The 56,825-nt window shown below is 70.0% G+C and carries 54 protein-coding genes (1 of these 54 running past the window's edge); 25 read left to right on the forward strand and 29 right to left on the reverse strand.

The window, feature by feature from the left end; all coding sequences use genetic code 11:
• Positions 1 to 357 precede the first annotated feature (357 nt).
• Both ACFOSH_RS03395 and ACFOSH_RS03400 read left to right on the forward strand, forming a co-directional pair.
• On the forward strand, positions 358 to 1,722 hold the full coding sequence (locus ACFOSH_RS03395; RefSeq protein ID WP_378237141.1) for an aspartate aminotransferase family protein: 1,365 nt from the start codon (positions 358 to 360) through the stop codon (positions 1,720 to 1,722).
• A 71-nt stretch (positions 1,723 to 1,793) separates the two neighbouring features.
• Positions 1,794 to 2,780 (forward strand): phosphotransacetylase, encoded by a 987-nt coding sequence (locus ACFOSH_RS03400; RefSeq protein WP_378237142.1) that lies wholly within the window; start codon positions 1,794 to 1,796, stop codon positions 2,778 to 2,780.
• Between the two features lie 2 nt (positions 2,781 to 2,782).
• Here the strand turns inward: ACFOSH_RS03400 and ACFOSH_RS03405 are convergent, their stop codons facing one another.
• Positions 2,783 to 3,778 (reverse strand): YeiH family protein, encoded by a 996-nt coding sequence (locus tag ACFOSH_RS03405; RefSeq protein WP_378237143.1) that lies wholly within the window; start codon positions 3,776 to 3,778, stop codon positions 2,783 to 2,785.
• 72 nt (positions 3,779 to 3,850) lie between these two features.
• On the opposite strand from ACFOSH_RS03405, the gene ACFOSH_RS03410 reads away from it, so the two are divergent.
• From ACFOSH_RS03410 to ACFOSH_RS03430, 5 genes are all read left to right on the forward strand, one after another.
• Entirely contained in the window at positions 3,851 to 4,756 is a 906-nt protein-coding gene (locus ACFOSH_RS03410) for a LysR family transcriptional regulator (protein ID WP_378237144.1), read from the forward strand.
• Between the two features lie 164 nt (positions 4,757 to 4,920).
• Positions 4,921 to 6,294, forward strand: coding sequence for an amino acid permease (locus ACFOSH_RS03415; protein WP_378237270.1), 1,374 nt, complete (start codon positions 4,921 to 4,923; stop codon positions 6,292 to 6,294).
• A 277-nt stretch (positions 6,295 to 6,571) separates the two neighbouring features.
• A complete protein-coding gene (locus tag ACFOSH_RS03420) occupies positions 6,572 to 6,745 on the forward strand; it encodes an iron-containing alcohol dehydrogenase (protein WP_378237145.1) in 174 nt (57 codons plus the stop codon).
• Entirely contained in the window at positions 6,699 to 7,022 is a 324-nt protein-coding gene (locus tag ACFOSH_RS03425; protein WP_378237146.1) for an iron-containing alcohol dehydrogenase, read from the forward strand. Before ACFOSH_RS03420 ends, ACFOSH_RS03425 begins: the two co-directional genes overlap by 47 nt.
• A 27-nt stretch (positions 7,023 to 7,049) precedes the next feature.
• The gene (locus ACFOSH_RS03430) at positions 7,050 to 7,895 is read left to right on the forward strand and encodes a pYEATS domain-containing protein (RefSeq protein WP_378237147.1); all 846 of its coding nucleotides are present in this window, start codon (positions 7,050 to 7,052) and stop codon (positions 7,893 to 7,895) included.
• Positions 7,896 to 8,034: 139 nt separating this feature from the next.
• Here the strand turns inward: ACFOSH_RS03430 and ACFOSH_RS03435 are convergent, their stop codons facing one another.
• From ACFOSH_RS03435 to ACFOSH_RS03505, 15 genes are all read right to left on the reverse strand, one after another.
• Entirely contained in the window at positions 8,035 to 9,687 is a 1,653-nt protein-coding gene (locus ACFOSH_RS03435) for an amidohydrolase (RefSeq protein WP_378237148.1), read from the reverse strand.
• A complete protein-coding gene (locus tag ACFOSH_RS03440; protein WP_378237149.1) occupies positions 9,684 to 10,709 on the reverse strand; it encodes an ABC transporter ATP-binding protein in 1,026 nt (341 codons plus the stop codon). Before ACFOSH_RS03440 ends, ACFOSH_RS03435 begins: the two co-directional genes overlap by 4 nt.
• Positions 10,702 to 11,523 carry an ABC transporter permease gene (locus ACFOSH_RS03445; protein WP_378237150.1) on the reverse strand — a complete coding sequence of 274 codons (822 nt, stop codon included), beginning with the start codon at positions 11,521 to 11,523 and terminating at the stop codon, positions 10,702 to 10,704. The genes ACFOSH_RS03440 and ACFOSH_RS03445 overlap by 8 nt, the downstream gene beginning before the upstream one ends.
• Positions 11,516 to 12,373 (reverse strand): ABC transporter permease, encoded by an 858-nt coding sequence (locus ACFOSH_RS03450; RefSeq protein WP_378237151.1) that lies wholly within the window; start codon positions 12,371 to 12,373, stop codon positions 11,516 to 11,518. The genes ACFOSH_RS03445 and ACFOSH_RS03450 overlap by 8 nt, the downstream gene beginning before the upstream one ends.
• The gene (locus ACFOSH_RS03455; protein WP_378237152.1) at positions 12,370 to 13,416 is read right to left on the reverse strand and encodes an extracellular solute-binding protein; all 1,047 of its coding nucleotides are present in this window, start codon (positions 13,414 to 13,416) and stop codon (positions 12,370 to 12,372) included. Before ACFOSH_RS03455 ends, ACFOSH_RS03450 begins: the two co-directional genes overlap by 4 nt.
• Positions 13,417 to 13,429: 13 nt before the next feature.
• Positions 13,430 to 14,710, reverse strand: a complete 1,281-nt coding sequence (locus tag ACFOSH_RS03460; protein WP_378237153.1) for an aminotransferase family protein — start codon at positions 14,708 to 14,710, stop codon at positions 13,430 to 13,432.
• 29 nt (positions 14,711 to 14,739) lie between these two features.
• Complete coding sequence (locus ACFOSH_RS03465; protein ID WP_378237154.1) at positions 14,740 to 16,185, reverse strand: aldehyde dehydrogenase family protein; 1,446 nt, start codon at positions 16,183 to 16,185, stop codon at positions 14,740 to 14,742.
• Between the two features lie 189 nt (positions 16,186 to 16,374).
• Positions 16,375 to 16,917, reverse strand: a complete 543-nt coding sequence (locus ACFOSH_RS03470; protein ID WP_378237155.1) for a TetR/AcrR family transcriptional regulator — start codon at positions 16,915 to 16,917, stop codon at positions 16,375 to 16,377.
• A 388-nt stretch (positions 16,918 to 17,305) separates the two neighbouring features.
• Entirely contained in the window at positions 17,306 to 18,259 is a 954-nt protein-coding gene (locus ACFOSH_RS03475; protein WP_378237156.1) for an NAD(P)H-dependent flavin oxidoreductase, read from the reverse strand.
• Positions 18,256 to 19,857, reverse strand: coding sequence for an AMP-binding protein (locus ACFOSH_RS03480; protein ID WP_378237157.1), 1,602 nt, complete (start codon positions 19,855 to 19,857; stop codon positions 18,256 to 18,258). Before ACFOSH_RS03480 ends, ACFOSH_RS03475 begins: the two co-directional genes overlap by 4 nt.
• Positions 19,857 to 20,621: an enoyl-CoA hydratase/isomerase family protein gene (locus ACFOSH_RS03485; RefSeq protein WP_378237158.1), complete on the reverse strand. Its 765-nt coding sequence runs from the start codon at positions 20,619 to 20,621 to the stop codon at positions 19,857 to 19,859. The genes ACFOSH_RS03480 and ACFOSH_RS03485 overlap by 1 nt, the downstream gene beginning before the upstream one ends.
• The gene (locus ACFOSH_RS03490) at positions 20,622 to 21,809 is read right to left on the reverse strand and encodes a CaiB/BaiF CoA transferase family protein (protein ID WP_378237159.1); all 1,188 of its coding nucleotides are present in this window, start codon (positions 21,807 to 21,809) and stop codon (positions 20,622 to 20,624) included. It lies immediately after the preceding gene.
• Positions 21,806 to 22,531, reverse strand: a complete 726-nt coding sequence (locus ACFOSH_RS03495; RefSeq protein ID WP_378237160.1) for an enoyl-CoA hydratase/isomerase family protein — start codon at positions 22,529 to 22,531, stop codon at positions 21,806 to 21,808. The genes ACFOSH_RS03490 and ACFOSH_RS03495 overlap by 4 nt, the downstream gene beginning before the upstream one ends.
• A complete protein-coding gene (locus ACFOSH_RS03500; RefSeq protein ID WP_378237161.1) occupies positions 22,528 to 23,466 on the reverse strand; it encodes a hydroxymethylglutaryl-CoA lyase in 939 nt (312 codons plus the stop codon). Before ACFOSH_RS03500 ends, ACFOSH_RS03495 begins: the two co-directional genes overlap by 4 nt.
• Positions 23,467 to 23,523: 57 nt before the next feature.
• A complete protein-coding gene (locus tag ACFOSH_RS03505; protein WP_378237162.1) occupies positions 23,524 to 24,009 on the reverse strand; it encodes a MarR family winged helix-turn-helix transcriptional regulator in 486 nt (161 codons plus the stop codon).
• A 49-nt stretch (positions 24,010 to 24,058) separates the two neighbouring features.
• On the opposite strand from ACFOSH_RS03505, the gene ACFOSH_RS03510 reads away from it, so the two are divergent.
• Complete coding sequence (locus ACFOSH_RS03510) at positions 24,059 to 25,444, forward strand: MFS transporter (RefSeq protein WP_449224174.1); 1,386 nt, start codon at positions 24,059 to 24,061, stop codon at positions 25,442 to 25,444.
• Positions 25,445 to 25,447: 3 nt separating this feature from the next.
• On the opposite strand, the gene ACFOSH_RS03515 is transcribed toward ACFOSH_RS03510, so the two are convergent.
• Both ACFOSH_RS03515 and ACFOSH_RS03520 read right to left on the reverse strand, forming a co-directional pair.
• A complete protein-coding gene (locus ACFOSH_RS03515; protein ID WP_378237163.1) occupies positions 25,448 to 26,056 on the reverse strand; it encodes an SMI1/KNR4 family protein in 609 nt (202 codons plus the stop codon).
• Between the two features lie 28 nt (positions 26,057 to 26,084).
• A complete protein-coding gene (locus tag ACFOSH_RS03520) occupies positions 26,085 to 26,900 on the reverse strand; it encodes a serine hydrolase (protein ID WP_378237164.1) in 816 nt (271 codons plus the stop codon).
• Positions 26,901 to 27,007: 107 nt separating this feature from the next.
• On the opposite strand from ACFOSH_RS03520, the gene ACFOSH_RS03525 reads away from it, so the two are divergent.
• Complete coding sequence (locus tag ACFOSH_RS03525; RefSeq protein ID WP_378237165.1) at positions 27,008 to 27,214, forward strand: hypothetical protein; 207 nt, start codon at positions 27,008 to 27,010, stop codon at positions 27,212 to 27,214.
• Here the strand turns inward: ACFOSH_RS03525 and ACFOSH_RS03530 are convergent.
• A complete protein-coding gene (locus tag ACFOSH_RS03530; RefSeq protein WP_378237166.1) occupies positions 27,211 to 27,846 on the reverse strand; it encodes a DUF1345 domain-containing protein in 636 nt (211 codons plus the stop codon). The two genes, ACFOSH_RS03525 and ACFOSH_RS03530, sit on opposite strands and share 4 nt — an antisense overlap.
• A 137-nt stretch (positions 27,847 to 27,983) precedes the next feature.
• Positions 27,984 to 28,385, reverse strand: coding sequence for a winged helix-turn-helix transcriptional regulator (locus ACFOSH_RS03535; protein ID WP_378237167.1), 402 nt, complete (start codon positions 28,383 to 28,385; stop codon positions 27,984 to 27,986).
• 98 nt (positions 28,386 to 28,483) lie between these two features.
• Here ACFOSH_RS03535 and ACFOSH_RS03540 point away from each other — a divergent pair, with 98 nt between their 5' ends.
• Positions 28,484 to 29,353, forward strand: a complete 870-nt coding sequence (locus ACFOSH_RS03540) for an alpha/beta fold hydrolase (RefSeq protein WP_378237168.1) — start codon at positions 28,484 to 28,486, stop codon at positions 29,351 to 29,353.
• Here ACFOSH_RS03540 and ACFOSH_RS03545 read toward each other — a convergent pair.
• Positions 29,340 to 30,518 (reverse strand): serine hydrolase domain-containing protein, encoded by a 1,179-nt coding sequence (locus ACFOSH_RS03545; protein ID WP_378237169.1) that lies wholly within the window; start codon positions 30,516 to 30,518, stop codon positions 29,340 to 29,342. The two genes, ACFOSH_RS03540 and ACFOSH_RS03545, sit on opposite strands and share 14 nt — an antisense overlap.
• A gap of 11 nt (positions 30,519 to 30,529) precedes the next feature.
• Positions 30,530 to 32,098, reverse strand: coding sequence for a D-alanyl-D-alanine carboxypeptidase/D-alanyl-D-alanine endopeptidase (gene dacB / locus ACFOSH_RS03550; protein WP_378237170.1), 1,569 nt, complete (start codon positions 32,096 to 32,098; stop codon positions 30,530 to 30,532).
• 122 nt (positions 32,099 to 32,220) lie between these two features.
• Between dacB and ACFOSH_RS03555 the strand changes: the two genes are divergently transcribed.
• Together ACFOSH_RS03555 and ACFOSH_RS03560 are read left to right on the forward strand one after the other, a co-directional pair.
• Entirely contained in the window at positions 32,221 to 32,874 is a 654-nt protein-coding gene (locus ACFOSH_RS03555; protein WP_378237272.1) for a response regulator transcription factor, read from the forward strand.
• Positions 32,874 to 34,040, forward strand: coding sequence for a sensor histidine kinase (locus ACFOSH_RS03560; RefSeq protein ID WP_378237171.1), 1,167 nt, complete (start codon positions 32,874 to 32,876; stop codon positions 34,038 to 34,040). Before ACFOSH_RS03555 ends, ACFOSH_RS03560 begins: the two co-directional genes overlap by 1 nt.
• Positions 34,041 to 34,171: 131 nt before the next feature.
• Here the strand turns inward: ACFOSH_RS03560 and ACFOSH_RS03565 are convergent, their stop codons facing one another.
• A complete protein-coding gene (locus ACFOSH_RS03565; protein WP_378237172.1) occupies positions 34,172 to 34,444 on the reverse strand; it encodes a PASTA domain-containing protein in 273 nt (90 codons plus the stop codon).
• Positions 34,445 to 34,465: 21 nt separating this feature from the next.
• Complete coding sequence (locus ACFOSH_RS03570; protein WP_378237173.1) at positions 34,466 to 35,353, reverse strand: ketopantoate reductase family protein; 888 nt, start codon at positions 35,351 to 35,353, stop codon at positions 34,466 to 34,468.
• 62 nt (positions 35,354 to 35,415) lie between these two features.
• On the opposite strand from ACFOSH_RS03570, the gene ACFOSH_RS03575 reads away from it, so the two are divergent.
• Complete coding sequence (locus ACFOSH_RS03575; protein WP_378237175.1) at positions 35,416 to 36,045, forward strand: TetR/AcrR family transcriptional regulator; 630 nt, start codon at positions 35,416 to 35,418, stop codon at positions 36,043 to 36,045.
• A gap of 21 nt (positions 36,046 to 36,066) precedes the next feature.
• On the opposite strand, the gene ACFOSH_RS03580 is transcribed toward ACFOSH_RS03575, so the two are convergent.
• The gene (locus ACFOSH_RS03580; protein ID WP_378237176.1) at positions 36,067 to 36,519 is read right to left on the reverse strand and encodes a MarR family winged helix-turn-helix transcriptional regulator; all 453 of its coding nucleotides are present in this window, start codon (positions 36,517 to 36,519) and stop codon (positions 36,067 to 36,069) included.
• A 102-nt stretch (positions 36,520 to 36,621) separates the two neighbouring features.
• Here ACFOSH_RS03580 and ACFOSH_RS03585 point away from each other — a divergent pair, with 102 nt between their 5' ends.
• The 7 genes from ACFOSH_RS03585 (at position 36,622) to ACFOSH_RS03615 (ending at position 44,025) form a co-directional block, all read left to right on the forward strand.
• Positions 36,622 to 37,920: an amidohydrolase family protein gene (locus ACFOSH_RS03585; RefSeq protein ID WP_378237177.1), complete on the forward strand. Its 1,299-nt coding sequence runs from the start codon at positions 36,622 to 36,624 to the stop codon at positions 37,918 to 37,920.
• A 279-nt stretch (positions 37,921 to 38,199) separates the two neighbouring features.
• Positions 38,200 to 39,039, forward strand: a complete 840-nt coding sequence (locus ACFOSH_RS03590; protein WP_378237178.1) for a hypothetical protein — start codon at positions 38,200 to 38,202, stop codon at positions 39,037 to 39,039.
• Positions 39,040 to 39,078: 39 nt separating this feature from the next.
• Positions 39,079 to 39,621: a YceI family protein gene (locus ACFOSH_RS03595; protein ID WP_378237179.1), complete on the forward strand. Its 543-nt coding sequence runs from the start codon at positions 39,079 to 39,081 to the stop codon at positions 39,619 to 39,621.
• A 424-nt stretch (positions 39,622 to 40,045) separates the two neighbouring features.
• A complete protein-coding gene (locus tag ACFOSH_RS03600) occupies positions 40,046 to 41,002 on the forward strand; it encodes an ABC transporter ATP-binding protein (RefSeq protein WP_378237180.1) in 957 nt (318 codons plus the stop codon).
• Between the two features lies 1 nt (position 41,003).
• On the forward strand, positions 41,004 to 41,816 hold the full coding sequence (locus ACFOSH_RS03605) for an ABC transporter permease (protein WP_378237181.1): 813 nt from the start codon (positions 41,004 to 41,006) through the stop codon (positions 41,814 to 41,816).
• A gap of 287 nt (positions 41,817 to 42,103) precedes the next feature.
• Positions 42,104 to 42,871, forward strand: coding sequence for a dioxygenase family protein (locus ACFOSH_RS03610; RefSeq protein ID WP_378237182.1), 768 nt, complete (start codon positions 42,104 to 42,106; stop codon positions 42,869 to 42,871).
• A 203-nt stretch (positions 42,872 to 43,074) separates the two neighbouring features.
• On the forward strand, positions 43,075 to 44,025 hold the full coding sequence (locus ACFOSH_RS03615) for a DMT family transporter (protein ID WP_378237183.1): 951 nt from the start codon (positions 43,075 to 43,077) through the stop codon (positions 44,023 to 44,025).
• A gap of 73 nt (positions 44,026 to 44,098) precedes the next feature.
• Here ACFOSH_RS03615 and ACFOSH_RS03620 read toward each other — a convergent pair whose 3' ends face one another.
• Positions 44,099 to 44,737: a CoA transferase subunit B gene (locus ACFOSH_RS03620; protein WP_378237184.1), complete on the reverse strand. Its 639-nt coding sequence runs from the start codon at positions 44,735 to 44,737 to the stop codon at positions 44,099 to 44,101.
• A 1-nt stretch (position 44,738) separates the two neighbouring features.
• Positions 44,739 to 45,521 carry a CoA transferase subunit A gene (locus ACFOSH_RS03625; protein ID WP_378237185.1) on the reverse strand — a complete coding sequence of 261 codons (783 nt, stop codon included), beginning with the start codon at positions 45,519 to 45,521 and terminating at the stop codon, positions 44,739 to 44,741.
• A 95-nt stretch (positions 45,522 to 45,616) separates the two neighbouring features.
• Between ACFOSH_RS03625 and ACFOSH_RS03630 the strand changes: the two genes are divergently transcribed.
• On the forward strand, positions 45,617 to 46,387 hold the full coding sequence (locus ACFOSH_RS03630) for an IclR family transcriptional regulator (RefSeq protein ID WP_378237186.1): 771 nt from the start codon (positions 45,617 to 45,619) through the stop codon (positions 46,385 to 46,387).
• Between the two features lie 13 nt (positions 46,388 to 46,400).
• Here ACFOSH_RS03630 and ACFOSH_RS03635 read toward each other — a convergent pair whose 3' ends face one another.
• Both ACFOSH_RS03635 and ACFOSH_RS03640 read right to left on the reverse strand, forming a co-directional pair.
• Positions 46,401 to 46,982: a dihydrofolate reductase family protein gene (locus ACFOSH_RS03635; RefSeq protein WP_378237187.1), complete on the reverse strand. Its 582-nt coding sequence runs from the start codon at positions 46,980 to 46,982 to the stop codon at positions 46,401 to 46,403.
• Positions 46,983 to 47,048: 66 nt separating this feature from the next.
• Complete coding sequence (locus ACFOSH_RS03640; RefSeq protein ID WP_378237273.1) at positions 47,049 to 47,870, reverse strand: AraC family transcriptional regulator; 822 nt, start codon at positions 47,868 to 47,870, stop codon at positions 47,049 to 47,051.
• Between the two features lie 180 nt (positions 47,871 to 48,050).
• Here ACFOSH_RS03640 and ACFOSH_RS03645 point away from each other — a divergent pair, with 180 nt between their 5' ends.
• From ACFOSH_RS03645 to ACFOSH_RS03660, 4 genes are all read left to right on the forward strand, one after another.
• Positions 48,051 to 48,821: a S1 family peptidase gene (locus ACFOSH_RS03645; RefSeq protein ID WP_378237274.1), complete on the forward strand. Its 771-nt coding sequence runs from the start codon at positions 48,051 to 48,053 to the stop codon at positions 48,819 to 48,821.
• A gap of 492 nt (positions 48,822 to 49,313) precedes the next feature.
• Complete coding sequence (locus ACFOSH_RS03650) at positions 49,314 to 52,703, forward strand: beta-ketoacyl synthase N-terminal-like domain-containing protein (RefSeq protein ID WP_378237188.1); 3,390 nt, start codon at positions 49,314 to 49,316, stop codon at positions 52,701 to 52,703.
• The gene (locus ACFOSH_RS03655) at positions 52,700 to 56,158 is read left to right on the forward strand and encodes an amino acid adenylation domain-containing protein (protein ID WP_378237189.1); all 3,459 of its coding nucleotides are present in this window, start codon (positions 52,700 to 52,702) and stop codon (positions 56,156 to 56,158) included. The genes ACFOSH_RS03650 and ACFOSH_RS03655 overlap by 4 nt, the downstream gene beginning before the upstream one ends.
• A gap of 10 nt (positions 56,159 to 56,168) precedes the next feature.
• On the forward strand, positions 56,169 to 56,825 hold the start of the coding sequence (locus tag ACFOSH_RS03660; protein ID WP_378237190.1) for a type I polyketide synthase. The gene runs 4,665 nt beyond the window's last position; the window shows 657 of its 5,322 coding nt (coding positions 1-657); it begins with the start codon at positions 56,169 to 56,171; its stop codon lies off the right edge, out of view.

Below are 56,825 nucleotides of genomic sequence, written 5' to 3' on the forward strand. Positions count from 1 at the left end.
ACGCAAAACGCTCGACTGGGACACCCCAGCCGAGCGCCTCACTACACTCCTCACCAACACCAAATGATCACCCGTGTTGCAACGACCCCTGAAATCCACCCCCTCGGCTCAGTAGAGGAAGGGGGCCTTCACGCGTGATCAGACGGCGAACTCGCGTGATTGAAGGGGGAACTCGCGTGATTGAACGGCGATCTCGGTGTGCGCCGTCTGATCACGCGAGATCGCCGTCTGATCACGCGAGTTCCGCCTTCGAGCACGGCGAACTGGACCCATCGAACGCCGCCGCTCTGGCGCTGGGCCCGGGCCGGGCGGATTGCGAAAGTCAAAGCACAGACTCGTGTCTCGAAGGAGGTCTCCGTGGACGTCACCCAGCTGCGAGCGCAGGCTCGACGGCATCTCGGCCCGCACTTCACCCGCAAGGACACCTGGGCCTCGGATTTCCCGGTGTTCGTACGCGGCGAGGGCAGCTACCTGATCGACACCGAGGGACGCCGCCATCTCGACGGTCTCGCCGGGCTCTTCTGCGTCAACATGGGCCACGGGCGCGCCGACATCGCCAAGGCCGCCGCCGACCAGGTCGGCACCCTGGCCTACGCGAGCAACTGGGGTTCGGCGCACACCCCCGCGATCGAAGCGGCCACGTTGCTGGCCGAACTCGCGCCGGGCGACCTCGGGACGACGTTCTTCGTCAACTCCGGTTCGGAGGCGGTCGAAACCGCGCTGAAGTTCGCCCGTCAGTATCACCGCAGCCAAGGGCGGCCCGAGCGGACGAAGATCATCAGCCGCGACATGGCCTACCACGGCACGACCATCGGCGCCCTCTCGGTGACCGGGCTGGCGAAGATCAAGGAACCCTTCGGCCCGCTCATGCCCGGCGTCCGGCACGTGCCGAACACCTTGGGGCTGCTGGGAGACTGCGGTCCGGCGGCCGAATTGGACTGTGTCGCGGCGATCGAGAGGGTCATCCTCGAAGAAGGACCGGAGACCATCGCGGCGCTGTTCGCCGAGCCGGTGCAGAACGGCCGCGGCGCGCTGGTCCCGCCGAAGGGATACTGGCCCGCTTTGCGCGCGCTGTGCGACAAGTACGGCATCCTGCTCGTGTCGGACGAGGTCATCTGCTCGTTCGGCAGGCTGGGGCACTGGTTCGGGCACGGCGTCACCGGGGTGGTGCCGGACCTGGTCACCTTCGCCAAGGGGTCGACGTCGGGGTACGCGCCGCTCGGCGGGGTGATCGTGCGCGAGAAGCTGGTCACCGAGCTGTACGACTCGCCGAAGGGCGGCGTCTTCACCCACGGTGCCACCTGGGGCGGGCATCCGGTCGCCACCGCGGTCGCCGTCGCGAACCTCACCGCGATGCGGGACGAGAAGGTGCTCGACAACGTGCTCGCCGAGGGCCCGGAACTGTTCACCGCGCTGAACTCGCTCAAGTCCGCGCACCGCTGTGTGAAGGACGTCCGCGGTACCGGGTTCTTCTACGCCATCGAGCTGATGGCCGACCGCGACAGTGGCCGGGAGCTGACCGACGCGGAGTCGGTGAAGGTGCTTCGCGAGGTGCTCCCGGAGGCGTTCCGCCGCACGGGCGTCATCCTCCGCGGCGACGACCGCGGCGCGACGATGCTGATGATCTCCCCGCCGCTGGTCGCCGATCGCGAGGTGCTCACCGAACTGCTCCACGGCGTCGACGCGATGCTCAACGACGTCGAGAAGGCCATCCAGCCCTGAACCAGCCCTTTTCACCCGGTGGGGGTCGCCGTCTTCCGGCGGCCCCCGCTTCGTCTGTGGAGGTACTTTCGATGAGCCTGACCACCGAGGCCACGCCGGACGTGACGCTCGACAGATGGCGGAAGGCGTTGCGCGGGCGGGATCTCCGCGTCGCCCTGCCGGACGGCGACGACGATCGTGCCGTCCGGGCCGCCCTCGCGCTCCGGGCCGAGGGGGTCGTGCGGCCGTTGCTATTCGGCGATAAGGCGCAGCTTCGCGCCGCCGGAGCTCCGGACGACGTGATCGTGGACCTCGCGGACGCCCTCGCCGACGACCGGACCGCGGCCGCCCTGATGGCGGGATTCGCCCGCCATCAGGGAAAGCTCGCCGATGCCCGGCGCGATCCGGTGTTCGTCGCGGCGGCAGCTTTGCGGGCGGGCAGGGTGGACGCGTGCGTCGCCGGGGCGACCCGGCCGACCGCGGACGTCCTGCGTGCGGGGTTGCGGGTCGTCGGCCTGGCACCGGGAGTGTCCACTTTGAGCAGTTGCTTCCTGCTGCTGCTCCCGGACGGGCGGCGGCTGACCTTTTCGGACTGCGCGGTGGTTCCCGAGCCGGGCGCCGCGCAGCTGGCGGACATCGCCCTCGCCGCCGCGGCGACGCATCGAGGCCTGACGGGGGAGAGCCCCGTGGTGGCGATGCTGTCCTTCAGCACGCAGGGCAGCGCCGACCATCAGCGCGTCGAGGTCGTCCGTGAGGCGACTTCGCTGGTGCGCGGGAGGAATCCCGGCCTGCCGGTGGACGGCGAGCTCCAGTTCGACGCCGCGCTGGTGGCGTCCATCGCGGCGGCGAAGGCTCCCGGTTCCGCTGTCGCCGGCCGCGCGAACGTCCTCGTGTTCCCGAATCTGGACGCCGGCAACATCGGCTACAAGATCGCCGAACGGCTAGGGGGCGCCGTCGCGCTCGGCCCGATCCTCCAGGGGCTCGCGGCCCCGCTGAACGACCTCTCCCGCGGCTGCTCGGCCTCCGACATCGAGACGCTCGCCCTCCTGACCGCCGCTCAAGCCCTGGACGGTCCGTGAAGCTAGCCGAGCAGGGCCAGCGCGGTGTAGGCGACGGTGCCGACCAGCACCGTGGACAGCAGGCCGAGCAGCAGCGCCCGGCCGCCGGTCCGGATCAGCGAGCCGATCCGGACCGCGCAGCCCAGCCCGAACAGCGCTCCCGCCAGCAGGAGCGTGCAGACCACCTTGGCGACGTCGAGCGCCACGCCCGGAAGGATCCCGGTGCTCCGCACCGCCACCATCGCCAGGAAACCGAGGACGAACAGCGGGACCAGCGGGGCGCGCTTCCCTCCTGCGGACGGGCGGCGACGGCGTTCGCGCACGCTGACCGCGGCGACCATCGGCGCCAGCAGGACGACACGGCTCAGCTTCACCACCACGGCGACCGCGACGGCGGCTGTCCCGGCCGGGGTGGCGGCCGCGACCACCTGGGCGACCTCGTGCACACCCAGCCCTGCCCAGCCACCGATCCGCAGCGCGTCCATCCCCAGCCAGCCGCCGAGGAGTGGGACCGCGGCGATCGCCAGGCCGCCGTAGAAGGTGACCAGGGCGACGGCGGTGGCGACGTCGGAGTCCTCCCGTTCGACGACTCCCTCCATCGCCGCGATCGCCGACGCGCCGCAGATGGAGAACCCGGTCGCGACCAGCATCGCGAGCCCACGCGGAACGCCGATCAGCCTGCCGAGCCCGATCGTGCCGAGGAACGTGAGACCGACGGTCAGCACCACCGCGAGCAGTGTGCCGGGGCCGAGGGAGAGCACGGACGGGAGCGCGAGTTGCAAGCCGAGAAGGACGACCCCGGCACGCAGGAGCTTCTTCGTCACCTTCGCGATCGCTTGCCGGGTGCTGTCCGAGAGCACCGGCAGCGAACCGGCGAGCACCCCGAGCACGACGGCGAGGGTGAGCGCGCTGAGCACCGGAAGCGCGGTGCTCAGCAGGTACGCGACGGCCACCCCGAGGGCGGTGACGGCCAGGCCGGTCAGGTGCGGCTTCGCCCGCCGCGCGGTGAGGGTGCCCATGACGACGAGCGTCGTCCGGTGCGGAACACGCCGGTAGCCGGGAGAGCGACGGGTAGGTCATGCACTTTGGCTATGGCCGCACCGGAGCTGGACGCCTTGCGCCTGCTCGTGCTCGTCGGCGAGCTGGGCAGCATCGGGCAGGCCGCCGCCATCCTCGGGATGGCGCAGCCGTCGGCGAGCAAACGACTGTCCACTCTGGAACGAAGGCTCGGCCTGGTGCTGTTCGACCGGACCCGCCGCGGTTCCGCGCTCACCCCGGACGGCCGCGTGATCGTGGGCCGGGCGCGGCGCGTGCTCGCCGAACTCGACGGACTGCTCGACGGCGCCCAGGCCCTGCGGACCCGGCACGAAGCCGGACTGCGGGTCGCGGCGAGCATGACGCTGGCCGAGCACCTGGTCCCGGGGTGGATCGGCGAGCTCAACCGCGCGAACCCCGGCCTCCGTCTGGGCCTCGAGGTCGCGAACTCGGATCAGGTCGCCGGACTGGCCCGTGCGGGCAAGGTCGACCTCGGTTTCGTCGAGTCGCCCGGCGCACCGGCCGGTCTCACGTCGCTGAAGGTCGCCGTGGACCATCTCGTGGTGGTCGTCTCCGGTGCCCATCCCTGGGCGCGCCGACGTCGTCCGCTGACCCCGGCGGAGCTGGCGAGCACACCGCTGATCGTGCGGGAACCCGGTTCCGGGACCAGGGAGACCGTCGACGCCGCCTTGCGCGATGCCGGAGCAGGACCGGTGAAACCGTTGCTGGAACTGGGTTCCGCGTCCGCCGTCCGCAACGCCGTCGTCGCGGGAGCGGGCCCCGCGGTGATCAGCGCGCTGGACGTCACGGACCGCGAACTCGTCCCGGTCGCGGTGGAGGGAGTCGACTTCGGACGGGCGCTGCGCGCGGTGTGGCCGGAAGGGCGGCGCCTCGCCGGCCCGGCGGCGGAATTGCTCGCCCTGGCGGTACGCAGGGATCTGGACCCCTGTCCCACATCGTAACTGGCACTCGCCCCGGGCCCGACTTGTTCCTACGGTGACCGGAACCACAATGGAGCTCCCAGCGCCATCGCTCCCGGCGGTGCGTGCGAGAAGGAGGAGACGTGACTTCAGCGTCCGACCCGGCACAGAGCAGCGGCCTGAAACCAGGGCTCAAGCAGCGACATATGAACTTGATCGCCCTCGGCGGCGTCATCGGAGCCGGACTGTTCGTCGGCAGCGGCGTGGTCATCCAGTCGGCGGGGCCCGCCGCGGTGGTCTCGTTCCTCATCGCCGGCCTGATCACCGTGCTCATCATGCGCATGCTCGCCGAGATGACGATCGCCAAACCCGCGCTCGGCTCGTTCTACGTCTACGCGAGGGAAGCGCTCGGCAACCGCGCGGGCTTCGCCGTCGGCTGGATGTACTGGTACTTCTTCGTCATCGTCGTGGCTGTCGAAGCCGTCGCGGGCGGCCGGATCCTGCAGCTGTGGGTGCCGGACGTGCCACTGTGGGTGCTCAGCCTCGGGCTGCTCCTGCTCCTCACCGGCACGAACATGGTCTCGGCCCGTTCCTATGGTGAGTTCGAGTACTGGTTCTCCTCGATCAAGGTCGTCGCGATCGTCGTCTTCCTGGCCGTCGGCGCCCTGTACCTGTTCGGTTTCTGGCCGGGTGCCCACGGCGGCGTGACGAATCTGGTCTCCCACGGCGGATTCGCGCCACTCGGCATCGGCGCGGTGCTCGCGGCGGTGGTCCCGTGCATCGGCTTCTACACCGGCGCGGAGATCGTCACCATCGCCGCCGCCGAGTCCGCGGAGCCGAAGAAGGCGGTCGCGAAGGCCATGCGGTCGATCATCCTCCGGGTGGTGCTGTTCTACGTCGGTTCGGTGTTCCTCGTCGTGGCGATCAAGTCCTGGGACGATCCGGCGACCGCGGTCAGCCCGTACGCGGCCGTGCTGGAGGTGCTCGGCATCCCGGCCGTGGCGACGATCATGAACGCGATCGTCCTGACCGCGGTGCTCTCCTGCCTGAACTCGGCGCTGTACACGTCGTCGCGGATGCTGTTCGCGCTCACCGGCAACGGCGACGCGCCGAAGGCGTTCACCCGGCTTTCCCGCAGTGGTGTGCCGAGGCGCGCGATCCTGGCCGGGACCGTCATCGGCTATGTGTCCGTCATCGCCGCCTACACCTCGCCGAACTTGATCTTCCAGTTCCTGGTCAACTCCTACGGTGCCGTCGCGCTGTTCGTGTACCTCTCGATCGCGCTCGCGCAGGTGCGGCTCCGCCGCAGGCTGGAACGGGAGGACCCGGGCAAGCTCACGTTCAAGATGTGGCTGTTCCCGTGGCTGAGCTACGCGACCATCGCGCTGATGGCCGGGGTGATCCTGGCGATGGCGCTGCTGCCGTCGACCCGTTCGCAGTTCTGGCTCAGCGCGGTGACGCTCACGCTGATCCTCGTCGGATTCGAGTTCCGGAGGCGTCGCGGCAAGCCCGTGGCCGGGGTTCCGGTCGAGCCCGTCCCCGTCGAACCCGGGCGGGACGCGGCCGCACTCCGGGACTGACTCGGCACCCGCGGGGCGATCGGACGGCGACGAAGCCGCGGTACGGCGAGACATTCGGCACTCGCCTCGCTGACCGCGGCTCCGAACCGGATGCCGTAACGTGAGCGTCGTCGACGGTGGTGATGGTGATCGCCGCCGAAGCCGAGCGGAAACTCGCCGACGAGGTGACGGCCGGTCTTCCGGTGCCACTGCGCCACGGCGAAGTTCTCATGCACGTCCCCGTCGACGTGGCCGAGAGCGGGCCCGCTCGGCGGCCGCGGCGGCGATCGACGCGATCGTGTCGGTCGGAGGCGGCTCGACCACGGGGCAGGCCAAAGCGATCGCCTTGACGACCGGGCTTCCGATCGTCGCCGTCCCGACCACGTATCCCGGTTCCGGGACGACCGATGTCCGGGGCTTGACCGATGACGGGGCGAAGACCACGGGCCGCGATCAGCGGTCCTCCCCGTAGCGGTCGTCTACGACGCCTCGTAGGCCCCTACGGTGCTTACCTGTCGGCGGCGGCCTTCGCCTCGGCCGGTGCGGGGCTGCACCACAAGATCCGCCACGTCCTCGGCGGGATGTACAACCTGCCGCACGCGCAGACCCATGCCGTCGTGCTGCCGTACGTCCTGGCGTTCAACGCGCCGCACGCTCCCGAAGCGTGCTGGCCCGGCGGCGCGGTCGTGAGTGGTCGCGGGAAAAAGTCGAAAGGCCCTATCGGCTCCCTGACATCGCGGTCACCCTGAGATCGGACGAGGGGAGGCATCGACGCCATGTCCGCTGTCACCGGGAGTCCCGGATTCGTACCACTCGGCAAGGTCGAACGGGTTGTCGCCGCGGTCGCCGGGCTCATTCTGCTCGGAGTCGCGCTCTTCATCACCATCTCGCCGCCTCAAAAGCAGGTCGCCCTCGATCAGTGTTCGAGTGTCGCCTCAGGATGTGTCGTGACGGTGGACAGCGATCTCGCCTCCTTCGCAGGCGTCCTCGCCGGCGCCGGAGCGGTCGCTGGTCTTGTCGCGCTCTTGGGAGTCCGATTCACCCGGTTGAAGTTCGCCGGGGCTGAACTCGGCTATGAGGAGAAAACCGCCGGTCTGACACAGGCGCCACCCGCCGAAGACGAGGGCGACAAGCCGGCCGAGGAACCTGTGGAGCAGGAAGATGAGGAAACCGTGCCCATCGAGGTCGAGGTGCGGGAGGGGCTGGGCAAGGGTTCGCCCTCTGTACCTGTCTCCGTCACCCGGCTCACTGGTCCGATAGGCGAGGTCGATCCCTCGGTTCTCCGTTCCTACCAGTCGTCGCGGAAGGCGGGGCAGCGTTCTCATTTCCTGACACATATTCTTGGCCCTGCCAAGCAACCGGGGCAAAAATACTCTGTAGCCATCCGTGTGACCCCACATAAAGTGTCAGCGTACGAAGTGAAGTCAGCCTCGTTCTATCTCGGCCGGTCTTGGGGTGACAAGGTTTTCGAAGGCAGGCGCGGGAACGATGGCCAATTCGGCATGGTGACCGAAGCCCATGGGCCTTTTCTTGCTCTGTGCGAGATCGAGTTCATCGACGGCAGCCGGATCCTTCTCGACCACTACTGCGATTTCGGCATGGGCAGTCTCCTTCCTGCGTGAAAAGGTTGTCGTGAGTGATGAGGCGGTCGCGCGGGTGTCTGGGCCCGCTTTGCCACGACGCGGGCATACTCACCGCATCCCTCGCCTGCGGGGTAGGCAAGGAGGCCTTCACGGACTCCCGTGCGGCGAGTGATCTCTTCTAGGTGAACGCCTGGTCAGCGTCCACTTCGGACACCACGTGTCCACCGAGGACGGTCAGAACCGACCGCGCTTCAAGCAAGTCCCGTCCGCTCGCGGTGACCGGATCCCGGTCGAAGACGGCCAGGTCGGCCAGCCTGCCGGGCGCCAGCGTCCCCTTGCGGCTCTCGGCATGCTCCAGCCAAGCCGGGCCGGTCGTCCACAGTCGCAGCGCTTCTTCCCGGTCGAGCCGTTTCTCCGGTGAAAGCAGGGAAAACGGGTTGGGTCCCGGCTCGCCGGTGAAGGTGGCGACTCCGCGTCGCCAGTCCGGTTCGGTCACCGGAGCGTCCGAGCTGTCCGCGACCACCACTCCGTGGTCGAGCAGTGTCCGCGCGGGGAACGCCTCACTCCAGCGATCCTCACCCACGATCCGGACCATCGACGGACCGCTGAACGTCCGCATGAGGGAGCTGGTGATCACTCCGGTCCCGGTGCGGGCCAGGCGTTCGTGCACCTCCGGCGACAGGAAGGTGCCGTGGATGAGCACGTGCCGCGCGTCCGGCCACGGGTCGGCGGCCGCGGCCGCCTCGATGGCGTCGACCACGGCGTCGGCCGCGCGATCGCCGGTCACGTGGACCTGCACGCGGACCCGGCGCCGCTGGGCCACGGCGATCAGTTCGTGCAGCTCACGCACCTGCTCCGGATCGCCGGACCCGGCCGTGACGAGACTTCCGTGCCCGCCGCCGGGATACGGCCGGTGCATCCAGGCCGTGCAATGCGTCGGGACGCCGTCGGCGAACAGCTTGATCCCGCCGATGCGCAGCAGATCGTCCCCGGCACCCAGGTCCGTGCTGTCCAGCGCCCGGGCCAGGTCGGCCGCCGAAGTCGTGGGAGACGGCCAGTTCCAGTGCAGCAGCGCGGTCACCCGCGTCGTCAGCCGGCCCGCCGCGTGCAGATCCCGGTAGTCCTGCCACAACCCGGGCGGGACGATCGGGTCGGTGACGCTGGTGACGCCCAGCCGGTTGAGCCGGGCCATCGTGCGCGCGGTCGCGTCCAGCCGCTCGTCCCGGCTCGGCTGCGGCACCAGCGCGGCCACGAGTTCCTGCGCGCTCTCCACGAGGATCCCGGTCGGCTCCCCGGCGGCGTCCCGGAGGATCTCGCCCGCCGTCGGATCCGGTGTCCTCGCGGTGATCCCCGCCCGTTCCAGCGCGGCGCTGTTGACCCAGATCGAATGGGACGAGGCGTGGTGCAGCACCGTGGGCCGCGCCCCGGTCACCTCGTCGAGCCACGCCCGCGACGGCGCGGCACTGCCGTCGGCGAACTCCGCGATGGTGGTCTCACGCCAGCCGCGGCCGACGATCCATTCACCCGGCGGCGCGGCGTCCAACGCCCGCCGGACCTCGGCGAGGTCGGCCGCGGCCGTCAGGTTCACGCAGAACTCCGGTCCGGACAAGGCGTACCAGGCCAGATGCAGATGCGCGTCGTTGATTCCCGGCAGGACGGTCTGTCCCCGTAGGTCGATCGACGGCGTGCCGGGGGCGGCCGCGGCGGAGACCGTGTCGTCGTCCCCGACAGCGACCACACGCCCGCCGGAGACGAGCACCGCCGTGGCGTTTCCGAGTTCGGTGTCGAAGGTGCGAACGAGACCACCGCGCAGAAGCAGGTCGGAAGTCATACCGTTGTCCTTTCCGCGGCCGGGACCACTGCTTGATGCTCCGGATGCCAGGCCGCGATCACGTCGTCGCCGGGACGGTGTTCGTGCGCCGTTCCCGCGGTCAGCACCGCGCAACCGCGCGCGCCGTCGGCGTACCGCAGCCAGATCCGGCTGTGATCGCCGACGTAGACGATGTCGGTGACCACGGCACCGGCCCGCTGGTGCCCGGACGGCACCGGATCGGCACGGGTGTAGAGCGTCAGCCGTTCTGGCCGCACGATCGTGACTTCGCCCGGTGCGAGGGACAAGGCGTTGGATTCCCCGACGAACTGCGCGACGAACAACGTTTCCGGGCGCTCGTAAAGGTCCGACGGCGTGCCGACCTGTTCGATCCGTCCTTCGTTGAACACCGCGATCCGGTCGGACAGGGTGAGCGCCTCCTGCTGGTCGTGAGTGACGAACAGGAACGTCATCCCCAGCTCGCGGTGCATCCGGGCGATCTCGCGCTGCAGCTGGTCGCGCAGCTTCTTGTCCAGCGCGCCCAGCGGCTCGTCCATCAGCAGCGCCCGCGGCTGGTAGACCACGGCGCGGGCCAGCGCGACCCGCTGCTGCTGGCCGCCGGAAAGCTGACGGGGCAACCGATCCCGTACCGCGGACAAGCCGACCAGCTCCAGTACCTCGGTGACACGGCGGTCGATCTCCCCCTTCGGCCGTTTGCGCTGGGTGAGCCCGAAAGCGACGTTGCGGGCGACCGACATGTGCGGGAACAGGGCGTACTGCTGGAACACCACCCCGAGGTCGCGCCGATGCGGTTTGAGCCGGGAGATCTCCTGTCCGTCCAGGGTGATCGAGCCCGCGGTGAGCGGGGTGAACCCGGCGATCATCGACAGCATCGTCGTCTTGCCCGAGCCGGAAGGCCCCAGGAACGTCATGAACTCGCCGTCGGCGATGTGCAGGGAGACGTCGTCCACGGCGGGACGGTCGACGCCGGCGTACGCCTTGGTCACGTGCGCGGTGGTGATGCCGCGGTGGTCGTCAGTCATGGTGGCTCCGTCGGCGCAGGAACAAGGGCACGAACAGCAGGATCGTGGTGAACACGACGATCAGGCTCGACGCCGCGGCGATGGTGGGGTCGATCTCGAGGACGATCGACTCGTACATCTTCACCGGCAAGGTCTTGATGGCGGGTGTCTGCAGGAAGAGGGCGACCACGACCTCGTCGAAGGAGGTCGCGAAGGCGAACACGAAACCCGACGTCACGCCTGGAGCGATACTCGGCAGCACGACCTTGCGCAGCGTCGTGAGTTTCGAGGCGCCGAGACTCGCCGCGGCCTTCTCCACGACAGGGTCGTACCCGGCGAGGCTGGTCTGCACGGAGGTCAGCACGAACGGCACGCCCAGCACGGCGTGCGCCAGCACGAAACCGAGCATCGTCCCGTTGAGCTGCCACCGCAGGAAGACCCCGTAGACGGCGACCGCGACGACGATCCCCGGCAGGATCATCGGCGCCATCAGCAGCTGCCGCACGACACCCCGGCCGCGGAACCGCGCGCGGTCGAGGCCGAACGCGGCCGCCACCCCGACGACCGTCGCGAGCACCGCCGCCAGCAGGCCGACCTGGACCGAGTTGGCCAGCGCGCCGAGCCACTGCTTACTGCCGAAGAACTCGCCGTACCAGCGCCACGACCAGTCGTCCGGCGGGAACTGGAAGGTCGAGCCCGCGCCGAAGCTCATCGGGATCACCACGAGGGTGGGGGCGACGAGCACGAACCCGACGAGGGCGACCCACACGCGCAGGCCCCAGCCGAGCGTCCGCTGCCGGAGCGCGGCCCTGGTGATGGACGGATCGTTAGCCACGGTCGGCACCTCCCGCCGCACTGGTGCCCAGCGGCGCGGCCACCCGGCTCAGCACGGCCAGCACCACGAGCGTGACGACCAGCAGGATCGCCCCGAGCGCACCGGCCCCGGCGAAGTCCAGCAGGTCGTTGACCTGGGTGCCGATCACCTGCGCGGCCAGCGCCTGCTGCGGCGTGCCGAGCAGCGCCGGGGTGATGTAGAAGCCCAGCGACATGATGAACACGACCGACACTCCAGCCAGGACCCCGGGCATCGACAAGGGCAGATACACCCGCAGGAAGGCGACCGGACGGGGCGCGCCGAGGCTGCCCGCCGCGTGGAGCAGGCTCCGGTCGATCCCGGACATCGAACTGTGCAGCGGCAGCACCATGAACGGCAGCATCACCTGCACCATCGCGACGGTCACCCCGGCCACCGAGCCGAGGAGCACCACCCCGTCGACGCCGATCGCGGCGAGCGCCTTCTCGATCACGCCACCCCGCTGTTCGAGGACGTACCAGGCGAAGTTGCGGGCCATCACGCTGGTCCAGAACGGCATCAGGACCAGCAGCGTCAGCACCGTGCGGCCCCGGCGCCCGACCAGGGTCATCGCGTAGGCGTACGGGTACGCGACGATCAGCGTGGCGACGGTGATGATCAGCGCGGTCCGCAAGGTCCGGAGCACCACCCGGATCTGCACCTCGTCGCCGAGGACGGCCAGGTAGTTGCCGACGCCGAAACCGGGCTCGGTGAAGCTGCGCCACAGGATCGCGGCGAGCGGGTAGAAGAAGAACACGAGCACCACCGCCGCCGCGGGGAGCAGCAGCCAGGTCGCGGAGCCGGTTCGTCGCGCGGTTCGCACGGTGGTCATCCGGTCCTCCAATCCGACCAGGCCTTGACGAGCGCGGTCCGGTTCGCGGCCCACCAGCGCACGTCGCTGAGCACGCGCAGGTTTTCCTTGCCGTCTCCCCAGATGTCGAGTTCTCGTCCGATCGGGGTGGCCGGGGGAGGCGCGGCGGTGTTCGCGGGCCCGACGCCGGCACTGGCCGCGAAGGCCGCCGCCTGCGCCGGTTCCGAGGCGAACCGGATCAGCCGTTTGGCTTCGTCCGAGCGTGGTGTCCCTTTGGGAACGACGAGTACGTCCCAGGTCACCGGGACGGGGATCCCGGGCACCACCTTCCAGTTCGTCGCGCCCGCTTTCAGCAGTGAGAACGCGCGGGCGCTGACGATGAGCGCCATGTCCGCCTGCCCACCGGCCATGCGCTGCTGCTGGTCGCCGTAGGTGCTGGTGATGGTGAGTTCCGGCCGGATGCGGTCGTACATCGACAGCGCGCGGCGGACGTCGAGCGGGTACAGCTTGTCCCGTGGGACCCCGTCGGCCAGCAGGGCGGCCTCGATCGTCCCCACACTCGGGTCGCCGCCGTAGATGATCCGCCGTCCTGGAAACGCTTTGAGATCGAAGAAATCGGCCATCTTGGCCGGTGGACGGTCGCCGTAGGCCTTGGTGTCGTACATCAGCATCATGCCGAAGAAGGCGTCCGGCACACCGCAGTCGGTCAGCGATCCTTTCGGGAAACCGGCCGCCAGAGGACCCATGTCGATGGGCTCCAGCAGGCTGCCGCAGACCGCGGCGGCCGCGGAAGCGTCGGTGTCCACGACGTCCCAGGTGACCTTGCCCGCCTCGACCATCGCCTTCAGCTTGGCGTTGCTCGACGGGCCGTCGATCGTGATCGCGGTCCCGGTCTGCTTCTCGTACGGGTCGAGCCACGCCGAACGTTGCCCCGCCTGGTAGGCACCCTGGCCGTAGGAGACGAACACGAGCGAATCCGGGCCGCCTTCGGAAACGGCGCATCCGGTGACGAAGAGGGGGACGGTCAGCGCGGCGGACAACAGCGTCGGTATCCGGCGTCTCATGGGGTTTCTCCGCTCAGCTCGCGGCGGCCGCGACGTGGCGGCACAGCACGTCGGCCAGGGTGTCGAGCTGCTCCTCGGTGATGACCAGCGGCGGGGACAGCACGATGCTGGTGCCGGAGGCGCGGACCACGACGCCGTCCGCGCGGCAGCCGGACTGCACCGACGCCGTCGGCACGTCGGTGAACTCGATGCCGAGCATCAGGCCGACCCCGCGGACCTCGCGCACGTGGGGGAGTTCGGTGAGCGGGTCGAGCCGTTCACGCAGGCGGGCGCCGAGAACACGGGCGCGCATCAGCAGGTTCTCCCGCTCGATGATGTCGATGTTCGCCAGCGCGACGGCGGCACCGACGGGGTGGCCGTTGTAGGTGAAACCGTGCAGGAACGTGGCCCCGTCGGCGAGTTCGAGGACCCGGCGGCCGATCAGCACCGCGCCCATCGGGACGTAGCCGCTGGTGATGCCCTTCGCGGTGACGATCATGTCCGGCTCGATACCGTAGTGCCGACTGCCGAACCAGTGCCCCGTCCGGCCGAAGGCGGTCACGATCTCGTCGACGATCAGCAGGATCCCGTTGCGGCGCAACACTTCCTGCACTCGCGGCCAGTACCCGTCCGGCGGCGGCACCATCCCGCCGACGCCCAGCACCGGTTCGCCGATGAACGCGGCGATGCGGTGCGCGCCGATCTCGGCGATCCGTTCTTCCAGTTCCGCCACGAGCACGTCGGCCGCGTCCGGGCCGTGTTCGATGGCGTGGGGCTTGCCCAGCCATTCCACGTCCGGCAGAAGCGGGCCGAACCCGGCGCGCAGGCCCTCGATCCCGGTCGCGGCGAGCGAAGCGCCACCCATTCCGTGGTAGCCGCCGGTCCGGGCCAGTACCACCGTCCGCTCCGGGGAACCGGCGTGGTGGAAGGCGAGGCGGGCGAGCTTGATCGCGGTCTCGTTGCCCTCCGAACCGCCGTTGGTGAAGAACACGCGTTCCAGCCCGGCGGGGGCGAGCGACAGCAGCCGTTCGGCGAGGCGGATCGACGGAGCGTTCGAGTAGTCACCGAAGGACGAGTAGAACTCCAGACGGCGGATCTGCTCGGCGGCGACGTCGGCGAGTTCGGTCCGGCCGTGACCGACAGGGCACTGCCACAGACCGCACGTGCCGTCGATGTACTGGCGGCCTTCGGTGTCCCACAGCAGCGCGCCTTCACCGCGGTCGAGGATGAGCGGTTCGGCCGGGGCGCCGATCGTGGTGTGCGGATGCACGAGGGTGCGCCGGTCGAGGGCGGCGAGTTCGGAGGTGCTGGTCATGAAAGTCCTTTCTCTGCTCGGGCGCGCGCTCAGAACCGCAGCGCCACGGCCTTCGTCTCGGTGTAGGCCTCGATTCCTTCGGCGCCGCCTTCGCGTTCCTGGCCGGAGTTCTTCTGGCCGCCGAAAGGCAGTTCCGGGCGGACCGGCGCCGGGTCGTTGACGCCGATCACGCCGAAGTCCAGCCGGTCGAGCGCCCGCCAGAGGCGGCGCAGGTCGCTGCCGAACAGGTAGGCGGCCAGCCCGTAGTCCGTGGTGTTGGCCAGGTCGATCGCCTCGTCGTCGCCGGTGAACGTGGCGACGGCCAGCACCGGGCCGAACGTCTCCTCGTGGCTGATGACCATGTCCGCGGTGACGCCGGTCAGAACCGTGGGCTGGAAGAAGTGACCGCGCAGCGCCGGGTCGCCGGACTCCCAGCGACTCCCGCCGACCAGGACCCCGGCGCCCTTGGTCACCGCGTCGGCGACCTGGTTCTCGACCTTCGCGAGCCCGGCTTCGTCGATCAGCGGACCGACTTTGGTGCCTTCGGCGTCTCCGCGTCCGAGTCGCAGCGTGGCCGTCTTCTTCTCGATCAGCGCGAGCAGGTCGTCCCGCACGCTCTCGTGGACGTAAAGCCGGTTCACGGCCGTGCAGCTTTGGCCCGCGTTGAAGAACTTCGCGGTGACCACACCGGCGGCGGCCGCTTCGAGGTCGGCGTCGGCGAACACGATCGCGGGGGAGTGGCCGCCCATCTCGAGCGAGGTGCGGCGAAGCGTGTCGCCGGTCTGGCGCAACAGGCCGAGGCCGACCTCGGTCGACCCGGTGAAGCTGACCTTGCGCAGCCTGCGATCGGCCAGCAACGCCCCGACGAGCTCCGCGGGCCTGGACGTCGTCAAGGATTGCAGGACGCCTGCGGGGAGGCCGGTCGCCTGCAGGATGTCGAGCAGCGCGGTGGCGATGAGCGGGGTCTGCTCGGCCGGTTTGGCGATGACCGGGCAGCCGGCGGCCAGGGCGAGCCCGACCTTGCGCAGCAGCATGCTCGCCGGGAAGTTCCACGGCGTGATCGCGAGGACCGGCCCGACCGGGGAGCGCAGCACCAGACCAGGGCCCGCTGCGGAGGCGGGGGTGACGCGGCCGTAGGCACGCCTGCCCTCTTCCGCGGCCCACTCCAGCATCCGGGCACCACCGGCCAGTTCGCCGGCAGCCTCCGCGAGCGGCTTGCCGTTCTCCCGGCTCAGCAACGACGCGAGCTCACCCAGGCGCGCCCGGATTTCCGCCGCCGCGGCGCGAAGGTGACCACCACGGGTTTCCGGGTCGGTGTCCGCCCAGCCGCGGAAGGCGGCGGCCGCGGCGTCGAGGGCGGCGAGCGCATGGGTGGGTCCCGCGTCGGCCGCCTGGCCGAGAACGTCGAGGCTCGCGGGATCCAGGACGTCGAACGTCGTCGGGGCGGAATGCCGGCGACCGTCGATCAGCAAGGTCGCGGCAGCGGTGTCGGGCATCGGATGAGCCTTTCGCTTCGGGATGCGCCGAGTCTGACCCCCGAGTGTTGATGAAGTCAACACCTAAACCGGTTTCGATAATCTCAAAAGGACAGTGCGGAATTGTTGTCCTGCAACGGAAAATGGCAGTACCGCTGCCCGGTGTCACGCGGGGTGCGTGTCACCGGGCAGCGGTACTGCCATTTCGTTCTAGTGAACCTTCGCCGTTATGGCGTGCAGTGCTTCGAGTGCCGGACCGGGGTCGACGTCCGGATCCGCGACCTGATGCAGGAACATCCCGTCGAGGGCGTAGAAAACGAGCTGCGCGAACCCGTCGTCCGCGCCCAGTTCTTTGCCGACCGCGTCGAGATATCCGCGGTAGAGCCGCCGGAGGGCCGGGCGCAACTCCGGGCGCCGGGCCGATTCCACGACCAGCTGGTACTGGAAGATCTGGATCTGCTCGCTGTCCCGGTAGCGCTTCTGGATCTCCTCGCCGTCGGCGAACACGCCGGTGCGGGCGCCGATCAAACCGTTCTCCGCGCTCTCTTCGAGCACCCAGTCCAAAGAGGACTGAAGAAGATCGTCGATCGACGAGAAGTGGTGCTGTACCGCTCCCGTGGTGCAGCCCGCCGCCCTGGCGGCCGCGCGATAGGTGAGGCCGCGAAGTCCTTCTCGTGCCACGACTTCGACCGCCGCGCGCTGGAGCGCCCGCTTCGTCCCCGAAGCGTCGTCCTGTGTCTCGGACGTGCTCATCCGGAACCTCCTTGCGTCAGGAGGCTACATTACAGATGTAATGTCGCGCTAGTGTCGGCTGGCTCGGCAAGTCCCGTGAAGGCCTCCTTCACTACCTTCAGGGTAGGTAAGGAGGCCTTCACGGGACTTCGAGATCGTCACGTTCGCCCCACGCGCACCAGTAGTCGCAGCCCCTGCGCGTGAAGGCCCCCTTCACGCGGCTCAGCCGAGGAAACTCGACCTTCACGTACCTCCTGGCGAGCACGGGACAGCGACGGTGGAGGATTTGGGGCACTCACTGTCCCAAATCCTCCACCGTCGCCAGGCCGCACGAGTCTTCGACCTTGATCAACCGCCATCCTCCCCACTCACGCCGCCCGCCCGTCCCGCATTTAGGGGACGAAATGCGTCAGGGGCGCATCCGGGCGACGGCCGCGTAGTACTCCTTGACGATCCGCCGCACGATGTCGGCGGCGGGCAGGACGTCGGTCACCAGCCCGGCCGACTGGCCCGCTTCGACCTTGCCGTTCTTCAGGTCGCCGTCGAGCGCCGCGTCCCGCAGGGAGGAGGCCGTGAACGCGCCGCGTCGCTGTTCGAGGTCGGCCGCGGAGTTCTCGAGTTCGGTCATCCGGTCGGTGAAGTCGTTGGCCAGGGCGCGGATCAGGCCGAGGTCCCGGCCGACAGTGCGGGTCGAGTCGATGTCGGCGGCGACCACGGCGGCCTTGTAGTCCGGATGGACGGTGGCTTCGGCGCTGGCGAGGAACCGGGTGCCGAATTGGGCGGCGCCCGCGCCGAGCGCGAGCATCGCGGCGAGGCCCGCTCCGTCGGCGAGGCCGCCGGACGCGACGATCGGGGTGTCCGGCACGGCGGTGGCGACGGCACGGGTGAGGATCAGCGTCGTGACGAGGCCGGGCGGCGGATGTCCGCCTGCCTCGGCGCCGACCACGACGAGTCCGTCGACACCGGCGTCGACGGCCTTCTTCGCGTGTTCGGTTCCGGCGATCACGTGCAGGCAGGTCGTTCCGACGTCGTGGAAGCGGGCGAGGTAGCGCCGCGGGCCGCCCTGGGACGCGATCAGGACCGGTGGACGGCGCTCGATCAGCAGGTCGATCACCTCGTCGGCGCCCGCCCGGTACAGCGGCAGGTTCACCGCCCAGGGGGACTCGGTGCCGTCGGCCATTTCGTCGAGGGTGCGGGCCAGATCCGGCACCCGCATCGGCCCGGCGGCGACGACCCCGAGCCCGCCGGCGTTGCTCACCGCGAGCGGCAGGGCCGAGCACGACGAGGCCCACGACATCCCCGCCTGCACGATCGGCAGGTCGATGTCCAGCAGAGCGGTGACCGGGGTCGGGATCCGCCTCATCGGGTGAGCCCGAGCAGGGTGCGGGCGTGCTCCGCGAGCTGGTTCTTCCGCACCTTCGAACTCGCCGTCATGCCGATGCCTTCGAAGCCGTCGACGATCCGGAGATGATGGGGCACCTTGAAACCCGCCATGTTCGCCTTCGCCCAGCGCAGGAGCTCGTCTTCGGTGACCGCGTCGGCTTCGCGGAGCACGACGAACGCGAACGGGACCTCGATCAGCCGCTCGTGCGGCACCCCGACCACGGCGGCCTGCCGGACAGCGGCGTGGCTGTGCAGGATGTCCTCGACGTCGGCGGGCGCGACGTTCTCCCCGCCGACGCGGATGATGTCCTTGGTGCGCCCGATGAAATGAAGCCTGCCGGACCGGTCGAGCAGGCCGATGTCCCCGGTGGACAGCCAGCCGTCGGCGTCGATCGCGGCGGCGGTCTGCCCGGGGTCGTCGAGGTAGCCGCGCATGACGTTCCAGCCGCGGACGAGGATCGCGCCCGGGGTGCCCGGCGCGCAGTCGTGATCGTCGTCGAGCGCGCGGATACGGACCTCCACCCCGGGTTCGACGGCCATCGCGCCGGAGGCCCGGAGCTCCTCGGGCTCCCACCAGCACGACTGCGCGACGTTCGGCGACGCCTCCGAAAGGCCGTAGCCCGCGACGCATTCGCGGGCGCCGAGTTCGTCGATCACCCGCCGGATCACCGTCGGCGACGCCGCGACCCAGGCACCGCGCAGGTGGAGTTCCCGCGTCGCGCGATCGGGATGGTTGAGCAACATCATCGCGATGGTGTCGTTGCCCGAAAAATGGGTGCAGCGCTCTTCTTCCAGGAGGCGCAAGGCCTCTCCCGCCTCGAATTTGGCCATGGCGACCAACGTGGTGGCGTGCTGAAGGCTCGCGAGCACCGACAGCGTGCTTCCGGCGACGTGGAAGAAGGGACGGGCGCTGAGGAAGCGGTCGGCGGGGCGGAACCCGAGCCGGGCGCCGGAAAAGTACGCGTTCGCGCACATGTTCCGATGCGTGAGCAGGACACCTTTCGGGCGGGCCGTCGTACCCGAGGTGTACTGCACGAGCAGGACGTCGTCCGGTTCCGCGGTGGCCGGGACATCGTCGCCGGCGGCGGCGAGGAACGCGGTCCAGGGCGTCACCCCGTCCGGCACGTCGGTGCCCAGCACCACCACGGAGGTCAGGCCGGGCAACGTGGCGCAGCGTCCGTCGGCGTCGAGGCCCAGTTCGCGCAGCATCGCGATGAAGTCGACGCGCAGCACGCGGTCCGCGACGAAGAGCGTCGAAACCTTCGCCTTGCCCAGCATGTACTGGACCTCGCCCGCGGTGCACCGGGTGTTGACGGGCACGGTGACGGCGCCGAGCGAGCCGATCGCGACGAACAGCGCGACCCAGTCGGGGCCGTTGCCGAGGCAGACACCGACGCGGTCGCCCCGCCCGATGCCGTGTGCCGCGAGCGCGGCCCTGATCCGCGCGACGTTCCCGGCGAGTTCGCCGTAGGTGACGCGGGCTTCGGCGGTGACGACGGCCTCGACGTCCGGCGCGGTCAGCGCGGCACGCTCCAGCGCCTCGTGCGCGGTGAGCGGGCAGACGATGCGCAGGTCCATCACTCTTTCTCCTCGGACGTCGCGGCGGCCCGGAAGCGGTCGACGCCGTCACGCCAGTCGCCGGTACCCAGATTCTGCTCGATCGCGGCCATTTCGATGCGGATGCCGCGGTCGAGGTCGGTTTCGGTGCCGAGATCCACCGCGCGTTTGGTCAGCGCGATGGCCCCGGGCGGTGCCTTCGCGATGTTCTGCGCTGTTTCGTACCCGACGCCGGTCAGTTCCGCAGGGGGGACGACGCGGACGACCAGCCCGAGATCGCGGGCCTCCTCCGCGTCGACGGCGCGATTGGTGAACAGCAGCTCCTTGGCGCGGCGCGGCCCGATCGCCCTCGGCAGCCGTTGGGTGGCGCCGATCGTGCCCCAGTGCGGCTCGGGGAACCGGAACGTGGTGCCCTCGGCGGCGATCGCGAAATCGGCGGCGAGGGTGATCTCGCCTCCCGAGCCGACGACGGCTCCGTGCACCAGCGCGACCACCGGACGGCGGCAGGCCGCGATCGCGGCGTAGGCGGCGAACGAGGCCGCGCGACGACGGCGTACCCACGACGCGTCCTTGCCGGCGCGTTCCTTGAGGTCGGCTCCGGCGCAGAAGACCGGACCCTGACCGGAGAGCAGGACGACGCGGACCGAATCGTCGGCGTCGATCTCGTCGAACGCGTCACGCAGCTGAAGGCACAGCGGCAGGTCCACGGCGTTGCGGGCGCCCGGGCGGGCCAGTTGCACCCTGGCGATCCCGGCGGCGACGTCGAGCCGGATCCGCTCGTCCACTCAGATCACTCCTTCGCTGCGCAGGGCGGCGATCTCGGCCGGGCCGAGGCCCGACTCCGCCAGCACGGTCTCGGTGTCGGCGCCCAGCAACGGCGGGCTCGCCAGGTCATGTGGTTCCGCGCCGGTCTCCCGCAGCGGGGTGCGGATCGCGGGGAAGGTGCCTTCCGCGGGATGGGAGAAGGTGCCGACGACGCCGCGTGCCCGGGCGTGCGGGTCGTCCAGCGCGTCGCGGACGCCGCGTACTTCGCCCACCGGCACGTCGGCCGCGCGCAGGTCCTCGACGAGTCCGCCGCTCGCCCGGCCGGCGACCGCCGTGCGCAGCGCGCTCATCACCCGCTCCCGGTGGGTGACCCGTCCGGCGTTGTGCCGGAGCGCGCTGTCAGACCCGAGTTCGTCGAGGCCCAGTACCCGGCACAGCGGCGCCCAGTGCTGGTCGCTGCAGCTGATGTGGACCCAGCGGCCGTCCGAGGCCTCGAAGGCCGCCGACGGGACGCGGCCGGGGTGCTGACTGCCGGTCCGCGCCGGATCCTCGTCGAGGGCGAACAGCCGGGCGGCGTTCAGCGCGTGCAGGCTGAGCTGGACGTCCATCATGGACACGTCCAGGTGGCGGCCGTGTCCGGTGGCGCTCCGGCCCGCCAGCCCGGTCAGCGCGGCGATGACCACCCAGAGCCCCGAGGTCAGGTCCGCCACCGGGACCCCGGTCTTGACCGGCGGGCCGTCCGGTTCGCCGGTCATCGCCATGATCCCGGACAGGGCCTGGAAAACGGTGTCGTAACCCTTGCGGGAGCTGTCGGGCCCGGTCTGCCCGAACCCGGTGGCGGACACGTACACCAGGCCGGGGTTGCCCTCGGCCAGTTCCTCGTAGCCGAGGCCGAGCCGGTCCATGGTGCCGGGCAGGAAGTTCTCCACGACGACGTCGGCCCGGGCGGCGAGGCGGCGGGCGGCGTCACGGCCGCGCGGGTCCTTCAGATCGAGGGTCACCGAGCGTTTTCCCCGGTTGACGGCGAAGAAGTAGGCGCTTTCCCCGGCCGGGAGCCGGGGTTCGAAGCCGCGGGTCTCGTCGCCGGAACCCGGCCGTTCGACCTTGATCACCGTCGCGCCCAGTTCGCCGAGGATCTGCGTGGCCATCGGGGCGGCCAGCACCCGGGAGAAGTCGAGCACGGTGATGCCTTCGAGCGGCGGCGTCATTCGCGGAACCCCCGCATCAGGGCGTTCACGTCCTGGCCGGCGCGCACGGCGGCGTCGGTCGGCAGGTCGGCGACCCGGTAGAACAGGTCTTTGGCGGCGCTCAGGGCCCGTGGCTCGACCGCCGCCCATCCGGTCGCGATCTCCAGCGCGGCTGGGAGGACGTCCTCGGCCTCGACGACCCGGTTGACCAGGCCGTGTTCGAACGCTTCGGCCGCGGTGAGCAGCCTGCCGGTGCTGATCAGCTCGAAGGCGAGCTTGCGGCCCAGGTGCCGCACCAGGCCGGTCATCACCAGCGCCGGGACGAGGGAGTGACGCAGTTCCGGGTAGCCGAAGCGCAGGTCGGTGCCCGCGACGACCATGTCGGCGCCGATCGCGAGGCCCGCGCCGCCGCCGACCGCCGCACCGCGGACCGCGGCGACGACCGGGGTGCCCATCCGCTGCATCCGGGTCTGGAGCCCGGCGGTCAGCGCCGCTCGCTCCAGCACCGCGTCGGGCTGCTCCGGAGTGAGGGCGGAGAACTCGGAAAGGTCCGCGCCCGCACAGAATCCGCGGCCGTTGCCGGTCAGCACCACAGCGCGGACACCGGGATCGAGGTCGGCGGCGTCGAGCGCGTCCCGCAGAGCCCGGGTGAGGGCGGTGTCGAGCGCGTTGAGCTTGGCGGGCCGGTCGAGGGTGAGGATCCGGACCCGGTCGCGGTCCTCGGTGAGCAGGGTTCCGGTCATCGTCGGCTTTCTCCTTGTGTGCGGGCGAAACCGGCTCGCGCGACCATACTGTGCAGCGGGCGGCCGAGTGCTTTCTCGCAGGCGGCGGACGATTCGGCGAGCGCGTCGAGGTCCAGTCCTGTTCGGACACCCATCGCGTGGAAGAGGTCGACGAGGTCTTCGGTGCAGACGTTCCCGGTCAGCCCGGCGCCGTAGCCGATCGACGCCGGGTGGCCGCCGACCCCGCCCATCGCGCTGTCGAAGTGGCGGCAGCCCGCGTCCAGCGCGGCCACCGCGTTGGCGATGCCCGCGCCCCGCGAGTTGTGGAAATGCGCGATCAACGGCAGCCTGGGATGGTCCCGGCCGAGCCGCTGGAACAGGGAAGTCACCGTCTTCGGCGTCGCCACCCCGGTGGTATCGCCCAGGGTGACCGCGTCAGCCCCGAGGTCGGCGAACCGTGCGACGTCCTCGGCGACCCGGCCCGGGTCGACAGCGCCTTCGAACGGGCAGCCGAACGCGACGGAGACCACGCCGATCAGGCGGAAACGCTTGTCCGCCAAGCTGATCATCTCCGCGACCCGTTCCCACTGGGCGGCGCGGGTGGTGCGCAGATTCCGTTCGGTGTGGCTCTCGCTGGCCGAGACCAGCAGGCTCAGTTCTTGAGCCCCGGCGCCGCGATCGAGGTCGTCCAGCGCGCGCGTCACGGCGCGGGGGTTGGGGCACGTCGCCTTGAACGCCACGCCCGGCCGGTGGCCGACGGAGGCGAGGACGTCGCTCGCGTCGGCGAACGTCGGGACGCGCCCCGGGTGGCTGTAGCTCGTCGCTTCGACGCGGGTGAACCCCGCGCGCACGAAACCTTCCAGCAAGGCGACCTTGGTCGCGGTGGGGACGAACGCGGGCTCGTGCTGCAGCCCGTCCCTGGCGAAGCACTCACAAATCGTGACCCCGTCGGTCATCGAGTCACCTCCTCGGTGACTCCAGAACTACCCGCCGAGAGTTGATAATGTCAACACTTAGGGTTTCGTGTCACGCTCCCGCTCCTCCTGTTCGACGACGAGCGCGGCGTCGGCGAGCTTGTCCAGGGCGCGTTCGAGGATCTCGGCCTCGGTGGAGGTCAGAAGCCCGAGGAAGGAGGCGTCGCGCTCGTTCGCCGCGACGATGAGACCTCGGTACACGGTGAGGCCGTCCTCGGTCAGTGCCAGGCGGGAAGTGCGGCCCGAGGCCGCCGTGCGGTTCACCAATCCGCGCTCGACCAGCTTCGCGACGACCCTGCTCATCTGCGCTTTGTCCAGGCCTGCCCGGCGGGCCAGCCGGTTGAGCGTGAGGGTCGGGTCGGCGGCGATGAGGGCGATGGCCCGCCATTCGCCGAGGCTCACGTCGAACTCCCGGCGGTAGCGCAACGCCGCCGAACGCGACAGGGCGGCCGACGTGCGGGAGAGTCGGTAGGAGAGCAGCTGGGAGATCGGGACGAGCTCGTGTCCGTCCGGCCGTTCGGTCATGCCGGGCATCCTACCCACCGGAGCGTAAGTGTTGACAATATCAACAAGTATGCGCATGCTCGCGTGGTCCCCGCCGCCGACAAGGGAGTCGAAGACCGTGGCCGATCCCAGCCCAGCCACCGAACAGGCCGCCGTGCCGGTCGACCGTCCAGCCACCTACCGGGCGATCGCACTGCGGATCATGCCCTTGCTCGTGATCTGCTACATCGTCAGCTTCATCGACCGGACGAACATCGGAATCGCGCAGGAGGGTCTCGAACGCGACTTCGGTTTCGGGCCCGCGGTCTACGGCCTCGGCGTGACGGTGTTCTTCGTCGGGTTCATCCTCTTCGAGGTGCCGAGCAACGCGCTGATGGCACGGATCGGCGCGCGCAAGTCCCTGGTGCGCATCATGGCTTCCTGGGGTGTCGTCACCGTCGCGACGATGTTCGTCCAGGACGAGTACACCTTCTACGTGGCGCGTTTCCTGCTCGGCGTCGCCGAGGCCGGGTTCTTCCCCGGAGCGCTGTTCTACCTGTCGCGCTGGTTCCCGTCGGCACGCCGGACCCGCATGACCGCGATCTTCTTCATCGGGGTGCCGGTCTCCGGAATCGTGGGTTCGCTGGTCTCCGGCGGCATCATGCACGGCCTCGGTGGCGTCGCGGGGCTGGCGGACTGGCAATGGCTGTTCCTCGTCGAGGGGATTCCGCCGATCCTGCTCGCCCTCGTCGTGCTGTTCTGCCTCGCCGACGAGCCCGAGCAGGTCCGCTGGCTCACCTCCGCTCAGAAGGCCGCGGTCCGCGCCGACCTCGACGCCGATCAGCGGCTCAAGGGTGGCGCGGGCGGTACGCGGACCCACGTCGGGCTTCGCGAAGCACTGAGCGACCCCAAGGTCTGGATCCTCGGGCTGTGCGCGTGCGGTGCGTACACCCTCGCGAACGCGGTTTCCTTCTGGGCGCCCAGGATCATCGCCGACGCGGGCGTGGGGGACGTGCTGGACCTCGGCCTGTTCTCCGCCCTGCCGCCGCTGGCCGGGATCGTCGCCATGCTGATCGTCGGGCGGCATTCCGACCGCACCCTCGAACGGCGCTGGCACGCCGCCACCGCGTGGATCGTCGCGGCACTCGCGATGCTCGCGATCTCCTTCTTCCACAGCAGTGTCTTCGCGGTCGTGGTGCTGCTCGCCGTCCTGGCGGCGGCGCACTACTCGGGTCTGACGGTGTTCTACTCGATACCGTCGATCTACCTTTCGGACCGCGCGGCCGCGACCGGGATCGCCGTCGTGACCTCGATGGGCTCCTTCGCCGCCGCGGCGTCGCCTTCACTGCTCGGGTTCATCCAGTCCGCGACCGGGAGTCTCGCCCTCGGGCTGCAGATCAGCAGCGGGATAGTCCTGCTCGCGGTGGTCGTGCTCCTCGTCGGCGTGCGGGCGGGCGACCTCAAGGAGAAGAAGTGAGCCCTAGGCCCACATCAGTGCTCCGTCGTCGCGGATCGTGGGGGCACCTGGCCGTGGCGGGATTTCGGACGCGGTGTACTGGTCGAGGCGCCGGGCGGTGTCGGTGAGCATCTCGCCGATGGTGGCCCATGTGGCACGGAGGGTGCCTTGTTCCGCCATCCAGTCCATCAAGCGGCCGCGTTCGGTTCCGGGTCGCAGGTCGACGGCGAGGACGGCGCCGTCGATGCCGCGGCAGATGGGGGTCAGCGCCGTGCAATACCCGAAGGTGATATCCCCGGCGGAGCGGAGGTGGTGCCCGCCGGGGCGGCAGCAGTCCTCGTCGGGAAAACGGCTCAGGTCCGCCCATTCTTCCCGTACCCGTGCCACGGACAGCGGCATGTGTCCCTCGGGAAAGTTGAGGGCGGTGCGGTGGTCGCGGTCGTCGTCGACTCCGTCCGTCAGCCCCCACCACCGCAGCAGTTCGGCTGGAAGTGGCGGCTTCCCTATCGCGTTCTGGGTGGCGCGGACTTCCTCGGCGGGCGCCGGGGGCCGGAGCGTGGCGGCGGTGACCGGCGAATGGAGACGCAACCAGGCCGTGATCCGCTCCCAGGCCGGGTCGAGGTCGCCGTTCACCGCCGCGAACTCCCGCTGATCGTCCGAGTCAGCCCTTGAAATATCCCTTGAACAGGATCTCGCTGATCTTGGTGGTGGTCTCCTGGCCGGTCTCGTAGCCGTTCTGGATGACCTTGGTGTTGTTCATCAGCGCGAGGGTGTACCGCTCGTGCGGCCCGACGAAGCCGACCGAGTTCATGATCCAGGAACCGTCGTCGTTGTCGTCGGACCAGCCGTCCTTGTTCCCCGGCCGCGCGGCGGCGCCGGCGCCCCAGACACCCCACTGCTGGTTGACGTCGACGGTGCGCATTTCGCCGACGATGTAGTCGCGGTGCTGACGGGGCAGCTTCGTCAGGACGTAGTTGACCAGCCGGTCCAGGTCGTTCGCGGTGGTCAGGATCCAGCCCCAGTGGTGCGGGTGCTGGTCGGTGAATCGCATGTCGGTCATCCCGTAGGACGGGAACCGCTTGGCGAACTCAGCCTCGCCGCCGTACCGGGTCCACAGGGTGTGGGCGGCGGCGTCGTCGCTGGAGTTCAGCATCCGGTGGATCAGGTCCCGGTCTTCGGCTGTCAGCTGGACGGCGCCGGAATCGTTGCGCAGCAACAGATCGACCACCATTGCGAGCTTCGGGGTGGAACAGGCCCAGATGAGGGTCCCGGCGGCCTTGCTCCGGTAGACGGCGCCGGTCCATCGGTCCCGGAGGACGATCCCGGTGTCGCCGGGCCTGCTGTCGGCGTAGGCCTGGGCCCGTGCGATGCGCGCCTGGAGCTCCCTGTCGAAGCGGGTCGTCGCGCCGGCGGGCGCGGCGGGCGTCACCGTGAGGACCGCCAGTATCGCGGTCAGGATGACGGAAAGTCTCTTCATGTGTTCCCCAGTTTTCGGTATCGGTTCTCCCTGACCATGAAGGCGTTCACGAGTACCGGAGGTTGCCACGGGCAGGGTAACAGTGACGCCGGTCACTTCGAGGGGTGGTGTCCGAAAGGATTTTGGCCGACTGGGACAAGGCGAAGAAGAACGGCGAACCCATCCCGCATCACCCGGCCTCCGGCTCCGGCGCGGACGCACACCGGACCGGCCGGAAGGAGATCGAGCCGGAGCAGTCGCCGACACGGCCGCCTGGAGACCCGGCCGAGAAGGACGAAGGCGACTACGCGACCGAGCGGCAGCCGGCTCGCTAGCCGCTGTTCAAAGTGGACACGACCGCCGCGACGGTCACCGTGTTGAACACGAAGGCGATGACCGCGTGCGTGGTCACCGTCCTGCGCATCTCCCGCGAGACGACGTCCACATCGGTCGTCCCGAAAGTCGTCATCACGGACACCGCGAAGTAGATGTAGTCCGACCATTCGGCGGATTCGTCACCGGGGAACCGGAGTGCGTCGCCCTGTTCGACCACGTTGTCCGCGTGGTAGGCGATCGCGAACGACACGAGGACACAGATCCACGCGACGACGACCAGCGCCACCGCCACGCCCACGCGCACGCCCGCCGGCAGGCTCTCGCCACCCAGGCCCGGCATCCACACCATCGCCACCGTCAGGGCGGCCGCCGCGATGATGATCGACACCCCCGGTCCCGGCGCGGTCCCGAAGACGTACCGCTGCGCGAACGTGCCGCGGCTCTCCCGGCGTGCCCAGTCCTGGATCTGGTCCGAGGTCGCCGCACCGAACGCGGCCACCGTCACGACGAGGTAGCCGAAGAGGTAGGCGAGAAGGACCAGAACACCGGCGTCCACCATCGCGATCGACAGCACGTCCTCGCGGAAAGCGATCGCCAACGCGGCGACGAGCAGCGCGAACGCGGCGCTCAAGCCGCTCCGGCGCCGCTCGGGCAGCCAGGTTCGAGCAGTTTGCCGAGACAGCGCCGGCCCCTTTCTCCGGTGATCGGAGCCAGTGTCGCACCGAGGTCCGGATGCCGTGCTTCGCGGTAACCCGTTCCAGTGACCCGTCAGATTTCGGGAACGCCGTCGCTGATCGCGTTGGCCTCGTCGATCCGGGCCATGTGCTCCTCGGCCCAGGTCCGGAGCGCCGCCAGCGGGACGTCGAGGGACAGGCCGAGGTCGGTCAGCCGGTAGTGCACGCGGGGCGGGACGGTGGGCTCCACCCGGCGGGCGACGAGGCCGTCACGGACCAGGCTGTGCAGGGTCACCGACAGCATTTTCTGGGACACGCCGGGAATCCGACGCCGCAACTCGGCGAACCGGACCTCGCCAGGAGCCGCCTCCGCAAGGACTTTGACCGCCATCGACGTCCATTTCGTACCGATGCGGTCCAGCAGGCGGCGGGTGGGGCACTCGGGGTCGAAAACATCACCGCGCCGTGTCGTCGGGCGCGCCGGTCGGGAGGTCACCTGGAGCTCACCACCTGTGGGGAAAGTGCCGTCTTGGCGGCACCGCAGAAGTTACCTACGGTTTTATGGTAACCAATGGTAACCAGGTCGGAGGCGGCGTGCCCCAGCTCAGGCAGATCAGCATCAACGGCATCCGGACCACGGTGGCCGTCGACGGCAGCGGGCCCGCGGTCCTGTTGCTGCACGGCTTCCCGCACACCTGGCGGCTCTGGACCGAGATCATCGGCCCGCTGGCGGAGCGTCATCGGGTCATCGCCCCGGATCTGCGCGGGCTCGGCGACAGCACCCGCGCCGAGGAGGGCTACGACGCGGACACGCTGGCCACCGACGCCGAAGCCCTCCTTGTCGCCCTCGGTGAGCCCGCCGCGGCCGTGGTCGCCATCGACGCAGGAACCCCTGTCGCGTTCATGCTCGCCCTGCGGCGGCCGGATCTGGTGCGGCGGCTCGTCGTGATGGAGTCACTGCTGGGTTCGCTGCCCGGCGCGGAAGACTTCCTGGCAGGCGGTGCGCCCTGGTGGTTCGGGTTCCACGCCGTTCCCGGCCTCGGCGAAAGTGTCCTGCTCGGACACGAGGCGGAGTACCTCGACTGGTTTCTCGCGGCGGGCACCCTCGGACGTGGTGTGCCGCCGGAGATCCGCGACGCCTTCGTCGACGCCTACACCGGACGGGAAGCCCTGCGTTGCGCCTTCTCCTACTATCGCGCCATGCCGGTCACCGCGCGCCAGATCGGGGAGGCGGTGGCGGCGGGCCGCCTCACCATGCCCACGATGGCCGTCGGCGCCCACCCCGTCGGCCGCGCACTGGAACGGCAGTTGCGGCCCATCGCCGACGACCTCACCGCTCACCTCGTCCCCGACTGCGGCCACATCATCCCGCTGGACCGGCCCGGTGAACTGCTCCGCCTGCTGACCCCGTTCCTCGCCGCCGACAGGCCGCATCGCGAACCCGCGCGCCTCACCCAGCCGTGACCAGTTGCCGTCCCAGCGCCACGATCGGCTGGATGCCGGTGTCGTGGTTGGTGAGCACCACGATCACCCAACCGGTGTCCGGGAAGACGTCCAGGTTGGTCGCCCGGCCGGGGCCGCTGCCGGAATGCCCGACAACACGGCGGGCCGCGGTGACAGCTTCGATGTGGCCGTACCCGTAGAACTGGAGTTCGCCGTCGGCGGCCGGGCGGTCGGCGGGGCCGACCGCGTGTTTGCCGCCGGTGACCACCCTGGTGAACGCGGGACTGAGCAACCGGTTGTCGTGCAACGCTTTCGCGAAGCGGAGCAGGTCGGGCGCCGACGAGAACGCGCCGTGGTAAGGGCTTCCGATGTAGGGGAGCCAGGGTGTGGTCGTGATGTCCACCCGCTCGCCGGAGGGCTGGGTCAGGTAGCCGTGGGCGATGCCGCGGTCGGCGATCACCGTCGGCTTGGGGTAGAAGTCGGTGTCGGTGAGCCCTGACGGTGCGAACACGTGCTGCCGCACGAAGTCGTAGTAGGACCGCCCCGACACCGCGGCCACGATGGCGCCGAGGATGAAGTAGCCGTCGTTGCTGTAGCCGAACTCGGTGCCCGGAGTGAACTGCAGCGGCAGTGTGCGCAGGTAGGCCGACATGCCCTGCCAGATGTCGTCCTCGCTGTCCCACTCCTCCTCGCCGGGCGGTCGCTGGTTGGTCCTGCCGGGCCTGCCGGCACCCGCGGTGTGGGTGAGCAGCTGGTGCACGGTGACCTTGGCGACGTCGGCGGGGAATCCGTCGAGGTAGGTGCCGAGCGGCTCGTGGAACGCGAGCCTGCCCTCCTGCGCGAGCCGGGCGACGGCCACCGCGGTGAACGACTTCGTCATCGACGCGAGGTCGAAGCTCGTGTTCGTGTCATTGGCGACGCCCTGGGCCTCGTGGGCCAGGCCGTGGGATCTCGTCAGGACCTGCTTGCCCCGGTGCGCCACCAGGACGGTGCCGGAGAACTGGCCGGCGGCGGCACGCTCGGCGACGAACCGGTCGAAGCGCCCGCCCGGCAGGAGGTCGCGCGGTAGCCGGTACGCCGCTTCACTCGCGTCGCTGGTGCCAGGCGTGGCGAGCAGACCGGCCGCGGCGATCGGTGCGGCGCCGAGCAGGCCGAGGATCGAGCGCCGGGAGGGGGAAGTGGGCACGGTTGTTCCTTTCACCGGGTGAGTGATGCGTAGACGGCCGCGGCGATCTCGCCCTGCGCGGTCTCGACGACGGTCTGCAGCGCCATCGCCTCGTCGACGGAGCCGACGGTTTTGTTCATGAACTGGGCGAAGAGCACCAGCCTGCCGTCCGGCAGCACGACGTAGCCGGCCAGCGCCTTGTGGAGGACATCGCCCATGCTGGCCGTGCCGGTCTTGGCGAAGACCCGGCCCGCGGCGGGCGAGTCGGGCAGGACGTGGGCGATCGACCCGTCCCGCCCCATGATCGGCAGCGCCTGCCGGTACGGGACGAAGTACCGCTGTCGCGCCATATGGCCGAGGAACCGGACGAAGAAGTCGGCTGTGTAGCGTTCGCCCACCGGATCGTCGGGGTCGACACCGGCCTGCTCGAACAGTTCCCGCTGGTAGCGCTCTCCCGTCGCCTTCGGGGTGTCGGGGTCGCGGCCGGCGATGGCGCCGACGAGGTAGGGGAAGTGGACGGTGTGCGGGTTCGAGCTGATCTTGAGCATGACCTTCACCTCCTCCGACAGGGGAGGGGAGAGGTACTCGGCCACCGGCGATCGGCGTCCACTGTCCGATGTGGACACTTTGCCGGTGATGACGACATCAGCGTCCCGCAGTGCCTCACCGAAGGCGAACTCCGCGAAACGGACCGGGTCGGGCACGTAGTACGGGGACACGACCGGCGGGCCGCCGAGCAGCACATCACCGGTGAGCCGAACAGTGCGCGTGCCGTCGGGCGCCGTCGAGACCTCGGTGAACGTCAACCGCCGCGAGGGATTCGTGACCGTGGTGACGTCGTTGACCACGGTCACGCAGGCGATGTCCGGCCACACCCGAAGCCTGGCCGGGGCACCTGCCTGGGCACCGGGCGTCACCACCACATCGACGATGTTGTCGTTGACCATCATGGGCGAGACCGGGATCGAGAGGTTCCCGATCGCGATCGGCTCACGGCCCTGCCGGAACAGCGAAGCGTCCACGATCACCCGGCCTTCGACACGGCGGATCCCGCGGCACGCCACCTGCCTGGCCAGGTGGCGCAGCTGCTGGAGAGGGTCCCCGGGCATCGGTGCGGGCGCACTGCCGTAGGAGTGGTCGGGCAACGGCAGCGCGAGCGTGCCGTCCGGCCGGATCCTCGGCCCCAGCAGCAGATCACCGCCGGCCACCAGCAGCAGATCTCCTCTGAGGACACCGTGGACCACCGGGCCGGTGCGGTGGACGGTCGTGCGGAACCGGTGGTCGGCACCGAGCGCGGCGAAGGCGGAGCCCGCGATGAACACCTTGAAAGCGGAGGCGGCGACGAAGCGCTGCTCGGCGTTCTGGGTGTAGACGGCCCCGGCCCCGGCCAGCTGGAACCGCATTCCCCAGTGGGAGCCGATGAACTCGGGCCGGCCGGTGATCTCGGCGATCTTGGCCGCGAGCGTGCTGTCGGGGGTGTCGGCGCGTGCCGTCGCGCCCAGCGACAGCAGGCCCGCGGCGGCGATGGGGGCCGCGCCGAGAAGCTTGAGCACGCTGCGACGTGAGTGGTCGCCGGTTTCGGCAGGGTCGGAATGTGCCACGGAGGATCCCCTTGGTCTCGCAGATGTTCGGCGAGAGCGAGTTCTACGCGGGAAAGGGTTTCGGCACGGTTTCGTTCGCGACGAGACGCTGCCGAAACCCCCGGCCGGTGATACTGGTGCGCGTGCGAGTGCTGGTCGTCGAGGACGACGAGGAGATGGCGTACACGGTGGCCACCGGGCTGCGGCGGGCGCGGATGGCCGTCGATGTGGCGTTGGACGGGACCGGCGGGCTCGAACGCGCGCTGCACACCGATTACGACGTGATCGTGCTGGACCGGGATCTGCCCGGCCTGCACGGCGACGACGTGTGCGCGGAGCTGATCGAGGCCGGATGCCGCGGCCGGATCCTGATGCTGACCGCGGCGGCCACCACCGAGGACCTGGTCGACGGTCTCGGCCTCGGCGCCGACGACTACCTGCCCAAACCGTTCGATTTCCGGGTGCTCGTGGCGCGGGTCGGAGTGCTGGCGCGGCGTGCGCACCCCGCCGCGCCGCCGGTGCTGCGCCACGGCGATGTCGTGGTCGACACGGCCCGGCGCCTGGCCACCCGCGGCGGACGGCGGCTGGAGCTCGCGCCGAAGGAGTTCGGTGTGCTGGAGCTGTTGCTGGCGGCGGAAGGCAGGGCGGTGCCGGCGGAGGAACTGCTCGAACGGGTGTGGGACGAGGCGACCGATCCGTTCACCAACGCCGTGAAGATCACGATCAGCAGGCTGCGGGCCAAACTCGGCGACCCGCCGGTCATCGAGACCGTGCCCAAGAGCGGCTACCGGATCTGATGGGCGTGGTCATCCGGCTCGCCGTCCGGTATCTGCCGCGCCGGACCGTGCGGCTGCGGCTGACCCTGCTGTACGGCGGGCTGTTCCTGCTCTGCGGCGCCGGAGTCCTGACGGCCACGTACTTCCTGGTGCGCCACGCGGTGCAGCCGGCGGGCGACGTGCGGCTGTTCTGGTACCCCCTGGACCCGGCCGACCCGACCCTGCCGGACGGCTCGCGCCCCACGCTCGGCTTCGAGGCCGAGCAGGTCGCCGCGAAGGCCGCGGAAGCTTTGGCGGCGCAGCGGCAGGAGGTGCTGCATCAACTGCTGGTCCAGTCCGGGATCGCGCTGGCCGTGATGGTGGCGCTCGCGCTCGCCCTCGGCTGGTGGGTCGCGGGCCGCGTCCTGCGCAGGCTGCGCACGATCACCGCGGCCGCGCGGAAGATCTCGGCGACCAACCTGCACCAGCGCCTCGCGCTGCCAGGCCCGGACGACGAGCTGAAGGAGCTGGGCGACACGTTCGACGAACTCCTCGGCAGACTCGAAGCGGCCTTCCAAGCACAGCGCCAATTCGTGGCCAACGCCTCGCACGAACTTCGCACACCGCTCGCCCGCCAGCGCACGATCGGGCAGGTGGCCCTCGACGACCCGGACGCGACGACGTCATCCCTGCGCGCGGCGCACGAACGGATTCTCGTCGCGGGCAGGCAGCAGGAACGCCTGATCGAAGCGATGCTCACCTTGACCCGCAGTCACGTCGGCATCGACGTTCGGCACCCCTTCGACCTCGGCGAGATGGTCACCGAAGTGGTCGGCGCCCACCGCCCGCCGGACCTCACCCTGCGGACGTCGATCGAACCGTGCCTCGTGTCCGGGCACCGCGCGCTCGCCGAGCGGCTGGTCGTGAACCTGGTGGACAACGCGATCCGGCACAACGTGCCCGGCGGGTGGGTCGAGGTGTCCTGTGGTGCGGGCGTGCTGACCGTGACCAACACGGGCCCGATCGTGCCCGCGACCGAAGTGGAACGCCTTTTCCAGCCCTTCCAACGACTCGGGAGAGCGAGGACGGGGCAAGGCCTGGGGCTGGGCCTGTCGATCGTGCGGGCGATCGCCACCGCTCATGACGTGCCTGTCACGGCGACACCGAGGCAGGGCGGGGGACTGGCGATCAGGGTCGAGTTCGCCTGACTCGTTCGGTCGCGCGCGACAGTGTCATGAAGGGACCCCTCATGACACGACGTCGAGTCACCGAACCCCAGGATGCCCCCGAATGTGGCATTGGGGACACCGGACGTCCCAATGCCACATTCGGCGCACCCTCAATGGCAAGCCCCGGGTTTTCTGTCGCCCCCGCCACCCTCGTCAGGCAACCGCCGGAACTCGATCCGCACGTAATCACCGCGGGCGATCACCGTCCCGCTCGTGGGTTCTTGTCCGGTGATGACCCAGGTTCCCGGCCAGGTCAACGCGCCCAGCGACGGCCCGTCGAGATCTTTGGACGCGATCACGATCCCGAGCTGATGCGCCACCATCCGGGCATCGGGTATGGACAATCCCACCAGATCAGGAACCCGGACTCCCGACGACGACACCGACACCACCTCCTGATTCGACTATGCCTCAGAGCGGGTCGCCTTCGTATAGGCGCGCATCTGTTCGGCCATCCGCGCGAGCTCGGCCGCCGACGCGGCCGAAGAAGTCATGCCGAGTCCGCTGTACGCAGCCGTCTGGCTCCGCAAGAAGCGCCGCAGCATGGCCACGAGCAGCCCCTCCGGCAGAGTCCGCAACGCGACGAACCCGCGAGGGACCGGCGGGGTCGGCAAGGCGGCGAGATGCTGCCGTATGAGGTGGACCAGGTCGCGGATCGCGGCCGGATCGGCGGCCAGCGCGACAGGGCTGCCCGCCGCCTGCACAGCCTGCTCGAGTGGCACCGCGAACGCGGCGTGCGTCTTGAGCCAGGCATCCATCCGAGGCTCGGCCTTGGTGTTGATCCCGGCGGTGCGGAACGTCCGCACGATCCGGTCCAGCCGCGGGGTGGTCCGGCCGTCGGGTTCTCCGATGGGCATCGGGACCAGACGGGTCATGAGGCCGGTCGCGCGGTAGCGGACCACGGAGTCGTCCATCGTGCCGGCGGTCGTGGGGAAACCGAGCAGCACCCGCTCGTGGCCGATCACCTCGCCCAGCGGCTCCGCGCCGGCCGCCCAGTTGAGCAGGAACAGTACGTCGCCTTCGAGATCGGCGAGCGACTCCAGCACCGCGTCCACCTGGTGGGTGCGGACGAAGACGGCGGTCAGGTCGTACCCGCCGTCCGGCTGCTCGACCACCGGCACCGGTACCCGCTTGACGGCCGGGCTGTCTGCCTCGGCGAGCTGCACACCGTGCCGGCGCAGCACGGCCAGGCGCTCGCCCCGGGCAAGGAGCGAGACGTCGTGCCCGGCCTCATGCATGCGGGCGGCGAACACGCTGCCGGTCACCCCTGCGCCGTACACAAGCAGCTTCATGACTTCCTCTTCCGCGAGTCGTTCATACGATCGTTTGATTCAAACGTACGTACAGTACGCGCGTGGCGCCATCAGATACCCGTACCCAGATCCTCGACGCGGCCGAACGCCTCTTCGCCGAGCGCGGTTTCAGCGGCACGTCGGTCCGGGCGATCACCGACCTCGCCGGGGCGAACCTGGCCGCGGTCGGGTATCACTTCGGCTCGAAGGCGGAGCTCGTGGCCGCGGTCGCCCGCCGCGTGGTCGAACCCATCAACGCCGCACAGTGCGCCGGGCTCGACAGGTTGCTCGCCCGGACCCCGGACCCGTCGGTCGCCGACCTGGTCGAGGCGTTCGCGGGGCCGATGTTCGACGGGATGCCGGCCGGCGACGAGGGCGGCGCCCGGACGTCCCGGCTGATCGTGACGATCATCAGCGACCCGGCCGAGGAGATGCGCGACTGGACCGGCCCGGCCGAGGCCGCGGTCCGTGATCGCTACCTGGCGGCCTTCGAGCGCGCGCTGCCCGGCCTCTCCTCGGAGGAATTGTGGTTCCGGCTGCGGGGGATTCTCGCCGTGGTGGCCGTGGACCGCGTCGAGGTCTACAACCGGCGTCTCCCGGCCGACTTGTCGCCGATGGCGGGCGAAGCGGCCAGGCGCTGGGCGATCACGTTCCTGGCGGCGGCGATGAGCGCGCCACCGACCGGGGCCTGACGACCGAGGGCGATCGGACCGTCAGCACCCGTCGTCGGGCGGATCCTCTTCGATATTGGCGACAAGCCTTCTCAGCAGGTCCACGAAAAGTTCGACTTCGTCGGCACTGAAGCCTCTCAACGCCTGATCGTTGGTCTCGAACAGCGCCGATCGCACCTGCGTGAGCTTCGCCAGGCCGTCTTCGGTCAGGGAGATCAGGCTGACCCGTCGATCGTGCTCGGCGGGGGTGCGCCGGATGAGGCCGTCGCGGTCCATCCGGGCCAGGAGCTGGGCCATGGACGGCTGCTCGACCCGGGCCAGCACGGCCAATTCCTTCTGGGAGAGGGCATCGGCCTTGCTCAGGGCCGCCAGCACGGGCATCTGCGCGAAGGTCAGCCCCAGCGGTCGCAGTCGCTGGTCGTTGACCCGGGACAACGCGCGCGAGGCGATGTTGATCCAGGCGGCCGGCGCCGAGTCGAACTTGGGAAGCGTCACGCCGCGAAGTATATAGGAGCCTATTGACCAAATGAATAGGTACCTATACGGTCAAGTGCATAGGGGCCTATGTAGTTGGTCTTTCCAGACAGGGGAACACAAGTGATCATCCGTAATGTGACCGTCATCGACGGGCAGGCAGCCGCGCCGATCGCCGATGCCGAAGTAGTGGTGACCGACGGGCGGTTCAGCGCCATCCGCCCGGCGACCGGCGCCGAACCGGCGGCCGTCGACGATTTCGTGCTCGACGCGCGAGGTGGCTACCTGGTGCCGGGCCTGTGGGAGAGCCACACCCACTTGGGCGGACACGCCTATTTCAAGCCCGAGAACGAACGCACGAAGTACCTTTCCCAGCTGCTCACCGACTTCCTGGACGTCGGGGTGACCAACGTCGTCGACCTCGGCGGTCCGCTGGACATCGAACACGCGGTCCGCGACTACCGCAGCACGGCCACCGATCCCGCCGCCAGGCTGTTCTTCGCCGGGCCGGTGTTCACCGGGATCGAGGGCTGGCCGGTCCTGGACGATCCGAAACGTGCCTCCATCGCGTATCAGACCGACAACGCCGACACCGCCTACCGGCAAGCGCTGGAACTGGCCGACCAGGTCGACTTCATCAAGTGCATCTACGACGGCGAGCCCGGCGCTCCGGACAAGCTGCCCTTCGAGGCCCTCAAAGCCATCGCCGCGGCCGCGCACGAGAAGGGAAAGAAGGTGCTCGTGCATGTCCACGAGCGCATCGATCTGGAGGAGGCGGTGGCAGCCGGCGCGGACGGCATCGAACACGCTTTCCACCCGCAGGATCCCGGTAGCACCGCGGAGGCCCGCGACGTCGCCGCACTCCTGGCGGAGACGAACACCTACTACTGTCCCACCCTGGTCACCTGGGAGCAGATCGCCTACAACGGCGACGCCGGCTACTTGCAAAAGCTGGTCGACGAGGGGATGGCCACACCCGAGGACCTCCCGCGGATCACCGGCCGCGCCATCTACGGGAACGAGTTCCCCCGGCATTCCTCGCAGGAGTCCCGCGTCCGTTTCGACTACGCGATGCGCACGCTGGGGCTGATGCACGACGCGGGGGTGAAGTTCACCGCGGGCAGCGACGTGGCCATGTTGATGCCTTCTCCGCCCATCGCCTTGTTGCGGGAACTGAAGTTGCTGGCAGAAGCAGGCGTGCCGCTGCCCGCCGTCCTGGCCGCCGGAACCCGGCATTCGGCCGAGAAGATCGGTCAGGAGGCGACGGCACCGGGGACGATCACCGTCGGATCCGCCGCCGACGCGCTGCTGCTCGACGCCGACCCGTACACGGACATCGCGCACCTGGTCGACCGTTCCCACCATGTCGGGACGCTGCGGGCCGGGCAGCCGTGCTGGGCTGAGAGTCACCCCGCTGCCTGATCCGGCCACCCGGATCGTGTCCGATGTGGACGTAGCCGCTCACCTCGCCGGGGTGGTAGCGCCGGCCGGTGCTGCCTCCCGGCGCGAGGGGCGGAATCGGCGACATAGATCGCTTGTATACATCGCTTCGGCAGCCTGGGCCCATGTCCGACACCATTCCCGGGGACACTCGGGCACTCGCCCTGCCGAACCTGGTGCGGGACGCGATCGAAGCCGCGCGGGACGAAGCCGATCGTTAATGAGCGGCTGGGCCGGATCGACACTTCGATCGCCTGGGTCGTGTGGAACGCCAACTTCGGTTTCACCGCGGCGATGCTCGGCGGGGCCGCTGCGGCGAAGGTCTGGACAGGTGAACCGGAACCGGTGCTGGCGAACGCGGGCCAGCCGGGCACGGCCGTCGCGGTGGACGGCGAGCGGCCCGCGACCACCGAGGCGGGCAAACCGGACGTGCGCCTGTTCCACGTCCGCCAGGATCAGCTGAAGATCGAGCACACCTGGGACGTCATCGGCATGTTCTCGACCGGCAGCCACCGGGTGGTGATCGAGGACGCGTTCGTCCCGGCCGAGTTGACCGCGAACATCGACGACCCACTGCGGCTGGACCGGCCCACCTACCGGCTCAATCCCATCTTGCCGGTCTTCGCCGGCTGCACCGCCGTCGCCCTGGGCACGGTCGAGGAGGCCATCGACGAACTGGTCGCGCTCGCCCCCGGCAAGGCGTCCCCGTTCGGCGGTCCGCTCGCCGAACAGCCCCACGTCCGGGAAACGCTGGCCCGCCCGGACAGACCACCACCGCCCTGCACGCCGATCTGCACTCGGCCATGGCCCACGCGGCGACCGTCGGCAGGGACGCTCTGGTCGCGACGTACCGGCTGGGCGGCTCCACCTCGCTCTACCCCGGGGCAACGCTCTCGAACGGCTGTACCGCGACGGGATGGTCGCGCTGCGGCACGTCAACCAGGCGCCGGAATTCTTCGGCGGTCCGGGACGCGTCCGGCTGGGCCTGGAAGCCGGTTTGCCGCTGTTCTGAGGAGGCCGGCCTACGTCACGTCGCCGGGTACGAGATCCGGATGTGGGGTGACCTCGCGCCTCACATCCGGCGGGGCGGTGTCGTCGTAGTGGTGAGACCGAGCACCCGACCCCTTCAGGAGTACCAGCATGACCACCTTCAGCGACCTGACCGGCGATTACCGGCTGGACGTTGCCCGGACGACGCTCGGCTTCGTCGCGCGGCACACCATGTCCAGCCGGGTGACCGGTCACTTCGGCGAGTTCGAAGGCAGTGTCCGCCTCGACGGCGGCGAGCCGTCGAGGTCCAGTGTCCGGTTCACCGTGCAGGCCGCGAGTATCGACACCGGGAACGCGCGACGCGACGATCAGCTGCGCGGGGCTTTCCTCGACGCGGCGAGCCATCCGGCGATCACCTTCGCCTCGACCGGGATCCGGCACCTCGGCGGCACCCGGTTCGAGGTCGCCGGGGGCCTGACCGTCAGGGGCGTCACCAATCCTGTTCGCGGCATCGTCGTCGAACTGGTCCACACCGGAGTGCCCCGGGTGGCTTTCGCGGGCAGCGTCACGATCGATCGCCATCAGTGGGGAGTGAACCAGAACTTCGCGACCAGGCTCATGGTCAGCTCGAAGGTGACCTTGCGGTTCACCGTCGAAGTGGCGACCGGCCGCAGCGTGTCCGGGCGGCCGTGACGTGTGTGGCGCCAACGAACCCAGGTGCCGCCGCGAGTGGGTCGTGAGTGGTAAGTGTCTTTAGAACGACACTTACCACTCACGACCAACGGGACCGACCGCAATTCCCGCCCTTGCACTTCGCCGCCGCCCCCTTGCAACTCAGTTCGGACAGCCGGGCCCACCCGACCACCGGGGAAAGCGATCCGGGCGCGAACACCCGACCGCGAAGATGAATCGACTGCTCAGAAGCTGTCACCCGCCTTTCGCTCGTCTCGGTGACGCTCGTCGGTGGCATCCCGGTTGTGGATCGGCCCGCGCGGCCGGAAGATCGCCACACCGCAACTTTGGTTGCGGAGACAAACGACGTTGTGCGCTAGCCGATCAACCGTCCCGAACGGTTCGCTGGATACCGGCAGCACGAACCGAGGGCCGGAGCGAACGCGTGATCACAGCACGAGAGCTGACGAAGAAGTACGGAACCACCACGGCTGTCCATTCCCTGTCGTTCGACATCAAACCCGGTGTGGTGACCGGTTTCCTGGGGCCGAACGGGGCGGGCAAGTCGACCACCATGCGGATGATCCTCGGCCTGGACGCGCCCAGCGGCGGCTCGGTCACGGTCAACGGCAAGGCCTACCGTGACCTGCCCGCACCGATGCGAGAGGTCGGCGCACTGCTCGACGCCAAGGCCGTGCACGGCTCCCGCACCGCGTACAACCACCTGCGATGGGTGGCGCAGGCGGGCGGCCTCCCGCGCAAACGAGTGGACGAAGTGCTCGGCACCGTCGGCCTCACCGAAGTCGCGGGCAAGAAGGTCGGCACCTTTTCGCTGGGCATGTACCAGCGGCTCGGCATCGCGACGGCCCTGCTCGGCGATCCCCCGACACTGTTGTTCGACGAACCGGTCAACGGGCTCGACCCCGAGGGCATCTACTGGATCAGGACCTTGATGCAGGACCTCGCCGCCGAGGGACGCACGGTCTTCGTGTCGAGCCACCTGATGAACGAGATGGAAGAGACCGCCGCTCACGTCATCGTGATCGGCCGGGGCGAGCTCATCGCCGACCTGCCGATCACCGACTTGACCGAGGGCAGCGCCCGCAGCCACGTCCACGTGGTGTCACCACGCCTCACCGAGCTCGCCGAGGCACTCGAACGGGCGGGAGGCACCGTGACGAAGCTGGACGACGGCTCACTCGACGTCACCGGCCTGGACGCGCCGCGGATCGGTGACATCGCCCTGGAACGCGGGCTCGGACTGCACGAACTCACCCCGGTCCGCGCCAGTCTCGAAGCCGCGTTCATGGATCTGACCAAGAACAGCGTGCAGTACCGCTCCGCGAGCGAGCACAAGCTCGCCGAGACGGTGCGCGCACTCGCCACGGAAGGCGGCGAATAACGTGTCCACCGCACTGGCTTCACCCGGCATCACGAACACGCTCGCCGCGGAATGGACCAAGCTCAGGTCGGTTCGCTCGACCTGGACCGTCGTCATCGCGGCGGCGGTGGTCAGCGTCGGCTTCTCCGCTCTGTTCAGCATGCTGACCCAAGCGGACTACCAGAACCTGCCCGCCGAGCAGCGGGTGGACTTCGACGCGGCGGGCACCAGCATGGTCGGGATGAACCTCGGCCTGATCCTGGTGTCCGTACTCGGGGTCCTGGCGGTATCGGGCGAGTACTCGACCGGAATGATGCGCCTCACTTTGGCCGTCACGCCGCATCGCGGTCGAGTCCTGCTCGCCAAGGCCGTAGTCGTGGGGCTGCTGACCTTCGTGCTCGGCACCCTGTTCGCGGCGGCGGCGTTCTACTCCGGCCAGCTGATCCTCGGGATAGACCCGGCCATCCCCACGCTGGGCTTCGACGGCCCCGGCGTGGTGCGCAGCGTGCTGGGGTGGGGTGCGGAGATGGCGGCGTTCGCGTTGCTGGCGCTGTCCTTCGGCGTGATCATGCGCAGCGCGGCCGGTGCCATCGCCACCGCGATCGGCTTCATCTTCGCTCCGGCCATCCTCGGAGCGCTGCTGCCGACCTGGGTGCGGCGTGACATCCTGGCCTACTTCCCGGCGTCGGCCGCCGAGCAGCTCAGCACCGCACAGCTCAAAACCGACGCGGTGACCTACCTCGGCCCGCTCACCGGCGGTGGCGTCCTGCTCACCTGGGTCGCGATCGCCTTGGTGGTGGCGCACTCCCTGATGGGCAAACGCGACTCCGGCTGAAACCTACTCGGCGGCCGGCAGGTAATTTGTCCGGCGGTGAGTATAAATGGGTGCCGTGATGGTACTTTCTCAAGTCGGGCTTCGAACGTCGTAGGCGAAATGCCGTATCGGAGTCCGAGAATTTGGCCCATCAGACGATGCTTCCGCTTCGAAGTATGATGCGCGAGAGTGAACCGTCTCGACAGCGGATGAGTTCCGGCGGAAAATCTGATGCGCGCGACACCTTGTAGGCAAAACCCATGTCGCGCTCAGTTCCCTGCTCCCATCATTTGGCGAAAAGGAACCTTATGCATGACGATGATGAGCCGGTAGGTCGGGTACTCGGTAGGCGGCAGGCGTTGATTCTCCTCGGTGCCGCCGGTGCGACACTCACCGCCGCGGGATCCGCCACGGCGAGTGCCACCACCCCCAGTGCGGGCACACCCGAGGTCTGCGCGCTGGATTGTGTGGTCAAACCAGAGCAAATGGAGGGCCCGTACTTCGTCGACGAGCGGCTCAACCGCTCCGATATCCGCAGTGAGCCGGCCACCGGACAACTGGTTCCCGGCACCGCGCTGGCAATCAATTTCACCGTCCAGAAGATTCGCCAGCAGGTGTGCACCCCGCTGCCGGCAGCGATGATCGACCTCTGGCAGTGCGACGCGTACGGGCTGTACTCCGACATTCCATCTCAGGGAAGTTCCGGCCGTCGATTCCTGCGCGGTTACCAGAACACCGACCAATCGGGTGTGGCCCGGTTCACCACCATTCTGCCGGGTTGGTACACGGGACGCACGCTGCATATCCATGTCAAAATACGCACCGTCGGAACCAACGGACGGCCGTACGAGTTCACTTCGCAGCTTTACTTCACGCCCGAGTTCGGCGCGGCCTATCTGCGGACCGATCCGTACCGGCGGAAAGGCCCGGCAGACACGACCAACAGCCGGGACTCGATCTACCGCAGCGGTGGAGCCCAAATGCTGCTGCGTCCAACGCAAGCCGGAACCGGCTACACGGCGGACTTCGCTATCGGTCTCGACCTGTCGAACACCCAAGTCGGCCGTCCCGACTAGCGAATGTGAAATATCGAACGTCCGGTCGTGACGCTGTTCGGGCCGGCCCAAGCAGCGTTCAACGGCTATGCGACTGAGAGGTCGCAGCGGGCATGTCGTCCGCCGCGTCAGCCTGTGGCTGCGCGGCGGACGAGCCTCGGCGGGGAGGAAGCTCAGGGCGACTACGTGGCGACCGGGCAGGAGCCGTTTGACATGCTGCCGGTGTGGCGCCACCCGAAACCCAGCTCGCCCGACCGTCCACTGGCCGCGGGAGAGGGCTGGCTCTGGTATGTCTGGCCGGCGTGCTCTGGGGGACGATCGGCCCGGCCATCCCGGTCATCCACGCCGCGTCGGGACTTTCGCCGCTGACCATCGGCGGGTACCGCGCCTTCGTCGCCGTTGTCGTCCTGGTGATCGCCGCCGCCGCGATGCGACGGTCGCGCGACTGCGTGCGGCTCGGCCGGCGGCATTGGCGGCGCGTGGTCGCGGTCGGGGTTTCGACGGCGACCTTCCAGCTGTTCTTCTTCGTGGCCGTCCTGTGGACCGGGGTCAGCATCACCACCGTGGTGTGTCTCGGATTCGCGCCGGTGCTGCTGCTGATCACCGGAAGTGCCCGCCTGCGCCGCGCGCCCTCGACCGGTCAGACCGCCACGGTCACGGTCGCCGTCCTCGGACTCCTGCTGGTGAGCGTCGTCGGCAGCTCGGGCGACGACGCGCCGCACGCGGTGCTGGGTGTGCCGGCGGCTCTCGTATCCGGAGCCGCCTACGCCTTTTCGGCCGAAGCCGCCGAGCCGCTGACCCAGCGGCTCGACACGCTGACCATGACCACGCTGACCACCGGTGTCGCCGCGATGGTCCTCATCCCCGTCGGGCTGGTCGTGCCTTGGGCAAGCGGTGACGGGCTCTGGACCAGCGACGCGGGGTCGTGGGCGCTGATCGGCTACCTCGGAGCCGTGACGATGGCCCTCGCCTACGCCCTGCTGTTCACCGGCCTGCGGACCACGCCCAGCGGTGCGGCGGTGGTGGCGACGCTGCTCGAGCCGGTCACGGCTGTCGTGATCGCCGTCGTCTTCCTGGGGGAGCGGCTGACGGTGGCCGGTGTCGTGGGTGTCGTACTGATCATGGCCGCGATCGGCAGGCTGGGACGGCACACGAAGGAACCGGCGCCGCAGTGACCTGCCGGCGGGGGACAACTGGAAGAACCGGCTGCCAGGAACTTTCCTGGCAGCCGGTCCGGATCTCGGGTGCCTAGCCGACCTTGACGCGAAGGCGAGGTTCGGTCTTCTCCTGGACCTCGTCGGCCGTGACGCCCGGCGCGAGTTCCACGAGGTCGAGCCCGTCGGGGGTGATGTCGATGACGCACAGGTCGGTGATGATCCGCTGGACGACGCCGCGGCCGGTGTAGGGCAGCGAGCATTCCTTGACGACCTTGTGGCCGCCGTCCTTGGCGACGTGCTCCATCAGCACGATGACCTTCTTCGCGCCGTGGACCAGGTCCATCGCGCCGCCCATGCCCTTGACCATCTTGCCGGGGATCATCCAGTTCGCGATGTCACCGGACGCGGAGACCTGCATCGCGCCGAGGATCGCGGCGTCGATCTTGCCGCCGCGGATCATGCCGAAGGACATCGCAGAATCGAAGAACGACGCGCCCTTGCGGACGGTGACGGTCTCCTTGCCGGCGTTGATCAGGTCCGGATCCAGTTCGTCTTCGGTCGGGTAGGGGCCGACACCGAGGATGCCGTTTTCCGACTGCAGAACGAGTTCGACGTCGTCCGGCACGAAGTTCGGCACCAGGGTGGGCAGGCCGATGCCGAGGTTGACGTAGTCGCCGTCGCGCAGTTCGGCGGCGGCCCTGGCGGCCATCTGGTTGCGATCCCACGCCATGTCAGCTCTCCTCCGTGCCCGCGACCCGCACGGTTCGCTTCTCGATCGGCTTGTCCGCGGCCTGTTCGGGCGTCAGCGGCACCACGCGGTGCACGAACACGCCGGGCAGGTGGACGGAATTCGGGTCGAGTTCGCCGGGCTCGACCAGCTCCTCGACCTCGGCGACGGTGATCCGCCCGGCCATCGCGGCGAGCGGGTTGAAGTTGCGGGCGGTGTCCCTGAAGACGAGGTTCCCGTGCCGGTCGCCCTTCCACGCGCGCACGAGCCCGAAGTCGGCGATGATCGCGTGTTCGAGGACGGACTCCTTGCCGTCGAAGCTCTGCTTCTGCTTGGGAGGGCTGGACTTCTCGACGTTCCCGGAGGTGTCGTACTTCCACGGCAGGCCACCGTCGGCGACCTGCGTGCCCGCACCCGTCACGGTGAAGAACGCGGGAATGCCGGAACCGCCGGCGCGCAGCCGTTCGGCGAGGGTGCCCTGCGGCGTCAGCTCGACCTCCAGCTCGCCGCCGAGATACTGGCGGGCGAACTCCCGGTTCTCCCCGACGTAGGAGGAGACCACGCGGCGGAGGCGACCCGCGCCGAGCAGGACACCGAGGCCCCAGCCGTCCACCCCGGCGTTGTTCGACACCACCTCGAGGTCCGAGGTCCCGGCGTCGTACAGCGCGCCGATCAGCACCGCGGGTACCCCGCACATCCCGAAACCGCCGACCGCGAGCCTGGCGCCGTCTGGGATGTCGGCGATGGCATCCGCGGCTGACCCGATCACTTTGTCCACACCGGTCATGACACCGTGCATCACGCATGTGGTCAATGAGTGAACGCGTTCTACCTGCGGACTGCTCATCTGACGAGCACATTTGAGGGGGTAGTGTTCACTGAGTGGACGCCCCTGGAGATCTTGTCGGCCGAATCCACCATGCGCTGCGCGCGGTCGCGGTGAACGAGCCGGACGGTGCGACGACGACGGCGGTGGCGCGGGAAGCGGGCTTGCCGCGGCCGACCGTGCACCGGCTGCTGACCTCCTTGCAGGGAGTGGGCCTGGTGGACCGGATCCCGGACACCGATCACTGGGTGCTGGGCCCCGAGTTGTACTTCCTCGGCGCGTCCGCGGCGCGGCGGTACGACGTGACGGAGGCCGCCCTGCCGGCGGTCCGGCGGCTCGCGCTCGCCACGGGGGAGAGCGCGTTCTTCTCCGCGCGGCGCGGGGAGGAGACGATCTGCCTGATCCGCGAGGACGGCGCCTTCCCGATCCGCAGCCACGTCCTGTACGAAGGGGCCCGCTTCCCGCTCGGGGTCGTGTCCGCGGGCATGGTGATCCTCGCGCACCTGCCTCAGCGGGAGGTCGACGACTACCTCGGCGCGGTCGATCTGCGCGCGGAACACGGTGCGCAGCACGACGTCCGTGAGATCCGCGCGCATATCGCGATCACCCGGACGAACGGCTACGCGGTGAATCCCGGGCTCGTGGTCGAGGGCAGCTGGGGGCTCGCCGCCGCCGTCTTCGACCGTGCCGGGTCACCGCGCTGGGCGCTCTCCCTGACTGGAGTCGAGCATCGGTTCGGTCCCGATCGCCGTCCACAGCTGGGCGCGCTGCTGTTGCAGGAGGCCCACGCGCTTTCCGAAAGGCTGGCGCGCGGGACAGCTCACTGAGCCGTCGCGGTGGTCAGCGGCGCACCTGATAGCGCAGGTGAAGCACGCGGTTGCCCTGAATCACCACGTCAGGATCCTCCAGCAGATGCTGCGCGTCGACCGACCCGAAGTAGCGCTTGCCGGACCCGAACACGACGGGTACGACGTCCATGCGCACCTCGTCGACCAGGCCCGCGGCGAGCACCTGGCCACCGACGTCACCGGCGGCGACCTCGACCATGCGGTCACCCGCGAGCTCCTGCGCCTTGGCCACGGCTGCCTCGACGCCGTCGACGAAGTGAAACGGCGCCTCGGGGTCCCAGCCCTCGGGCGCCGGCCGGTGCGTCACGACGACCACGTGGTCGATCCCGCCCGGAGGCTTCCCGTCCCAGCCGTCCGTCAGGTCGAAGACGTGGCGGCCGCAGATGGTCACCCCGATCCGGTCCCAGTACGGCCGGGTGTAGTCGTAGGACGTCCGCGACACCTTCAGCACGCCGCTGTCGTCCAACGGGACGTCACCGCTGGACAACCAGTCGAACAGCGGTCCGGGCTGGTCGTTCTCGTCCGCGACGAAACCGTCCACCGACACCGTGCTGTACATGACCACCTTGCCCACGGGGCTCTCCTCTGCTTCGGAATGCCGCCAAATTAGCGTGTCGTGAGCTGTCGCTCTTGTAAGAAATCAATCGGCGGGCAGCGGCCAGCCGTCCAGCGTATGGCCGGGATGTTCGCGCAGGAACCGCCGCCGGACTTCGAGGTACCGGGTCGGCGTGAGTCCGGTGAACGCCCGGAACTCGTGGCCGAAGTGGGCCTGGTCGAAGTAGCCGGCGGCATGGGCGAGGTCGCCCCAGTCGATCGGTCCGGCGGGGTCGATCGCGAACACGGTGGCGGTGAAGCGGTAGGTGCGGGCCAGCCGCTTCGGCGTGACGCCGACGAGCTCCTTGAACCGTTGTGCCAGATGAGTGCTGCTGACACCGGCTGTCATGCTCAGGTCACCGATCGCCGTCGCCCCGCTGGTCGCCGCGATGACGCCGCTCGTATGGCGGACCAGCCCCAGGCCGGCGGTCGCGCTCAGCCGTCGCATCAGCTCCTCTTCGAGCAGCGTCAGCATCTCGTGCGGTCCGTCCGCCGTGGCCAGCCGGTCTCGCAGCCCGGCGATGGCGGGCCGTCCCCAGACCTGCTCCAGCGTCACCGGCCGGTCGCGCAGTTCGGTCGCGGGCATCGGCAGGAACGGCGCCAGTCCCCACGGCTTGGCGTGCACGCCGACGGACCGGGTCCGGAGCGGGTAGCCGAACTCCAGCGCGCGGGTGCTCATGGTGACCACGCAGCCGTCGGCGTACTCGGCCGTCTCGATGTCGGTGCCGGCGCGGATGCGGAACGGCGCCCCGAGGTTGACGATGAGCAACGCCGACGGCGACGGCGGCAGCGTCAGCCGGGCGTACGGCGACGCACCGTCCAGGTAGTAGAGGTCGTCGATCAGCCCGTCCAGCGGCGGTCGCGGCACTCTGGACACGTACTCCACGCTCACAGCATCGCCGACGCCGATCCCATCGGTTGGGGCGGTATCACGCTGGGTCGGCCATTTGACCGATGCGTACCCGGCCGATGAGCCGATCCAGAGGTGATCATCACCCCATAGCGTGACGACTGTCGGTAATTCGTCATCTACGGGGAGATCACGATGATGCTTCGCAAAACAGGGGTACTGGTGGCCGGGTTGGCCGCGGTGGGAGCGGCGCTGGTACCGGGGGTCGCCGCGGCGGCTGACGGGCCGACGCCGTACGTCATCGGCGGGCACGACGCCACCGAGGACTACTCGTTCATGGTGTCGCTGCAGCAAGACGGCAGGCACTTCTGCGGCGGCTCGCTGATCAGTGAGAACTGGGTGGTGACCGCGGCGCACTGCGTGCAGGGCGCGCGGCCGGAGCAGGTCAGGACCAGGATCGGGGCGCGGCAGCACAACAGCGGGGGCACCGAAGCCGGTGTCAGCCGGATCATCGTGCATCCGGACTTCGCCGGGGAGAAGCCCTCTGGCGGGGACATCGCGCTGCTGCGGTTGGACAAACCGGTGACCGAGAAGCCGATCAAGATCGCCGAGGCCCTGGGCGAAGCGGGAACGGCGACCCGGATCCTCGGCTGGGGTGAGCACTGCGCCGAGCAGAACTGCGGGGCGCCGGAGATCCTCCAGGAGCTGGACACCAAGGTCAGGCCGGCGGAGGACTGTCGCGAGCTGGCCGCGGGCAAGGAGATCTGCACCGGCTCCGACACGCCTGACGCGATGGGCTGCTACGGCGACTCGGGCGGGCCGCAGATCAAGGGCAGGCCGGGTGAGTGGGAACTGGTCGGTGCCACCAGCCGTGACGGTGACACGGACCCGAAGTGCGCCAGCGGTCTGGGCATCTGGACCGATGTGACGGTGTACCGGGACTGGATCGCCGAGCAGCAAGCGAGCTAGTCGAGCCGCAGGTCGTGACGTGCCGCGAAAGCCACCTTCAGTACCGCGGAAGTGGCTTTCGCGGCGCATCCGGCCCAGGGGTCGCGGCGGCAGGAATTCTGAATCGATTGCGGAGAATTCGTCCGCCGACCGTTTGTGAACGTATTTCTCGGCATGGTGTCGGTTAATATCCGACACCATTACTGAGGGTAATTGATCGAGTGTCGATGGTGGTCGGAAATTCGGGCACTAAATGCCGTCCGGGTGGCCGATTGGGCTGGAAGACGTGGGTTGCTGCAACGTATGGTCCAAGATCGATGAGCCATCAGGACTAAATCGGCGGTATTCGTATTCCTCGGCGAGGCCGGTCGTCTTAACCTTGCGTGATTCTTCGCCTGAATGGTCACTGGGGAGCAAGATGAAGTCCACGCCGTTGTTGTCGTGCGCCCGAAAAACCTCGGAGCGACTGCTCGCCGCCCGATGACACCAGCCGGCTGCGTCAGCCGATTCGACATGCACGCCCGGCAATCGCCCGACCGGATCGCGGTCTTCGAGCACGGCACAGGGCTCACCTACGCTCGGCTCGCCGGGCTCGCGGGCGGCCGCGCGCTGAGGTTGCGCGACGCCGGTGTCCGGCCGGGGGAGCGGGTCGGGCTCGTCACCGGGCACGGCAGCCCCGCGATCGCGGCGATCCTCGGCACGCTCGCCGCGGACTGCACCTACGTCCCACTGGACCCGACCTTCCCTCTGGAGCGTCTCGAGTACCAGCTCGCGGCCGCGCAAGTGACCGCCGTGCTCGCGGATCCGGAGTACTTTGAGCTGGCCGAGTCTTTGTGCCGCAACGGATCCGTGCGGCTCGTGCGTTCGGGCACGGAGACCGCGCCGCTCCCGGTGCCCGAATCCGATCCGGACAGCCCGGCATATGTGCTGTTCACCTCCGGGTCCACCGGCCGGCCGAAGGCCGTCGCGCAGACCCACCGCAACCTCCTGCACGTCGTCGACAACCAGATCGCCGCGCTCGGCATCACCGCGGCCGACAGGCTCAGCCTGCTCGCGTCATTCGGCTTCGACGCGGCGATCCCGGACCTCTACCCGGCACTGCTCACCGGCGCCGCGCTCGTGCCGATCGACCTGCGCGCGCACGGCCTCGCCCACGCCGCGCGCGAGCTGGCCCGGCACGACGTGACCGTCTACCACTCGACGCCCACGGTCTACCGGCACCTGCTCGACGTCCTCGGCGAGACCGGCCTCCCGTCCGTGCGGACCGTGCTGCTCGGCGGCGAGCAGGCGACCCACGCCGACGTCCGCCGCGGCCGGTTCGCGCCGGAGTGCGTGTTCGTCAACGGCTACGGCGCCACCGAGGTCACTTTCGCCGCGCACCACCGGACGACCGCCGCCGCGCTGGACCCGGACGACGACGGGCCGTTGCCGATCGGGCGCGCGCTGCCCGGGTTCACGCTCGCCGTGCTGGACAGCGGCGAACTCGAAGTGCGCGGGCACCACCTCGTCGACGGCTACCTCGACCAGCCGAGCCCGGCGTTCGGGGTGACGGCCGACGGCGGCCGCCGCTACCGGACCGGCGACCTCGGGAGGCTGCTGCCCGACGGGAACCTCGTTTGCCTGGGCCGTATCGACCGGCAGGTCAAGGTCCGCGGCTTCCGGGTGGAGCTGATCGAGATCGAGGCCCGGCTCACCGAACAGCCCGGCGTGGCCGAAGCCCGCGCGATCGTGCGCGACGGCGACCTGCTCGCCTACGTGACCTCGGCCGGTCCGCGTCCGGACGGCCGGGTGCTGCGGGCCGCGCTGGCGGACGTCCTGCCCGGCTACTCGGTACCCGCGGCCGTCGCGGTCCTGGACGGTTTTCCGCTGACCGTCACCGGAAAACTCGACGAACTGGCGCTTCCGGACCCGCGGGCGACCGCGACCGTCCCGGCCGAGCGGCTGACCCCGGCCGAGGAACGCGTGCACCGGATCTGGTGCGCGGTGCTGGGCCGCGACCGGGTCGGGCGCACCGAGGCGTTCTTCGACGCCGGTGGCGACTCGCTGCGGCTCGGCAGGGTTCAGTCGCGGCTGGCCGACGAGTTCGGGGTGGACCTCCCGCTGCTCGCCCTGTTCGAGCGCACGACGATCGCCGGGCAGGCCGCCTGGCTCACGGAGTCCACTTCGGACACTCAGCCGCCTGTCACCGCGGAGGAGCAGGCCGGGGATCTCATCGCCGTCGTCGGGCTGGCCTGCCGGTTCCCCGGCGCGCCGGACGCCGCCTCGTTCTGGTGGAACCTCTGCGCGGGCGTCGACTCGATCCACGACTACAGCGACGACGAGCTGGCGGCGCTGGGCATCGGTCCGGGCCTGCGTGCCGACCCGGCGTACGTACGGGCGGGCGGCCGGATCGAGGGTGTCGAGGAGTTCGACGCCGGGTTCTTCGGGTTCACCGCCGACGAGGCCGCGCGGACCGACCCGCAGCACCGGCTTTTCCTCGAAACGGCGTGGCAGGCACTCGAAGACGCGGGACGCGACCCCGCCGCCGAGACCGGGCCTGTCGGGGTGTTCACGGCCACCTCGGTGAATCGCTACTTCCTGTTCCACCTGTTCGGCAATCCGGCGGTGACCGGTGACGTCGACCCGGACGACTGGGAAGGGCGGCTGACCGGCCGCCAGCTCACCGACCACCTGCCCGGCCAGGTCGCCTACCGGCTCGGGCTGACCGGGCCGGCGATGGCCGTGCAGAGCGCGTGCTCCAGCTCGCTCGCGGCGGTGGCGCTGGCCGCGCAGAGCCTCGCGGACTACCGGTGCGACGTCGCGCTGGCCGGCGGGGCGAGCGTGACGTGGCCCCGGTATCGCAGCGGCGGGCTCGCCTCGCCGGACGGCCGGTGCCGCGCGTTCGACGTCGACGCGGCGGGCGCCGGGTTCAGCTCGGGCGCCGGGGTGGTCGTGCTGCGGCGGCTGGCGGACGCCCTCGCCGACCGCGACCACGTCTACGCCGTACTTCCCGGCTGGGCGATCACGAACGACGGCCCGGACCGCGCGGGCTACGCCGTACCGGGACCGGCCGGGCAGGCGGCCGCGGTGGCCGAGGCGCTGGCCGTCGCGGAGATCGCCCCGGACGAGGTCGCGCTGCTCGAAGCCCACGGCAGCGGCACCCCGCTGGGCGACGCGATCGAGGTGGCCGCGCTCAACCGCGTCTACCGGGACGCGCCGCCGGAAACGTGTGCGCTGGGCTCGGTGAAGACGAACATCGGGCACCTCGACACGGCGGCCGGTGTCGCCGGGCTGATCAAGGCCGTGTTGTCCGTGCGGCACGGCGTCATCCCGCCGAGCCTGCACTTCACGGCCCCGCATCCGGAGGTCGACCTCGCGGGCGGCCCCTGGTACGTCCCGGCGAAAGCCACTGACTGGCCCGTCCGCGAGCGGCGGCTGGCCGGGGTCAGCTCGTTCGGCATGGGCGGCACGAACGTGCACATGATCGTGGCGGAGGCCCCTGCCGTCCCGCCGCGGATCGAGGCGAGCGGTCCGTTCGTCCTGCCGGTGTCCGCGCGTGACGCGAAAGCGTTGCGCGAGGCGGTATCCCGGCTGCGCGAGCGGCTCGCCACGGACGCGCCGGACCTCGGGGACGCGGCGTACACGCTTTCGGTCCGGCGGGCGTTCGCGTGCCGGGCCGCCGTGGTGGCGGACTCGGTCACGTCGGCGGTCGCCGCGCTCGACGCGCTGCTGGCGAACGGAACCGACGTCGAGGGTCCGGCCGGGGCGATGCGGGATCTGGCTGCCCACTGGGCCGGAGGCGGCGAAGTCGAGTGGGTCGCGGGCGGTGAACCGGGCCGCGTCCCGTTGCCGGGTTATCCGTTCCAACGGGAGCGGCACTGGATCGACCCACTGCACACATCCGACCAGGGGAGCCCTCGGTGACCGACACCTTGCCCGTCGCGGGCGGCCACGGCCCGCCACTGTCCTATCCGGACACCACGCTCACCGGGTTGATCCTCGCCCAGGCCACGCGCACCCCGGACGCCGTCGCCGTCCGGCAGGGCGACGCCCGGCTCACCTACCGCGAGCTGGTCGCGTCGGCGACCGGCGTCGCCCGGCTGCTGCGGGCCCGGGGTGCCGGGCCGGGCACCCGCGTCGGCATCTGCGCCGACCGGCGGCCGGAGCTGATCTCGACCGTCGTGGGCGTGCTGCTGTCCGGTGCCGCCTACGTGCCGCTCGAACCCGGCGGCCCGAAGGCGCGGCTGGCCGAGATCGCCGCGGACGCCGGGATCTCCCTCGTCGTCGGTAATCGCGCGCGGGCCGAATTCGGTGCCACGGAAGGTATCGAGGCTCTCGACGTGCCCCCGCCCGCGGACGGGCCCGTCGAATGCCCCGCCGGGCCGGACGACCTCGTCCACCTCCTCTACACCTCCGGCTCCACCGGCCGCCCCAAAGGCGTACTGACCAGTCACCGCAACGTGGTCGCGTTCGTCACCGGGTTCGCCGCCGCCTTCGCGATCCGGCCCGGCACCAGGACGCTCGGCATCTCCTCACTCGCCTTCGACGCCTTCACCATGGACGTGTTCGTCCCGCTGGCACACGGCGGCTCGGTCCAGCTCGTCGGCGCCGCCGACCGGGCCGACCCCGAACGACTGCGACGGTTCCTCGTCGAGCACGACGTCGAGTGGGGCTTCGTCACGCCGACATTGCTGTCCATGGTGGACCCCGCGGCCGTTCCCGGCTGGCGCGTCGTCGCCTGCGGTGGCGAGCCGGTGCCCGCGGACCTCGCCGCGCGCTGGCTGCCGGGCCGTCGGTTCTTCCACCTCTACGGCCCGACCGAGACCACCGTGGTGGTCGTCGCCGACGAGGTCACCGGCCTCCCCACCGACCCGCTGCCGCTCGGCCGCCCGACGCCGAACCACCGGGCGTACGTCGTGGACGCCGAGCTGCGGCCGGTCGCGCCCGGCGAGATCGGCGAGCTGCTCGTCGGCGGTCCGGGTCTCGCGCTCGGCTATCTCGGCAGCCCGGAGCTGACCGCCGCGAAGTTCGTCGACGACCCGCACACGCCGGGGGAACGGCTCTACCGCACCGGCGACCTGGCTCGCGAGCTGCCCGACGGCCGTCTCGAGTTCGCCGGCCGCGCCGACCGGCAGGTGAAGGTCCGCGGCCAGCGGATCGAGCTGGGCGAGGTGGAAGCCGCGCTCACGACTCACCCGGACGTCGACGCCGCCGCCGTGGTCGCCGTCCCCGGGCCGGCGGGCAACCGGCTGGTGGCCTTCCTGACACCGGCGTCCGCACCGTCCGATGTGGACGCACTCGGCCGGGACAGGCTCACCGCGGCGATGCGCCCGGCCGCGGTCCGGGTGCTCGACCGCCTGCCGGTCAACCCGGTCTCCGGCAAGATCGACGGGCCCGCGCTGCGTGACCTGGCCGAAGCGGCGCTGGCGGGACAACAGGAGGACCTCGGTCCGCTCGGTACCCCGGCCGAACGCGCGGTCGCGGCTCTCTGGCGGCGAGTGCTCGGCGACGGCGCGGGGACGGATTTCCTGGCCTCGGGCGGGAACTCGATCGCCGCGATGCGCCTGGTCGCGGCGCTGCGGGCGGAGCTGGCCGCGGACGTCGCCACGGAGGACGTCTTCGCAGGCGGCACACTCGACGAGCTCACCAGGCGGGTCGCGGCCGCGTCGCCGCTGACCGGGCCGGGGCTGACCACGGGGCACGCGCCCGCGCTGTCCCCGCAGCAGCGACGGATGTGGTTCCTCGACCAGCTCGCCCCGGAGGCCGCGCCGTACAACATCGCGATGGCGTTCCGGCTGACCGGTGCGCTGGACATCGACGCGCTGCGCCACGCCTTGCGCGCGGTCGCCGAGCGGCACGACGTGCTCCGCTGGCGGATCCGTGCCGTCGACGGCACGCCGCTGGCGGATCGCCTGCCGCCGTCGGACGTCCCGCTGCCGGTGGCGCCGGTGACCGAAGACGGTCTCCGGGCCCGGCTGGCCGCCGATGCCGCGACGCCGGTGCACCTCGACCGCGAGGCTCCCTGGCGTGTGCGGCTCTACCGGCTCGGCGAGACGGAGCACGTGCTCGGCTTCACGCTGCATCACGCGGTGTTCGACGGCTGGTCGCAGGACCTGCTGTGCGCCGACCTGTCGGCGGCCTACCGGGGCGAGCCGCTGCCGCCGCCGGTGGCGTCCTATGCGGACTACGCGGTGTGGCGGGCCGGACGCGATGAACGCCGGGAGGCCGTCGACGTCGCCTGGTGGACCGGACATCTCACCGGTGCGCCATCCACAGTGGACCTTCCGCGTGACCGGCCGCGCCCGCTCGTGCAGACCTATCGGGGCGCGAGCCTGCGTCAGTCCTTTCCGGACGGTTCCGCCGAGTCGGTCCGGGCGCTGGCCGCCCGCACCGGCACGACGCGCGCCGGGGTGCTGCTCGCCGCGTTCGGCCAGCTGCTGCGGCGGCTCACCGGCGCGACCGACCACCTGGTCGCCACGGTCGTCGCGGACCGGCAGCTCGCCGAGTGCCAGGAGGTCGCGGGGTTCTTCGTGGACATCGTGCCGGTGCGGCTGCGGGCCGACGACGCCGCGGACTTCGCCACGCACGTCCGCGACGGCGGCGCTGAACTCCTCGCCGCGACAGCGCATCCGGCCGCGCCGGTCGAGCGGCTCGTCGAGGCGCTCGGCGTGTCCCGTGATCCCGCGCACGCCCCGCTCGTGCAGGTGATGTTCAACGTCCTGAACTTCGCCGAGCCGCGGCTGGACCTGCCCGGCGTGGCCTCGGCGTGGCTGCCGGTCGACAAGCCGGGGTCGCCGTTCGACCTCACGGTGTACGTCCACGACGACGGCGTCGAACTGCTGTACAACCCGGACCTGTTCGACCACGCCCGGATGGCCGGGCTCGCCGAGGACTACGTCGCCCTGCTCGGCGCGCTTGCCGCGGCGCCGGACGCGCCGGTCGGGACGAGCGTGCCGGAGCTGCCGCGGGCGGGCGTCCGCACCGCCGCGCCTGCATCGGCGGCCCGCGTCCAGGCACGGCCGCCGTCGGTGGCCGTGGACCCGGCGGCGCTCGCCGTGACCGAGGCCGTGATCGCTCGTGCCTGGTGCGACGTCCTGGGCGTCGCCGAAGTCGGGCGCACCGACAACTTCTTCGACGTGGGCGGGCATTCGCTCGCCCTGGCCCGGGTGCACGCCCAGATCACCGCCCGGCTCGCCCGCCGGATCCCGATGGTCGACCTGTTCAGCCACCCCACCGTCCGCGCCCTCGCCGTGCACCTGCACTCCGGCGGCGCCGCCGGCCCGGAACTGGCCCGCGCCGCCGAGCGCGTCGCCGCCCGCCGAGGCCGCATCCAGACCAGAAGACCCCGCCGCACCACCGGCCCGGCCGGCCCCGAATAGGAGCACCACCGTGACCCACCACCCCGAAACCGGCACCGGCGATCCCGGCGCCGAACCGATCGCGATCGTCGGACTGGACGTGCGCGTGCCCGGCGCGCGTGACGCGCGGCAGTTCTGGCGCAACCTCGTCGACGGCGTCGAGTCGATCGTGCCCGCCACCCGCGAGGAGATGATCGCCCGCGGCGCCGAACCGGCCACTGTGGACGATCCGAGCTGGGTGAACGCCACCGCCGTGGTCGACGGCTTCGACGAGTTCGACGCGGAACTGTTCGGCATGACCAGCCGCGAGGCCGAGATCACCGACCCGCAGCATCGGCTGTTCCTCCAGTCGTGCCACGCCGCGCTGACCGACGCGGGCTACGACCCCGCCCGCTTCGACGGCGCGATCGGCGTCTACGGCGGTTCCGGAGGCACCGGCTACCTGAAGGAGAACCTGCTGCGCAACGAGCGGATCCTCGCCTCGCAGCACGGCGGTATCGGCATCTCGACCGGCAATCAGCCGAGCTACCTGACGACCTCGGTGTCGTACAAGCTCGACCTGCGCGGCCCGAGCCTCGCGGTGTTCACCGCTTGCTCGACGTCCCTGGTCGCGGTGCACCTGGCCTGCGAGGCGCTGCGCAACGGCGAGTGCGACATGGCCCTGGCCGGCGGGGTCAACCTGGAGATG

This window comes from Amycolatopsis speibonae, assembly GCF_042647925.1.
GTDB classification, from domain to species: domain Bacteria; phylum Actinomycetota; class Actinomycetes; order Mycobacteriales; family Pseudonocardiaceae; genus Amycolatopsis; species Amycolatopsis speibonae.

What these genes read in the sequence shown, in the direction of transcription:
- ACFOSH_RS03490 (WP_378237159.1), bottom strand. Translation starts at nt 21,809, where the DNA reads ATGACGCCGCCGCTCGAAGGCATCACCGTGCTCGACTTCTCCCGGGTG.
- ACFOSH_RS03415 (WP_378237270.1), top strand. Translation starts at nt 4,921, where the DNA reads ATGAACTTGATCGCCCTCGGCGGCGTCATCGGAGCCGGACTGTTCGTC.
- ACFOSH_RS03460 (WP_378237153.1), bottom strand. Translation starts at nt 14,710, where the DNA reads ATGACCAGCACCTCCGAACTCGCCGCCCTCGACCGGCGCACCCTCGTG.
- ACFOSH_RS03405 (WP_378237143.1), bottom strand. Translation starts at nt 3,778, where the DNA reads ATGGGCACCCTCACCGCGCGGCGGGCGAAGCCGCACCTGACCGGCCTG.
- ACFOSH_RS03510 (WP_449224174.1), top strand. Translation starts at nt 24,059, where the DNA reads ATGCGCATGCTCGCGTGGTCCCCGCCGCCGACAAGGGAGTCGAAGACC.
- ACFOSH_RS03570 (WP_378237173.1), bottom strand. Translation starts at nt 35,353, where the DNA reads ATGAAGCTGCTTGTGTACGGCGCAGGGGTGACCGGCAGCGTGTTCGCC.
- ACFOSH_RS03500 (WP_378237161.1), bottom strand. Translation starts at nt 23,466, where the DNA reads ATGACCGACGGGGTCACGATTTGTGAGTGCTTCGCCAGGGACGGGCTG.
- ACFOSH_RS03610 (WP_378237182.1), top strand. Translation starts at nt 42,104, where the DNA reads ATGCATGACGATGATGAGCCGGTAGGTCGGGTACTCGGTAGGCGGCAG.
- ACFOSH_RS03505 (WP_378237162.1), bottom strand. Translation starts at nt 24,009, where the DNA reads ATGACCGAACGGCCGGACGGACACGAGCTCGTCCCGATCTCCCAGCTG.
- ACFOSH_RS03425 (WP_378237146.1), top strand. Translation starts at nt 6,699, where the DNA reads ATGACGGGGCGAAGACCACGGGCCGCGATCAGCGGTCCTCCCCGTAGC.
- ACFOSH_RS03450 (WP_378237151.1), bottom strand. Translation starts at nt 12,373, where the DNA reads ATGACCACCGTGCGAACCGCGCGACGAACCGGCTCCGCGACCTGGCTG.
- ACFOSH_RS03475 (WP_378237156.1), bottom strand. Translation starts at nt 18,259, where the DNA reads ATGAGGCGGATCCCGACCCCGGTCACCGCTCTGCTGGACATCGACCTG.
- ACFOSH_RS03520 (WP_378237164.1), bottom strand. Translation starts at nt 26,900, where the DNA reads ATGAAGAGACTTTCCGTCATCCTGACCGCGATACTGGCGGTCCTCACG.
- ACFOSH_RS03595 (WP_378237179.1), top strand. Translation starts at nt 39,079, where the DNA reads ATGACCACCTTCAGCGACCTGACCGGCGATTACCGGCTGGACGTTGCC.
- ACFOSH_RS03470 (WP_378237155.1), bottom strand. Translation starts at nt 16,917, where the DNA reads ATGAGCACGTCCGAGACACAGGACGACGCTTCGGGGACGAAGCGGGCG.
- ACFOSH_RS03435 (WP_378237148.1), bottom strand. Translation starts at nt 9,687, where the DNA reads ATGACTTCCGACCTGCTTCTGCGCGGTGGTCTCGTTCGCACCTTCGAC.
- ACFOSH_RS03645 (WP_378237274.1), top strand. Translation starts at nt 48,051, where the DNA reads ATGCTTCGCAAAACAGGGGTACTGGTGGCCGGGTTGGCCGCGGTGGGA.
- ACFOSH_RS03465 (WP_378237154.1), bottom strand. Translation starts at nt 16,185, where the DNA reads ATGCCCGACACCGCTGCCGCGACCTTGCTGATCGACGGTCGCCGGCAT.
- ACFOSH_RS03410 (WP_378237144.1), top strand. Translation starts at nt 3,851, where the DNA reads ATGGCCGCACCGGAGCTGGACGCCTTGCGCCTGCTCGTGCTCGTCGGC.
- ACFOSH_RS03620 (WP_378237184.1), bottom strand. Translation starts at nt 44,737, where the DNA reads ATGGCGTGGGATCGCAACCAGATGGCCGCCAGGGCCGCCGCCGAACTG.
- ACFOSH_RS03400 (WP_378237142.1), top strand. Translation starts at nt 1,794, where the DNA reads ATGAGCCTGACCACCGAGGCCACGCCGGACGTGACGCTCGACAGATGG.
- ACFOSH_RS03455 (WP_378237152.1), bottom strand. Translation starts at nt 13,416, where the DNA reads ATGAGACGCCGGATACCGACGCTGTTGTCCGCCGCGCTGACCGTCCCC.
- ACFOSH_RS03495 (WP_378237160.1), bottom strand. Translation starts at nt 22,531, where the DNA reads ATGACCGGAACCCTGCTCACCGAGGACCGCGACCGGGTCCGGATCCTC.
- ACFOSH_RS03480 (WP_378237157.1), bottom strand. Translation starts at nt 19,857, where the DNA reads ATGGACCTGCGCATCGTCTGCCCGCTCACCGCGCACGAGGCGCTGGAG.
- ACFOSH_RS03650 (WP_378237188.1), top strand. Translation starts at nt 49,314, where the DNA reads ATGCACGCCCGGCAATCGCCCGACCGGATCGCGGTCTTCGAGCACGGC.
- ACFOSH_RS03560 (WP_378237171.1), top strand. Translation starts at nt 32,874, where the DNA reads ATGGGCGTGGTCATCCGGCTCGCCGTCCGGTATCTGCCGCGCCGGACC.
- ACFOSH_RS03625 (WP_378237185.1), bottom strand. Translation starts at nt 45,521, where the DNA reads ATGACCGGTGTGGACAAAGTGATCGGGTCAGCCGCGGATGCCATCGCC.
- ACFOSH_RS03430 (WP_378237147.1), top strand. Translation starts at nt 7,050, where the DNA reads ATGTCCGCTGTCACCGGGAGTCCCGGATTCGTACCACTCGGCAAGGTC.
- ACFOSH_RS03440 (WP_378237149.1), bottom strand. Translation starts at nt 10,709, where the DNA reads ATGACTGACGACCACCGCGGCATCACCACCGCGCACGTGACCAAGGCG.